This window comes from Salinispora pacifica DSM 45544 (assembly GCF_000378845.1).
GTDB classification, from domain to species: domain Bacteria; phylum Actinomycetota; class Actinomycetes; order Mycobacteriales; family Micromonosporaceae; genus Micromonospora; species Micromonospora pacifica.
In genome coordinates this window covers 1,708,551-1,765,402 of the sequence record NZ_KB905359.1, presented here as the reverse complement: position 1 = coordinate 1,765,402, position 56,852 = coordinate 1,708,551, and the positions used below count along the sequence as shown (strand labels likewise).

Sequence of the window (56,852 nt, the reverse complement as noted above, 5' to 3'; positions counted from 1 at the left end):
GCCAACGCAGGCCAACCGGCACCGATGCCGTGCTGGTCGGTGATGGCGGACGGGAATCTCGGCTCGGCGAGGCGGTGCCCGCCAAAGCTTGTAGCCGTGGTGTTGCCCCATCCGGGGCTGGTTGTGGGCTGAGCTCGCCAAACGGCTCGTCTGTGCCGCGGACGTGGGGGTCAGCCGACACCCAGGTGTCGGTATGCGGGCGCTGCCTCGAACGGGTACCTGATTCGGGCAAAACCGAGAGAAACCCATGATATCGCCAAAAGCTTGGATACTGTGACCTCTGGCAGCGCTCGTGAGTAAACCTCGCACAACTGCCTATCCGGCTCGTTCTCGTACGCGGGTGCACCAACGGTATCGCTTTGGTGTCGGCGAACCTTCGAACCCAGGGCGCCGGCTGGGAGCAAGGTCCGAGCGCGAAATCTCTACACCCAGGAAGTGATGCTGATGTGGAAAATCGTACGTCCGACGACGCGGCGCGCGTCCACGATTGCCGCCGGGGCGCTTGCCTGCACGGTGGCTGTCGGTGTTGCGGGCAGTATGCCGCCCGCGCTCGCGGATCCCACGTCGCCGTTAGCGCCGGAGAGCTCCCCGTCAGTGCAGAATGATGGTCGGGCTGCCCCCGATCGTGACCGCTATGTCCCGTCGGTTCCCCCTTCCGTGGAGCCTCAGCATCGGGGTGATCGGCAACGTGAGCCAGTGCTTTTTTCTACCGATATGTCGATGGGCCTGACCACGGGCGCCCGTAATGGTATGTCCACCTCGGTCCCGGATATTGACGACTCGTACGCGCTCGCCCTTGCGTTGGCTCACGGGGTCGATGTGCGGGGCGTTGTGGTGACCATGGGAAACTCGATGGCTGAATCGACTGTGGTAACCGCCCAGGCGACGGTTGATGCACTCGGTGCGGACATACCCGTGGTGCAGGGGGCGGAGGTCTGGTTGCCGGTTGAGGCCCAGCAGACCACCGGCGGCGCGGATCTGACCAATACCTGCGTCAACGACGGCGTCCGGTTCATGGCTGACCAGTTGCGGGAGACCGGCGGGTTGACGATCCTGGCGATCGGTCCGTTGACCGACGTGGCATGTCTGACCATGAACTTCCCGGAAGAGGCCGCCCTCATCTCCCGGATTGTCGCCCTCGTCGGCAGTAAGCCGACGACAGTGTTCGAGATCTTCGGCACCCCGCTGGTTGACTTCAACTACATCATGGACCCGCGTGCCGAACAGATCGTCCTGGACGAAACGACCATTCCTTTCACTGCCATCACCTTCGACCTCTCCTCGCTGGCGCCGATCCCGATCCCGGAGTTGGAGCGGCTGGCCACCAGTACGGACCCGCTCGCGCGGTTCTACGGCGAGTCGTCGATGCCGCGCCTGGAGATGCTGAAGGACATAGACTTCGGCCCTGCGTACCCGATCTTTGACGCCGCCGCCGCATGGCATCTGATTCGGCCGCAAGACCAGGTGTGTCAGCAGGCGGGTTATCGACTGAAGACCGGATCGCCCGCGACAGCGGAGGCCGGAGAAACAGATATCTACGACTGGTTCTCGCCTGAGATCACCGAAACTCGGCAGGTCACCTCGTGCACGGGTTTCACGAGTAGGCAGGCGGCGGGCCGCTACCAGCATGCAATTCTTCAGGCCGTTGGCGGAGATGGGTGGACTGACCGGGATGTCCTTCTGAACGAGGAGGGCCCGCTGCGGACCGACGAGTGGTCTGCATCGACCGCGGGACCTCTGTGGACCGAAGACTGGGCTGCGCCGACCGATACCGGGCCGCTGTGGACCGAAGACTGGACGCTCCCGACCGAGGAGGGGCTCCTGGGGACTGAGGAGTGGGCGCTTCCCACCGAGGAGGGCACCACCTGGGATGAGGGGGGTGTTGTCCCGGAGTAACGGGAACCTGTCAAGCACGGGCTACGTCCCCACGCCGAGTGGCTGGGTACGTAGCCCGTTCGCATCAGTGGCTTTCGCGGTGACCGCGGGAGCGTCGTGGCGGGGTGCCCGGAATTGGTGCACCCGCAGGATCGGCGTGCGGAACGCCGCGGCGGGCCCGCCGGCTCACGCCCGAGGGTGGGCCTGCCGGTACGCGGCCCGCAGCCGCTCGACCGACACGTGGGTGTAGATCTGGGTACTGGCCAGCGAGGAGTGCCCGAGGAGTTCCTGCACCGCCCGCAGGTCCGCGCCGCCCTCCAACAGGTGAGTCGCCGCCGCGTGCCGCAGCCCGTGCGGGCTGGTCCGGGGTAGGCCCGCCGCGGTCGCGTACCGGCCGACGATCCCCCGCGCGGTGGTCGGGTTGAGCCGGCCGCCCCGCGCCCCGAGCAGCAGTGCGTTCGCCGACCGGGCGCCGACCAGCCGGGGGCGGCCGTGGCGTAGCCACGCGTCGAGCGCCCGTTGCGCCGGGACTCCGTAGGGCACGCTGCGCTCCCGGCCCCCTTTGCCGAACACCCGGAGCACCCGCCGGCCCGGGTCCACGTCCGCGACGTTGAGCCCGCACGCCTCACTGACCCGGACCCCGGTCGCGTACAGCAGCTCCAGCAGCAGTTGGTCTCGTAGCCGGGCCGGGTCGACAGCACCCGGCTGGACGTCGTCGGCCGGCTGCTCCTGGGGCGCCGTGTGCGCCGTTGCCAGCAGGGCGGCTGCCTGATCAATCGGGAGTACGGCGGGTAGCTCCCGGTGGGCGCGGGGACTGGCCAGACCGGCGGCGACGTCGGTGGGTAGCCGGCCGTCGTGGTGGGCCCAGGCGCTGAAGGTGCGGGCCGCGGCGGACCTTCGGGCCAGTGTGGACTGGGCGGCTCCCGTCGTGCGCTGTCGGGCCAACCAGCTGCGGATCTGTGCGAGCGTCAGGTCAGCGGGAGTCTGGGCTCCCGCCCGTACGGCGTGGTCGAGCAGACTGATGACATCGGTCACGTATGCCCGGACGGTGTGGTCGGAGCGGTTCTGGACCTGGGCCAGCTGGGCCGCGAAGTCGTCCACCGCCTCGCGTAGCGGCACAGGGAGCGCCGCGTGCCGGGCCCGGGTCGCTTCGCCTCGCTTCACTGCCTGACCTCGCTTCACTGCCGGGCCTCGGGTCAGCTGGTGAATCGGCCCGGCGGACCGATGGTGAGCTGCTTGTCGGCGTGCACCCGATCAGCCTACGGGCGCCTTGCCGGCTTCTACGGTCCCGACGGCTCCTGCGGTCTCGACGGCTCCTACGACGTCGGGGGTTCCCGCGGCGGGGGCGAGAGCGCGTACCCGTCGCCGCGTCGGCTGACCAGGCCCAGTTCCTCAAGGAGGGCCAGCTTGCGCAGCGCTGTCCGTGCCATCACCCCGGATCGGGCTGCGATGTCGTCAACTCCGCGTACGCCGCGCCGGGGCAGCGCCTCCAACACCATCGTGGACTCGTCGTCGAGTTGGTCCCGCACCTGCGCGGGCCCGCGTACCAGCGGTGCCAGGTCCCCACCGATGCGACCCACCTCCTCGAGCACCTGGGCGGGGGAGGTGACCAGCCGGGCATCCGGATACTGCCGGAGCAGCTCATGCGCCCCGACGGACATGGTGGAGGTGACCGGGCCGGGCACCACCATCGCCGGCCGGGCGATCGCCAGGGCCCGGTGCATCGTCTGGGTCGCTCCGCTGCGGGCGGCGGCCTCGACCAGCACGCTGCCCCGGGTCGCCGCGGCGATCACGCGGTTGCGGATCAGGAACCGGGGCCGCAGCGGATCCGCCCCCGGTATCCACTCGCTGACCAGCAGCCCGGTGTCGGCGATCCGCTCGAAGAGGGCGGCATTGCCCATCGGGTACGGCCGGTCCAGGCCGCAGGCGAGCACGGAGACGGTCAGCCCGCCAGCGGTCAGCGCCCCCCGGTGGGCGGCGGCGTCGATGCCGAATGCCCCGCCCGAGACGATCGTCCAGCCCCGCTCGGCCAGTCCGTACGCCAGCTCGGTGCCCACGTGGATGCCGTAGCCGGTCGCGGCCCGGGCGCCCACCAACGCGACCGACCGGTCCAGCGTCTCGGCCAGGGAGTGCCCACCCCGCACCCAGAAGCAGAGCGGTGGGGCGGTCTCCCGGTCGACCCGGCGGGGCGAACTCGCCAGGACGAGGCGGTGTAGGTCGGCAACGGGCAGCGGCCACTCGTCGTCGGCTGGCGTCACCAGCCGGGCGCCGAGGCGGTTGGCGCGCTCCATCGCCTCCGTGGCTACTGCCAGCGGGTCTGCGGCTGAGAGCCGGGCGGTCACGGTCTGCCGCAGTGCCTCCTCGGGGGCGCCGCCCTCCCGCAGCAGGGTCAGCGCGCCAACCGCGCCGTGCTGCTCGACCAATCTGAAGACGGACCGGTTACCCGGTTCGGCGATCCAGGTCAACGCCACCCGCGCGAGGCGGTCGGCGTCGAGTGCCGCCGCCGCTGGCGGGCTACTGGTCGGGTGCCTCATCCAGGCCTGCTCCGGGTTTCCCGCTGGCCCGAAGCCGGCACTGGTCTCTCCTCGGGCGGTCACAGGGCCTCCCCGGTGCGCAGGCCGATCGCCTCTCGGACGTCCTCGGCGTCGGGGCGCTGCCGACCGTCCAGGTCGGCGATCGTCCACGCCAACCGGAGCACCCGGTCGAAGCCCCGGGCCGAGAGCGATCCTCGGTCGAGCCGGGCACGTAACTCCCGGATGACCGGGCCGGGCAGGCACCAGGGTGGCCGCCGCAGCACCGGGCCGGGTAGTTCGGCGTTACTCCGCTGGCCGAGGCGGGACCAGCGCTCGCGGGCCGCCGCGCGGGCCGTCGCGACCCGGCCGGCCACCACGGTCGAGGGCTCGCCGTCGGAGCTCACCTGCACCAGCTCGGCGGCGCGTACCGGCCGCACGGTCACCTGGATGTCGACCCGGTCGAGGAGCGGGCCGGAGAGGCGGCCGAGGTAGCGGCGGCGGGCGAGCGGGGTGCAGTCGCAGGAGACGTCGCCCGCTGGTTTGGCGCAGGGGCAGGGATTGGCGGCCAGGACAAGCTGCACCTGGGCCGGGTATTCGGCGGTGCCGCGGGAGCGGGCCAACCGGACCCGGCCGTGCTCGAGCGGCTGCCGGAGGGCGTCGAGAGCGCGCCGATCGAATTCGGGAGCTTCGTCGAGCAGCAGTACGCCTCGGTGGGCCAGGGATACCGCGCCGGGGCGGGCGAGGCCGGAGCCACCACCGACCAATGCCGAAACGGTGGCGGTGTGGTGCGGCGCCTGGAACGGTGGTCGTCGGATCAACTGCCCACCGGAGGGCAGCAGGCCGGCGATCGAGTGCAGCGAGGTCACCTCCATCGCCGCGTCGTCGGGCAGCTCGGGTAGGACCGACGGGAGCCGTTCGGCGAGCATGGTCTTGCCAGCGCCGGGTGGGCCGAGTAGGGCGAGGTGGTGGCCGCCGGCGGCGGCGATCTCCAGGGCCCGCCGACCCAGGCTCTGGCCGGCGATGTCGGCCAGGTCGAGGGTGGGGGTGGGGTCCGCCGGGGTGGCCGGGGGCGGCTGCGGCAGCGGGGTGCCCTCGGTGAGGAAGGCGGCCAACTGGCGGAGGCTGCGGACGGCGTGGACCTGGATGCTGGGGATCATGCCCGCCTCGGTGGCGTTGTCGAGGGGAACGACCACCCGGTGGTGCCCGGCGCGGGCCGCCGCGGCGACCATGGGTAGGGCACCGCGGACGGGGCGGACGGTGCCGTCCAGGCCCAGCTCACCGAGGAGCACCACCTGATCCAGGGGGGCCAGGGGTAGCTCCCCGGCGCTGCCCAGCACCGCTACCGCGATCGCGAGGTCGAGGCTGGAGCCGTGTTTGGGCAGGGTGGCGGGGAGCAGGTTGATGGTGATCCGGCGGTTGGGCCAGGCCCGACCGGAGTTGACCACTGCGGCGCGGACGCGGTCGCGCGCTTCGTGTAGGGCGGTGTCCGGTAGGCCGGTGATCGCCACGGTGGGCAGGCCGGGGGCGAGGTCGGCTTCGACCTGCAGCACATGCCCGGTGACGCCGACCAGGCCGACGCAGCGGACCCGGGCGTAGCTCATCGGTGTGCTCTCATGTCAGAACGCACCTTTCAGGTGCTCGATGCGAGGACTACCACCGGTGAGGCGGATGGAGAGCACGTCGAAGCGGACCTCGTCGGCCCGGGTGCCGGTCTCGGCGAGCCAGCGGGCGGCGAGGAGGCGTAGCCGGCGGGCCTTGGCGTCGGTTACGGCTGCGGTGGGGGTGCCGAAGGTGTCGGTGCGCCGGGTCTTGACCTCGCAGATGGCGAGGACCGGGCCGTCCCAGGCGATGATGTCGATCTCGCCGTGCGGGCAGCGCCAGTTGCGGGCCACCGGCCGTAGCCCGGCAGTGATCAGGTGTCGGAGGGCGCAGCGCTCCCCGTATGCGCCCACCGACTGGTTGTGTCTGCTCATACCCGGCACGGTGCCGGGGCTGGCTCCGGGGCGTGGTTTGGGGGCGCGGGCCTGTGGACGACGAGCCCACCTGTGGACGAACGGACGATCAAGCTCTCGCCGTGCTAGGGACATCGCCTTCGGCGTCGCGATCGTGGCCTCCAACCGGCGTGCTGGTGGACCGGACCACCTCGATGAGCACGGGGAGTGATGTCCAGATAATCAAGGTTGGTGGGGTTGGTGCAGGCCGAGGGGACGACCCGGCGAATGGCGTCCGCGCGGTCGGTCGCATACGGTGCCGACGTGGACGGACGACGGAGTTTCACTGAAGATCAGGAGTCGCGTTGGCACCCCGGTGACCGGGAGCGGGGTTATGGGGAGCCGACATGGCGGGGGGAGAGCCGCTACGGCGAGGAGGAACTCCGGGGCCCCGAGCAGGGTGGTGGGGGCCACCGGTACGACGGCTTTGGCGACGGGCGGGCCGGGCTCGTCAAACCGGAGGACTCCGGTGCGTTTCGGATCAGCGAGGACGACTCCGGACGTTTCAGCGCCACGGGAGCGTACGGCGACGCTCGGTCCGAGACCGAGGGCTACCGGGCGAGCCGCTCCCGGTGGGCCGAGACGGACCCGGAGAGCACCGGTGATGCCACCGCTGACCGGCCGGGGCGGCGCTCACGGGAGGCACGTGACCAACTCTCGGCCTCCAGCGCGGACGTGTTCGGTGCGGCCGGTCCGGTCGCCGAGCCGGGGCGGCCGAGCGCGTTGGGCGGGTACCCGATCGTGGAGTCGAACCGCCCACCCGAGGAGCCGGTGAACCCACTGGAGCTGCCGACCGGACCGATGCCGCCGGTCGGGCCGCGTGGTGACCTGTCGCCGGCAGCGACGCCGGCGCCCCCGGCGGGTGACGGTGTCTATCGGACGCGCCGCCCGGCGTTGGCGGTGATCTTCGCCGTCCTGGTGCTGGCCTTCGAGGTGCCGGCACTGCTGGTGCTGCTGGACGGGTTGTCCGGGGAGTTGGTGGCGGCGAACGTGCTGGCCGGGATGTTCCTTGTCGGCGGAGCGCCGCTCTTCGCCGTTGGCCTGTACGGGCTGCGTGCGGGTGGGTTGTCGTTGCCGGATGGTCGCGGTTGGCTGCGTCCGCCGACGGCCTGTCTCACCGCCGGCCTGGTGCTCTTCGTGGCGGCGGCGCTCGCGGTCGGCTGATCTGCCCGGTCGGGGCTGGCCAACCCTGGTCTGCCGGTCGGCCAACTCCGGTCCGGCGGCTGCTGGGGCCCACGACAATCCCGGCGTTGCGGCCCTTACTCCCGAAGGCGGGGTTTGTGGGAGGTGGCGTACACTGGTCGACTGGCGACCGCCTTGCGCGGTCGACCTCGCGCGCCCTCTCCGCGGCTTGCCGTGGGGCGGCGGCTCCCTGGTCCCGACCGCTGGGTCGGGCCCACCACGGCCGACGACCGGGCGCCAGGCCGCCCAGCCGCCGGCCGGGCGGAACAACCAGGGATGCAAGGAGTAACCATGGCCGTCGTGACCATGCGTCAGCTGCTCGAAAGCGGTGTCCACTTCGGGCACCAGACCCGGCGCTGGAACCCGAAGATGAAGCGCTTCATCTTCACCGAGCGCAACGGTATCTACATCATCGACCTGCGCCAGACCCTCGACTACATCGAGAAGGCGTACGAGTTCGTGCGCGGGACGGTCGCCGAGGGGGGCAGCATCCTCTTCGTCGGGACCAAGAAGCAGGCGCAGGAGGCGATCGCCGAGCAGGCGACCCGGGTTGGTCAGCCGTACGTCAACCACCGCTGGCTCGGCGGCATGCTGACCAACTTCCAGACGGTGTACAAGCGGCTCCAGCGGATGAAGGAGCTGGAGGCCCTCGGTGACCTGAGCGGCACCGCAGCCGGCTACACCAAGAAGGAGACGCTGCAGCTCAACCGGGAGAAGGGGAAGCTGTCGCGTACCCTCGGGGGCCTGCGGGACATGCAGAAGCTCCCGGCCGCGATCTGGGTGGTCGACACGAAGAAGGAGCACATCGCCGTTGACGAGGCCCGCAAGCTGGGCATTCCGGTCATCGCGGTGCTCGACACCAACTGCGACCCGGACGAGGTTGACTACCCGATCCCGGGTAACGACGACGCGATCCGCTCGGCGGAGCTGCTGACCAAGGTTGTGGCCGCCGCTGTCGCCGACGGCCTGATCGCCCGTTCCGGCCGCCGTCGGGGCACCGACGAGAAGCCGGAGGCGGGGGTCGCCGCCGACGAGCCGCTGGCCGAGTGGGAGCGCGAGCTGCTCGAGGAGCCGAAGAAGAGCGACGAGCAGCCGGCGAAGACCGAGGAGCAGCCGGCGAAGACCGAGGAGCAGCCGGCGAAGACCGAGGAGCAGCCGGCGAAGGCTGAGGAGCAGCCGGCGGCAGCCGCCGCGGAGTGACCGCCCACCCGCCCCGGCCGTTCGGCCGGGGCTCCGGGTACATCGTCATCCAGACCACCCACCCGCAGTCTCACCACTGAAGAGAGAGTCATGTCCAACTTCACCGCCGCGGATGTCAAGAAGCTCCGCGACCTCACCGGCGCCGGCATGATGGACAGCAAGAAGGCGTTGACCGAGGCCGAGGGCGACTTCGACAAGGCTGTCGAGGTTCTGCGCGTCAAGGGCGCCAAGGACGTCGGCAAGCGGGCCGGCCGGACCGCCGCCAACGGCTTGGTCGCGCACTCCGGCAAGGCCTTGCTGGAGCTGAACTGCGAGACGGACTTCGTCGCCAAGACCGACAGCTTCGTCGCGCTGGCCCAGCAGCTGGTCGAGTACGGCGAGCGCACCGGCGTCAGTAACGCCGAGGAGCTGCTGGCCAGTGAGATCGACGGCAAGGGCGTCGCCGAGCTGATCCAGGAGCAGTCCGCCAAGATCGGCGAGAAGCTGGTGCTGAACCGGTTCGCGAAGCTGGACGGCACCGTCGCGGTCTACCTGCACCGTAAGGCGCAGGATCTGCCGCCGGCCGTCGGTGTGCTGGTGCAGTACACCGGCAAGACCGACGAGGCCGGGGACGCCGACGCGCGCGGTGTGGCGATGCAGATCGCCGCGATGCGCCCGCAGTACCTGAGCCGGGACGAGGTGCCGGCAGAGGTCGTCGAGTCCGAGCGGCGCATCGCCGAGCAGACCGCCCGGGAGGAGAACAAGCCCGAGGCGGCGCTGCCGAAGATCGTTGAGGGCCGGGTGAACTCCTTCTTCAAGGACTTCGTCCTGCTGGAGCAGGCCTCGGTCACCGACAACAAGAAGCCGGTGCGGCAGGTTCTGGCCGAGGCCGGTGTTGAGATCACCCGCTTCGTCCGGTTCGAGGTCGGCCAGGCCTGAGCCGAGCCTGAGCGCTTGCCGGCGCTCGGGACGGGAACGTGGACGAGGAGGTCGCCGGTGTACGTGTCAAGCACCGCGGCCTCCTCGTCACATAGGGTCGATGGCGGCAATTCGCGGCGTGTGCAGCGTTCGCATGGTGAAGGGGCGGGGAGGATGACACAGGTTGTGAGTGACCGGAGTCTGCTGGCGGAGGATCCGACGGCGCCGCCTCCTGGCCGCGCGCGGCGGGTGGTGCTGAAGCTCTCCGGCGAGGTGTTCGGCGGGGGTGCGATCGGTGTCGATCCCGATGTTGTTCAGGCCATCGCCCAGCAGATCGCGACCGTGGTCCGGCGCGGCGTGCAGGTCTCGGTGGTGGTCGGTGGAGGTAACTTCTTCCGGGGCGCCGAGTTGCAGAAGCGGGGGATGGACCGGGCCCGGGCCGACTACATGGGCATGCTCGGTACGGTTATGAACTGCCTCGCCCTCCAGGACTTTTTGGAGAAGGAGGGCATCGAGACCCGGGTGCAGAGCGCCATCACGATGGCCCAGGTCGCCGAGTCCTACATTCCGCTGCGCGCCATCCGGCACCTTGAGAAGGGGCGAGTGGTGATCTTCGGGGCCGGCGCCGGCATGCCCTACTTCTCCACCGACACCGTCGCCGCGCAGCGTGCTCTGGAGATCCGGGCAGATGTGGTGCTGATGAGCAAGAACGGGGTGGACGGCGTCTACACGGCGGATCCGCGCGTCGACTCGACCGCCAGCAAGTTCGACTCGATCACCTTCTCCGAGGTGCTTCGTCGAAACCTGCGGGTCGCCGACGCCGCCGCGTTCAGCCTCTGCATGGAGAACGGCCTGCCGATGTTGGTCTTCGGCGCCCAGGGCGACGACACCATCACTCGGGCCGTGGGTGGCGACAAGATCGGTACCCTGATCACCACCTGAGCGGTTCGACCTCGACGGTCCTCCGACACGACCAGCCACGACGAGCATAGAAGGAGGCGAGGAGAACGGTGATCGACGAAACCCTCCTCGAGGCCGAGGAGAAGATGGAGCGGGCCATCGAGCACGCCAAGGAGGAGTTCGGGGCCATCCGTACGGGCCGCGCCAACGCCGCCATGTTCTCCAAGATCATCATCGACTATTACGGCAGCCCGACCCCGTTGCCGCAGATGGCGTCGATCGGGGTGCCGGAGCCCCGTATGGTCATCATCAAGCCGTACGACACCTCGCAGACCAACGCCATGGAAAAGGCGATCCGCGACTCCGACCTTGGGGTGAACCCCAACAATGAGGGTAACCAGCTGCGCATTCTGCTCCCGCAGATGACCGAGGAGCGCCGCCGCGAGATGATCAAGGTGGCCCGGCACAAGGGGGAGGAGGCCAAGGTGGCGGTCCGCAACATCCGCCGCAAGGCCAAGGAGGAGCTGGACCGGCTGGTCAAGGCCGGTGAGGTCGGTGAGGACGACGGGCGCCGTGCCGAGCGGGAACTGGACGATCTGACTCAGCGCTTCGTCGGCACCGTGGACGAGCTGATCAAGCACAAGGAAGCCGAGCTGCTCGAGGTCTGACCTCGCTCCCGACTGCTGACGCGGCACCGGCGACCACGCCCTTCGGGGCCGCCGGTGCCGCCTCGCTGTTGCGGCTCGTTGCCGACCGACGCGCAAGGGCCGCGCCGACGCACCAAGGCCCGGCAGAGTCGCACCGGTGGGCGTCGGGCGTACCGGTCGTCCTGGCGGTGCTGGTCGGGTCAGCGGAGGCGGTTTCAGATGCCGGGGTAGCGGGTGCAGTAGGCTCGGCTCGACTCTCGGGCACCTGGCGGTGAATGGCGGGGATCGACTGGCCGACCCGTCGGTCAACCAGAGGGAACATCATTCGGGTGGGGGACATGGTTGTGGTTGTGCGTCTGGTCGTCGGTTTCGTCTTCCCTCCAGGTGCGTGATGTCCCCCGTTGACCCGCACAGCAGCGCCGAACCGCACGGCTGGGAACGGCCTGCCCACTCGCGTGGCGTTCCGCCGGCGGATGCCGATGCGGTCCCCCGCGAAGTCGGTGCAGGGGTTCGGCATCGAGAAACTCCCGGTTACGACCACGGTGGTCCCAGCCAGCATGGCCGGTCGCCAGCGGAGTCGATGGGTGGGCCTGGCCGAATCCCGAGTAGCGGCCACCAAGCCCCCGTCGACGACCGGGACTACCCGACCGCGCGGCAGACCCCGGTCCCGGACGCCCCAGTCGGGTCCGAGCACCCCACAGCCCAACTCCAGCCGGTCCGGGACGACGATCCGGCCGCGCAGCCGCGACCGCGGGGGCGGCGTCGGGCGGGACGGCGTCGTGCCACCGGCGCCGCTGCCGGACCGCGGTCGTCCGGCAAGGCCGGTCGTAACCTGCCGGCGGCCATCGGGGTAGGGGTCGGCCTCGGTGCCCTCATCCTCGTGCCCCTCTTCCTCTACCCGTTCGCCTTCGTGGTGGTCGTCGCGGGGGCGCTGGTGGTCGGTTGTTGGGAGATGACCCGGGCGGTCGGTCGCGCGGGCGTCCACCCGCCGTTGGTCCCGCTGGCCGCGGGCAGTGTGCTGGTGTCTGGGCTGGCCTGGTTCGCCGGGCCCGATGCGTTGACCCTCGGTTTGGCCGTTACGGTGCTCGGTACCCTGGTGTGGCGACTGGGCGACGGGCTGGCCGGATTCCGCCGGGACGCCCTCGCGGCCACCCTGATCGCTGTCTACGTACCGTTCCTCGGTGGGTTCGCCGCGTTGCTGGCGGCGTCGGAGGACGGGGCGCTGCGGGTGTTGGTGACATTGACCGCGGTGGTGCTCTCCGACACCGGTGGGTACGCGGCCGGAGCCAACTTCGGTCGGCATCCGATGGCGCCGACCATCAGTCCGAAGAAGTCCTGGGAGGGGCTGGCGGGTTCGCTCGGCGCGGCGGCCCTCGGCGGCGCCCTGCTGATCTGGCTGCTCTTCGATGTGGCGCCCTGGTGGGGGGCGCTCTTCGGAGTCGCTGTCTCCGCCGCGGCCGTCCTGGGCGATCTGGCCGAGTCCATGATCAAACGAGACCTCGGGGTGAAGGACATGAGCAACCTGCTGCCGGGGCATGGCGGCCTGATGGACCGGCTCGACTCGGTCCTCTTCGCCCTCCCGACGGCGTACCTGCTGCTTGCGCTCTTCGTTCCGGTGACGGGCTGAGGCGTGGGCTACCCGGTGCCCGCCGCCGGGCACGCCCCGCCTCCACCAGCGTCGCCGGCGGGTCCGGGGCGAGGCTGGCGGATCCACCGCGGCGCGGTCCGAGCCGGGCGTGACAGACTGGATGGGTCATGACTAGCCTGCCCTTGACCCCGGTCAACCCCGACGCCCCCGCCCGCCGCGCGGCGATGCCCCCGCGGCACCTCGCCGACTTCGATCTCGCCGGCCGCCAGGCCCTGGCCGAGGAACTGGGCGAGCCGCGGTTCCGGGCTCGGCAGGTGTCGACCCACTATTTCGGCCGCCTGGTCCGCGATCCGGAGCAGATGACTGATCTGCCGTCGGCCACCCGGGAGAAGCTGGCCAGCCAGTTGCTGCCCACGCTGTTGACGCCGGTGCGGGAACTGGCGTGTGACGACGGCGCCACCCACAAGGCGCTCTGGCGGCTGCACGACGGCTCGCTGGTCGAGAGTGTGCTGATGGGCTATCCGGACCGGGTGACGGTCTGTCTCTCCAGCCAGGCGGGGTGCGGGATGGCCTGCCCCTTCTGCGCGACCGGCCAGGCCGGCCTGACCCGCAACCTCTCCACCGCCGAGATCGTCGACCAGGCGGTCTACCTGGCTGGAGTGGCCGCCTCTGGCGCTGTCGCCGGGTCCCCACCGCGACTGTCTCGCGTGGTGTTCATGGGGATGGGGGAGCCGCTGGCCAACTACCACCGGGTGGTGACGGCGATTCGCCGGCTGGTGGCGCCCGCGCCAGAGGGGTTGGGGCTGTCCCAGCGACACATCACCGTTTCCACGGTGGGTCTGGTCCCTGCTATCCGTCGGCTGGCCAGCGAAGACCTCTCCGTGACCCTTGCGTTGTCGCTGCACGCGCCCGATGATGAGCTTCGCGACGAACTCGTGCCCGTGAACCAGCGCTGGAAGGTGTCCGAGGTGCTGGAGGCGGCCTGGGAGTACGCGGCCCACACGAGACGTCGCGTGTCGATCGAATACGCAATGATCAAGGACGTGAACGACCAGCCGTGGCGAGCCGACCTGCTTGGGCGGCTGCTGGCCGGCCGGTTGGCCCATGTGAACCTGATCCCGCTCAACCCCACTCCGGGTAGCCGCTGGGATGCGAGCCCGAAGCCGGTTGAGCGGGAGTTCGTCCGGCGGTTGCGCGCCGCCGGGGTCTCCACGACAGTGCGGGACACCCGGGGGCGTGAGATCGACGGAGCGTGTGGTCAACTCGCCGCGGCCGAGGGGCAATGAGAGCGTGGGGGCCGGGGAGAGCGACCCGGCGGAGCGAACGAGACCAGGAGACATAGTGGCGAGTCAGGGTCAGCGTTTCCGGCGTAAGTCGCTGCGCCGGGGATACAAGGTTGACGAGGTGGATGCCTTCCTCGACCGGGTCGAGGCCACGCTGGAGGGGCAGCCGGTGGGCGCGCCCGTGTCCGCGCAGGAGGTCCACGACGTCGTCTTCCGGGTCCGATTCAACGGCTATGACGAGTGGCAGGTCGATCTTCACCTCGACCGGGTCGAACGGCAGCTCGCCGACATGGAGGAACAGGGCGGCCGCCCGGCTCCGGCCGCTGACCCACACCCGCCCGAGCGGATGGGCCCGGCGGAGCGGATGGGTCCGCCTGACCAGTTCGGCCCGGCGGAGCGGATGGGTCCGCCTGACCAGTTCGGCCCGGCGGAGCGGATGGGTCCGCCTGACCAGTTCGGCCCGGCGGAGCGGATGGGTCCGCCTGACCAGTTCGGCCCGCCGGGGCGGATGGGTCCGGCGGATCGGATGGGTCCGCCTGACCAGTTCGGCCCGCCGGGGCGGATGGGTCCACCCGACGAGCGGGGCATCGCCCCGGAGCAGCAACCGATGCCGCCCCGATTCTCGCCGGCGCAGCCCGGAGTGCCCTACAGCCGGTACGACGAAACCACCGGGTCCTTCGCCGGCGGCCACGATGCCCCCCGCGGGGGCTACGATGCCCCCCGCGGCGGCTATGAACCGCCACGCGGTCCGGCCGCCCCGCACGGTCCCAGCGGCCCGCACGGTCCCGGTGCCCCGCACGCTCCCGGTGGTTCGCACGGTCCCAGCGGCCCGCACGGTCCCGGTGCCCCGCACGCTCCCGGTGGCCTGTCGCGGGGGCCAGCGACCGGCGGCTACGGCCCCGACGAGCCGCGGTTCGACGGGTTCGAGGCCGGTCGACACGGGCGTGCCGACATGACGACCGAGATGCGGATGCCGGAGCGTGGGCGGGAAATGGGCGGTTTGCCCGCATCGCAGCCCGGTTTCGCCGGCTCACCGGAGGTCCCTGGGCCGCCGATGGTGGCTCCTCCGCCCAGGGAGGGTGATCCATCAAGGGGAGGGCCGCCGATGGCTGGGCCGCCGATGGCCGGGCCGCCGGGCAGCGACCTCTACCGGGTTGACCAGATTCGCCGCAGTTTCCAGGTTCGCCGCTTCGGCAGCGGGTACGACCCGGACCAGGTCGATCGCTTCTTCGACAGCCTGCTCGGCGGAATGCAGGGGCGGAATCCGATGCCGGTGAACCCGCACGACCTGGGCACGCTCCGCTTCGGCCTGGTGCAGGGCGGCTACTTCGAGGAGGAAGTAGACACCGCCCTGAAGAATGTGCAGGACGTTCTGCTCGGTCGTTGACCCGGGCAACACCGGGTTGACCCGGAACAACGCTGTGGCCCGCTCCCTGACTCCGGGGAGCGGGCCACAGCGTTGTGGCTGACGGTGCGCGCTACGGGCGAAGCCCGTTACGCCGGAGCACGATGTCGCCGACGACGATGGCCAGCAGCAGAACGGCGAGACCGATCAGCCAGAGGTCCTCGATCCTGCCCTCGTGGTTACCGCAGATCATTGCCAGCAGCGACAGCGCAACAACCACCGCGCCGATCCGTCCGGACCTGCGGTGCCCGGGCTTGTGTTGGTCCGGAGACGTAACCGGCTCGCTTCCTGCCACTGTCGGTCCTTCCCTCGTGATCTGATCCGCGGTCAAGTCTGGCACGCCCTGTACCGGCCCCGGCGCTGGGTCCGACCATCTCCCGGACGGAGTCGGTGGGACGCCGGGAGCCCGTGTCGGCCGGAACGAAGGCCGTTGTCGCCCATGGACGGCACTACCGGCGTCGCGGCGTGATGGTGAAAGTGGCTCCGGTAGGTTCTGACGTGAACCTTGTTATGTCTGCTAAGGGGGAACTGCGGTGCGAGTGACCGGTACCGGGCACGCCAGCATGCGGATCGACACTCCCGCGGGGAGCATCCTGTGCGACCCGTGGGTCAACCCGGCGTACTTCGCCTCGTGGTTTCCGTTTCCCGACAACTCCCAACTCGACTGGGCGGCGCTGGGCGACGTTGACTACCTCTACGTCTCGCACCTGCACCGGGACCACTTCGACGCGGCGCACCTCAAGCGGTACGTGTCGAAGCGGGCTACCGTACTGCTGCCCGCCTTCCCGACCTCGGAGATGGAAGACGAGCTGCGGGAACTGGGCTTCACCCAGTTCCTGAAGGCGCCGAACGAGGAGGTCGTTGACCTGGGTGGCGGCCTCAAGGTCATGATCCAGGCCTTGACCAGCCCGACCGACGGTCCGATCGGCGACTCGTCGCTGTGGGTGGAGCACGACGGGGTCCGGCTGCTCAACCAGAACGACGCCCGCCCCACCGACCTCAGCGTCTTCACCGAGCTGGGCCACGTGCACGCGCACATGCTCCAGTTCTCCGGTGCGATCTGGTATCCGATGGTCTACGAGCTGCCGAACGCCGCCAAGACCGCGTTCGGCAAGCAGAAGCGGGACCGGCAGTTCGACCGGACCTGGCGCTACATCGACGACCTGAAGGCCGACCACGTCTTCCCGATCGCCGGCCCACCGTGCTTCCTCGACGACGCGCTGTGGCAGTTCAACGATATCCACGGCGACGAGGGCAACATCTTCCCCGACCAGTCGGTGTTCCTGGACGAGTACGCCAAGGTCGGCGGCACCAACGGGGTGGTGTTGCTGCCGGGCAGCGTCGCCGAGGTCACCGCCGACGGCTGCGAGACCACCCATCCGGTGCCGGTGGCGGAGTTCTTCGCCGACAAGGTCGCCCACCTCGAAGAGATGCGGGAGCGCAAGCGGCCGATCATCGCGGCGGAGAAGGCGTCCTGGCGGCACCCGGAGGTGGACGTCCTGGGGGAGATGCAGCGCCGCATCGAGCCGTTGCTGAACGAGTCGATCTATCTGGCCAAGGGGGTTGGCGGGCCGGTCCGCTTCGACCTGGTCGATGTTGATGACGCGGGTACGGAGACCGTCGAGTCGATCGTGGTGGACTTCCCCGGCAAGCAGGTCCGCCCCTACGCCGACGAGAAGGTGCGCTACCGGTTCCGCACCGAGCGGGCGCTGATCGAGCACCTGCTCCACGTCGGCGAGGTGGACTGGGTCAACTCGCTCTTCCTGTCCTGCCGGTTCTCCGCGGCGCGGATCGGCCAGTACAACGAGTTCGTCTACGCCTTCTTCAAGTGCCTCTCCCAGGAGCGGTTGCAGTACGCCGAGGGCTGGTACGACGAGCACGAGCGGGCGGTCGACGCGGAGGACATCACTCTCGGCGACTGGGTGGTGCAGCGGCGTTGCCCGCACCTCAAGGCGGACCTGAGCCGGTTTGGCATCGTGGCGGACGACCAGCTCACCTGCCAGCTGCACGGTTGGCGCTTCGACCTGCCCAGCGGGCGGTGCCTGACCAGCGTCGGCCACAAGATCCGCGCCGAGCGCGCCGACGAGCAGACTCCCGCCCCGGTCGTCGAGACGACGACCTGACCCGCCCCGGTCGTCGAGACGACGACCTGACCCGCGCCGGTCGTCGAGTGGGCGACCTGGCCCCCGTTCGGTCCCGCACGGCTCCGGCTGCACGGCGGCTGTTCCGCCCCGCGCATCCTCACCGTCCGAGGTCGGTGAGGATGCGCCGGGCGGCGTTGTGGCCGGACGCACCGATGACACTGCCGGCTGGGTGACAGCCGGCGCTGCCCGCGTACACGCCGTCGATCCCGGTGGCGTACGGCATCCGGTCGGTGAACGACACCGTGTTGTCCACGTGGTGGATGTGCCCACCGGTGATGCCGAAGTGCGCCTCGATGCCGGGCGGGGCCAGCGGTACCGCGTCGGCGATCAGGGCCCCGGTGCCCGGGGCGTACCGCTCGCAGATCGCCACCAGCCGCGCCACGTACCCGGGTAGCGCCTCGTCCCACGTGGTGCCCGCCAACTCGTACGGCACCGACTGGACGAAGAGCGCCGACGAGTGGTGCCCGGCGGCGTCGGAGAGCGTCGGGTCGACGGTGGTGTGCAGGTACCACTCGATCGTCGGCTCCGGTGGCAGCCGCCCGGCCCGCACGTCGGCCCACATCGCGCGTAGCCCCGCCAGCGGTGTGTCCCGGGTGGCGCCGAGGTCGGAGCCGGGCAGCAGGTGGATCGTGGACCCGAACGGGTTGGGGGCGCCTGCCGGCAGGCAGGAGAAGCGCGGCAACCCGGTCAGCGCCAGGTTGAGCTTGAGCGTGGTGCCGGGGCGGCGGACCGCCGCCAATCTATCGGTCAGCGACGCCGGGAGCGCACCATCGGGGAGCAGCTCCACCAGCCGGTACGGGTCGCAGGCCCCCAGCACCACGGAGGCGGCAACGGTCTGCCCGTCGGCGAGCCGGACACCGGAGGCCGCACCCCCGTCGAGGGTGATCGCGCTAACCGGCGTACCGGTGCGGATGGTGGCGCCGGCGGCCCGCGCGGCGTCGGCGAAGGTCCGGGAGACGGTGCCCATGCCCCCCTTGGCGATCATCCAGGTGCCGTCGGAGCCGGGAAGTCGGCACATGTTGTGGACCAGGAAGTTGTGCCCGGTGCCGGGGTCGTCCGGGCCGGCGTTGACCCCGGAGAGGCCGTCGGTCACCGCGTACATGCTGATCAGCAGCTCGGAGTGGAAGTCGAAGCGGGCCAGATAGTCGACGACCGAGCCGCGAACCAGGTCGACGAAGATCTGGCGCAGCGCCGGCCGGACGTACCGTTCGGCGGTCTCCTCGACCGGCAGCGGTTCGGCCAGCCAGGCTGGCGCCAGGTCCGCGCGCAGCGCCGCCAGCTCGGCCTGGAGCGCGGCGTCGGCGGCGACATCGGCGGGGGAGAAGAACTCGGAGAACTGCCGCCGGGTCGCGCTCGGGTCGGCACCGAAGAGCAGGTACGGCGAGCCGGGCCCGCCCGGGGTGGGCAGAAAGTAGTGCGGGTCGCGTCGCAGCACCGGGATGCGCACGTCGAGCCGGGCGAGCAGCTCCGGGGGCATCAGCCCGAGCAGGTAGGACCCGGTGGAGTGGCGTAGCTCCGGCACCCGGGGAAACGGCGTCTCGGTGCGGGCCGCGCCACCGACCACGTCGGCCGCCTCCAGCACCAGCACGTCCAGCCCGGCTCGGGCCAGCAGGATCGCCGACACCAGCCCGTTGTGTCCGGCGCCGACGACGGCGACGTCCACCCGCCGCGGGAGCTTGGTCTGCGGTCGAGCCCGCAACGTCGAGGTCGCCTGCTGATCCATGCAGCGAAGATAGCTGTCGATCTGCCCCTGGGCTACCCCGGCACCGTGGGTGGTGGGGGCGCGGGTTGGGGATGGGGTCGCGCGGGCCCGGCCAGCTGCCGGGCCCGCGCGACGCGTTCAGCCGAAGGCCTTGACGCTGTTCCAGTCGTTCCCCAGCACGATCTTCACGGGGCCGTTGGTATTGGTGGTGGACGGATGGTAGATCCGCATCATGCCGTCCTCCCCAAACCGGGCCCACAGGTCCGGGACACTGTCCCCGTTCACGTCAGGGATACCGATCATCGCGTTGATGTTGGTTTCGGTCCAGTTGGTGCCGTAGGGGACGTCACCATTCTGGGAGTTCGCCGCGAGTTTGATCGAATCCAGATCGACGCTGCCCGCTACTGCGCCTGGCTTCCCGTGGCGGACGTACATGTTGCCGTTGTCCAGGTTGCGCCAGAGCAGATCCGGTGTGCTGTCCAGGTCGATGTCCGCGACGTTGACGACTTCCCGGCGTTCCCAAGCGTTCCCGTTCATCAGAATGGCTTCCTGGAAGCTGGCGCCGGTGTAGCCGCTCAACGTCCAGAACGCCGTCCCGGCCCGCAGGACCAGATCAGGCAGCCCATCGCCAGTGATGTCGCCGAGCGCCTTGATCTGGGTCCAGGTCGCGGGGTCGGGTGTGTCTGGCGGGAGCAGGACGCGGAGTCGGTCGTCAACGTTGAAGGTGCCGTATCCGTCGCCGGGGTAGAGCCAGAAGCCGCCGTCCGGGGTTCGGGCGAACAGGTCCGTGGAGCCGTCACCCGGATACACGTCGGAGTGTTTGGTGATCAGCGCGGCCTCGCCCGTTTCCGGGTCGTACCAGTGGCCGGTCGGGTTGAGCGCTCCTGATCCGGTGTAGGAGGCGGCCTGCCAGGCGTACAGTTCGCCGTCCACGTCACCCGCTGCCGGCCGTCGGGACCCTCCCCGCCGAGAAGCTGCTGGTCCGCTACACCAGCGACGGGCTGCCCCTGTCGGTGTCGGGTAAGGACTGGTACGGCGCCGAAACGGTCTACTCGCCGTACGGGCAGGTGCTGCGCTCCACCCTCGGGGCCCAGCCGTACCGGGTGTGGACCACCGCCTCCTACGACAACGACAGCGGCGCCCTCACCGACCAGCAGGTCCACCGGGAGCAGACCGATGACCAGAGCATCGTCGCCGCCAACCTGGTGTCGCACCGCTCCTACCGGTACGACGATGCCGGCAACGTCACCTCGATCCGTGAGCGCTCCCTCGGCCTCGAGGAGCGGCAGTGCTTCACGTACGACCCGATCGGCCAGCTGAGCACGGCGTGGACGGCGACCGACCAGGAGTCCTGTGCCGCCAGTCCGGCCGGCGACACCGTGACCGCGGGCACCGACGGTGCCGGCTACTGGCAGGAGTACGAGTACGACCTGCTCGGTAACCGCACGAAGCTGGTGGAGAAGGATCTCACCGGCGACACCGACAAGGACGCCACCACCAGCTACGACTACGGCAAGGCCGACGGCACGCAGCCGCGCACCCTCACCAAGGTCACCAAGGACTACGTGACCCCGGGCGGCGCGGAGATCACCGCCGTCGCCGAGCGGCTGTATGAGCTGACCGGCGAGACCAAGGTCGTCACCTCCGTGGAGAACGGCGACCAGCAGGTGCTCTCCTGGACCTACGACGGCAAGGTCGACCGGATCACCGGCGCGGGCAGTCGGGGTAAGACCGCCTACGTCGGGTTGGCCGACAAGTGCATCGACCTGAACAAGGCCGTCCCGGGCGAGGCGGTTCAGCTGTACCCGTGCAATGACACGGTCGCGCAGAAGTGGGCCTTCGCTCCCGTGCCGGACCAGGCTGACCCGAACCTGGGCACCCTGTCCGTGTATGACGACTGGTGCGTCCAGCCCGCCGGCGACACCGCCGGGTCGGCCATCGCGACGCAGGAGTGTTCCGGGTCGACTGATCAGCACCTGGAGCGCCTCTCCACCGGGCAGCTCAAGCACCCTGCCTCCAGCCTGTGCCTCGGGGTGAAGGACGAGGTCACCGACGACCGCACCCCGCTGGTGCTCGTAACCTGCGACGCGGACTCCGCGGCGCAGCAGTGGGAGGCGCAGGACGAGACCCGGCACCTCTACGGGCCCGGCGGCAGCCGTCTGCTCACCATTCAGGACCAGCAGGCGACGCTACACCTCGGCGAGGTGGTGCTGACCGTGCAGCGGGGCGGGGTGCAGGTCAACGCCCAGCGTTCCTACCCGGCGCCGGGTGGTGTGGTGATGCGTTTCGTGTACCACGCCACCAGCTCTCCCCGGCTCGTCGCCCTCGCCGGTGACCACCAGGGCAGCCCGTATGCCGAGGTCACACTCGATGCCGAGATGTCGGTGCGGGTCCGTAAGCAGGATCCGTTCGGTAACCAACGCGGCACCACGCCCCTCGGCGTCAAGATGCAGACCCGCGATGGCTTCCTCGGCGCGGACCGGGATGACGCCTCCGGCTACACGCCGCTGGGTGCCCGGCTCTACGACCCGGTGGTGGGCCGGTTCCTCTCCGCCGACCCGGTGTTGGACATCGCGGACCCGATGCAGTCCAACGGGTACGTGTACGCCCACAACAACCCGGTGACCCACTCGGACCCGACGGGTCTGTCGGTGTCGTTGACCGATTCGGAGAGAGCGGCGGCACTCGAGGGCGCGGGTCTGTCGGCGGCGCAGGTCGCCCAGGCCCAGTCCGACATGAACCGTTCCTTGAGATCGGTGATTCTCAGCGCGGGCTGGGAAGTCCTGAAAGAGTTCATCGGCATCAACGACGCCGAGAACTGCTTCGGCGGTGACATGTGGGCGTGCGGCAGCCTCATTATCGGGGCGATTCCGGTCGGAAAGTTACTCAAGCTTGGGAAGGTGAAGGGGGCCGTTGAACGGACGGTCTCTGCGATTCAGGTATGGCGTAAGGCGAAGCGTACTGCCGAAGGGGTGCTGCGCAGGGCCAAGGCGGCGGAGGCGGCGGCGCTCAAGACCAAGAAGCTGGCCATCGAAAAGGCGAAGAAGGCAGCCCAGGCCGCGAAGAAAAAAGCCGCCGAGATGGCTCAAACAATTAGTAACAGGGCGACGAACGTCGCGAAGAAGACAGGTGGTCCGGTCCAGAAGAACGCCCAGGCGAGATCCAACCCCAAGGGATCGTCGGCGGCCTCCAGCGGAGCCGGCAAGTCCGGCAAGTCCGGTGGTGGCGCCGGTAAGAGTGACTCCAAGGGCGGTGGGAAATCCGGCGCGACGACGCGGAGCAACGGCGGCTCAAGCGGCGGGTCCTGCCCAACCCCCCGCAACAGCTTCGTTCCTGGCACCAAAGTCCTGATGGCGGACGGCTCGACCAAGCCGGTGGAGGATGTGCAGCCGGGTGACGAGGTCCTGGTCACTGACCCGGAGACGGGCGAGACCGTGGCCGAGACGGTCACCGCGGCCATCAAGGGTGACGGTGTAAAGAAGCTGGTGAAGGTCACCATCGACACCGATGGCGACCGTGGTTCGGAGACCGCCGAGGTCACCGCGACCGATGGCCACCCGTTCTGGGTGCCGGAGCTGGGTGAGTGGATCGACGCCACCGACCTACGTTCTGGCCAGTGGCTGCGGACCAGTTCCGGCACGTACGTGCAGATCGCGGCGATCGACCGCTGGGACGTCCTGCAGGCCACCGTCCACAACCTCACCGTCGCCAACATTCACACGTACTATGTGGTAGCCGGCAACACCCCGGTCCTCGTACACAACTGCAATGGCAGCACAAATAGCCATAACGCCGACATCCCGGTGCATTCCGATATCAACAAATTCAATGCTCGCGCTGGGGAGCTGGTCAACAATAGATTCGAGACTCATCCGCTCAATCCTGACCAGATGAATGGCGGCGACGTTGTCGGACATGGTGGTGTGAGGAATCTTTCAAACAACGATCTGACTAGGCCCGGTGGACCGCAAGGAAACGATCCAATTCGTGGGGCACGTGACTGGGCGCCAGGAGACTGTAGCTGCTATCCTGCATCCCGGATCTATATTACTGGCGGTCACCACCGGACTGCCGAAATCGCGAGAAGGGTAATGGTCGGAGATATGAGTCCGGATCGGCTAATTGAATTTGTGATATCCCCGCCTTGATGACGTCGATGAAGATCGTCATGGGTGGTGAGGGGCGGTTTGTCGCCGTGGTGCTCCGCGGCGACGCCGCCGCCCCTGAACGGCTGTGGGTCTGCGTCAGAGGAGGCCACGCACCTGCTCATAGCAGCTGGTCGGGCTGTTGGAGTGGTACGAAGGCTATAACGGGGCCGGACCTTCAACAGTTCCTCGAAAGACTCGACGAGAAAGTGACGCAGGGCGGCCGGTCGGGGCCGTTCGGCCCCTACCTGGATGAGCACTACTTCTTCGATGGTTGGGATTCGTGGGGCAGTGGCATCCCGTCGCCGCTGGCGAGTTCTGCGCCTGACGAGATCTTGGCGAATGCTGGGCTTGCATTGTCTATTGCGGAACTTGTCAGTGGTGTCTTCGGGGCCGAGTGAATTCAATCGTGGCAGGAGCCAGGGCTCCGGCAAGGTAGCGATATGACCGTTGTGGCCGGTTGGGTGGGGACGCTCCGGATCATGGTGGTATAGAGACGGGCGCGGCCTTTCGATGATCATCCAGGTGTCGAGTCTGGGAAGATCAAAGAGGACCACGCCCGTTGGGATCATCATCGCTGATTGATGTGTTGGCCGTGCACGCGGACCACCTGGATGAGTCGTTGCCGGTCCAACGCCGGTCGAGCCTGGTCACGGCGTTGGCGGCAGTGCCGGACCGGCGAGACCCCCGCGGTGTCGTCCATGCGTTGCCCGCGGTCCTGGCCACTGCCGTCGCGGCGGTGCTGACCGGTGCCCGCTCCGCGGCGGCGGTCGCGGAATGGGCCGCTGATGCGCCGCAGCAGGTCCTCCCTGAACTGGGCGTGTTCCGGGATCCGTTCACCGGGGTGCATCGAGCTCCGGACGAGTCCACGTTCCGGCGAATCCTGGCCGGTGTCGACGCCGACGCCCTGGACGACACGGTCGGTCGGTGGGTCCTCGCGTGCCAGCCGGCGGCGACCACCGGGCGACGGGTGTACAGCGTGGACGGCAAAACCTTGCGGGGCAGCGGCCCGGCCGGTGAACAGGTGCATCTCCTCGCAGTGCTCGACCAGCACACCGGGACGGTCCTGGGCCAGGTCGACGTCGACGGCAAGACCAACGAGCTGACCCGCTTCCAGCCGCTGCTGGGCCCTCTCGACCTGACCGCGGTGGTCGTCACCGCCGACGCGTTACACACCCAGCGCGAGCATGCCCGCTGGCTGGTCGACACCAAGAAGGCCGCCTACGTCTTCACCGTGAAGAAGAACCAGCCGCGTCTGTATCGGCAGCTCAAGACCCTGCCCTGGACGAAGATCCCGATCCAGGACGAGACCAGCACCCGCGGGCACGGCCGCTACGACATCCGCCGCCTGCAAGCAGTCACCTGCACCGGGCCACTCGCCCTGGACTTTCCCCACGCCGTACAAGCACTACGGATCCGCCGCCGACGGCTGAACCTGGCCACTGGCCGCTGGTCCACCGTCACCGTCTACGCGATCACCAACCTGAGCGCAGCCCAGGCCGGCCCTGCCGAACTGGCCGACTGGCTGCGCGGGCACTGGGCCATCGAAACTCTGCACCACCTCCGCGACACCACCTACGCCGAGGACGCCAGCCGCCTACGCACCGGCAACGCACCCCGCGCCATGGCCACTCTGCGCAACACGGCGATCAACCTGCTCCGGCTAACGGCATCACCACCATCGCTGCAGCCCTACGCCACAACAGCCGAAACCCATACCGGCCACTCCAACTACTCGGACTCGACTGAAACGGCCATATCGTCACCTTGCCGGAACCCTGGGCAGGAGCCGTGAGCGAATTCGGTGGGTTGGCGCTACAACTCTGTGTATCGGGGTGAGCCGTCGGGCGCGCTCGTGCGCGTGGGTTGCCGTCATCGTTGCCGTCAAGCACGTACATAGCATGTAGGTAGAACGATATTATTGTCCAATGTGTACCTCCGTGGCCTTCGTACTTGGTCGCCATCGTTGGCTGAGACTGGTTGAGGTAGACGGTGCCGTGCCGCGTCAGCGGTGCGGCGGCGGTCGCCGGTAGCCACCGGGTGGCCTGACCGCCCGAGCGATCGTCACGGCCTCTGGCGTTGTGGGCTTGATTAGCTGCCGACATCGGGCGACTTGTTGCGTGGGCGCGTGCGCGCGGGCCGGAACGGCATAGCGCGTGCGCGTGCGTCCGGCGTAGCCGGGCGCTCTTGATCCTGTAGAGCAGTTTTGAGCCAGTCGGACGCTTCTATAGGTGTGCCGGTTCCGGGAGGGGATTGGTGCCGGTACGGTCCGGCGTCGGTGATCTGCGAGTGACTCAACCAAGATCTGGCCACCACGGTGTGCCGTTCGTCGGACTTGTCCTTGTGGGTCGCCGGCGCCGGCCCGGCCCGCCTTGCTGGCCTGATCAGAAGCCTGTCCGTGCTTGTCGCGTGACTCATCACAGATGTGCCGCCGGGTGATCGCCTCCCGGGCCGACGCTGTCCGAATGTCGGCCTAAGAAGAGGAGACCTCGTGTCGTCCGTCCTGGCAGAACGACTCGCAGATCGCGTCGACGCGATCATCGGCGTGGACACTCACACCGACACCCACACCGCGGCGGTGGTTTCGCCGGTCGGGTCAGTCCTGGCCGAACTCACCGTCACGGCCACAGCCGACGGTGTCGCCTCCCTGCTGGCCTGGGCTGGTGAGCACACCAATGGGCTCGGCTCCGGCCGTCGCGCCTGGGCACTGGACAGTGCACGCTCGCACGGAGTCGGACTGCTACGCGCACTTCGCACCGCCAACGAGACCGTCTTCGAGGCGCCCAAACCCACGGCGACGGCCCGGCGGCGCGGCGGCAAGTCCGACTCCCTGGACGCGGTCCACGCCGCCCGAGCCGTCCTGGCCGCCGACCACACCACCACGCCGCGCCGACGGCGACCGCGAAGCCCTACGAATCCTGCACGCCTGCCGCCGCCACTACACCGACACCCGCACCGCCACGGTCAACCTGTTCAAGTCGCTGATCCTCACCGCCGACGGCGAGTTACGCGACCAGTTCCGCGGCCGAAACACCGACCAGCAGGTCCGCCTCGCCGCCGACCTCACCGCCGGCGAGGACGCGGATACGCTTGCACGGCTGCGCTGCGACCAGATGACCGCCCTGGCCAACCACATCCGTGACCTTGACCGGCTGCTGGCCACGAACCTGCGCCAAATCCGCGACCTGGTCACCGCCATGTGTCCGCCGCTGCTCAAGCAGCCCGGCATCGGCCCCGTCACGGCTGCGGTCGCTCTAATCTCCTGGTCGCACCACGGGCGCGTCCGCAGCGAAGCCGCCTTCGCCGCCCTCGCCGGGGTCAGCCCCGTGCCCGCCAGCTCTGGCCGCACCGTCCGCCACCGCCTTAACCGCGGCGGCGACCGGACCCTCAACTCCGCCATCCACACCATTGCCAAGTCCCGCCAGCGATACCACCAACCGACCAAGGACTACATCACTCGCCGCACTACCGAAGGCCACACCCCACGCGAGATCACCCGCGTCCTCAAACGCTACATAGCACGCCAAATCTGGCGGATCATCCAAGCCACCCCTTGACAGCAACCCTCACAGATCTTGGTCGAGGGCCTTGGGGTCCGGGGGACTGCGTAGAGATTTGGGCTCTGTCTCACATTCGGTGGTGACCGAGGGTGGTCGATGTCGTTGAGGTCATGTGTGCAAGATCGATGATCTTACGAAGATGGTGTTCTCGGGGCTGTCCCCGTTGGTGATCGATGAGGTCACGGACGAGGGCGAGCGGATCCTGGTGCGGGCTCGGACTCCTGGAGGAACGGTGGCCTGTCCGGGCTGTGAGGCGGTGACGGGCCGGGTGCACGGGTATCACCAGCGGACTCTGGCGGATGTGCCGGTCGATGCCCGGCCGGTAGTGGTGCGGGTGCGCGTGCGGCGTCTGGTGTGCCCGACGCAGGGCTGTCGTCGCACGTTCCGGGAACAGCTTCCGGGTGTTCTGGAGCGTTACCAGCGTCGCACGTCCCGGCTGAGCGCCCAGGTCGCTGCGGTGGTGCGTCATCTGGCTGGCCGGGGCGGTGCTCGCCTGTTGTCGGTCCTGGCGATGGTCGTCATGTCCCGTCACACCGCGCTGCGGGCGCTGCTACGCGTTCCGCTGCCCGAGCGGCGGGTTCCCCGCGTGCTCGGGGTCGACGACTTCGCGCTGTGCCGCCGTCGCCGTTACGCCACCGTCCTGATCGACGCGGTCACCCGTGAACGCATCGACGTGCTGCCCGACCGCAAGGCCCACACGTTAGAGACATGGCTGCGTGAGCATCCCGGTGTCGAGGTGGTGTGCCGGGACTCCTCGGGCGCCTACGCCGAAGCGGTCCGCCGCGCCCTACCCGACGCGTTGCAGGTCGCCGACCGCTGGCACCTGTGGCACAACCTCGGGCGAGGCCGTCCGCAAAGAGGTCACCGCCCACAGCACATGCTGGGCCACCGCCGGCCTACCGCCGCAGCAAGGCATCCGGGCCGTGACCACCGGCAGCGGTGGCAGCAGGTCCACGACCTGCTCGACAAGGGCGTCGGCCTGCTCGAATGCGCCCGCCGACTCAACCTCGGCCTGAACACGGTCAAACGGTATGCCCGAATCAGCGAACCCGAACGCCTGGTCCGCGCACCGCAGTACCGGCCCACCCTCGTCGACCCCTACCGTGACCACCTGCGCCGACGCCGGGAACAAGACCCCGCCGTCGGCGCTACGCAACTTCTCGCCGAGATCAGGGAACTGGGCTACACCGGCAGCATGAACCTGCTCTACCGCTACATCACCCAAGGCCGCGTCGAAGCCGACCGCCCAGCCCTGTCGCCCCGACGCCTCACCCGCTACCTCCTGACCCCACCCGACCAGCTCACAGACCATCAGCGCACGCTCGTCCACGCCCTCACCAGCGCCTGCCCGCAGATGACCGCGCTGGCCGGCTTCATCGGCTCGTTCGCCGCGCTCCTCACACCCGCAGCCGGTAACGACGACCATCTCGACACGTGGATCGCCGAGGTCAAGCCCACGGACCTACCCCACCTGCACACCTTCATCCGCGGCCTCGGCCTGGACCGCGACGCCGTCAACGCCGCCCTGACCCACCCCTTCAACAACGGCGGCACCGAAGGCGTCAACACCAAAACCAAACTGATCAAGCGACAGATGTACGGACGAGCGGGCTTCGCTCTCCTGCGCCATCGAATCCTGCTCGGCTGACCAGCACCCTCCATCACCACCGAATGTGAGACAGAGCCGAAAACAACAACGCCACACTCCCCCGATGGGCGAGGTGCGGCAGGAGTTCACCATCACCTACCTCGCCCGAGCCACCGGCGGCACACTGGCCGTCAGCGACGAATCCACCGAGGTCCGCTTCATCCACCCCACCGAGTTCGACCACATCCCCATCCACGACACCGTCCGACTCCGCCTCCACCACCACACCGAGCACCGCGACATCCCCTATCTCGGATAACGTCGGCCATCGATGCCAAGGTTGCTGAAGGGCGCGGACATCTTCCCGGGTTGCCGTCACCGTCGCCGTCAACACCGATAAGCTTCGATGTTGTGAGTTGGCGCTACGCACGAAAGGCCAGGTGAAACGCCATGAACACGTAAGTCACACTACGTGACGGGCTGAAAATCCCACACGTACTATGTGCTAGCCGGCAACACGCCAGTCCTCGTACACAACTGCAACACGAACGGTGAAGCCGAGGTTAGGATCCCTGGGTGGGCCACAGCTGCCGAGGAACAGCAGTTTGCAGACTACGTAGACGCCGCTAATGACGCCATTGCGCGGGGCCAGATGTCTCCCACGGGTCGAGTTTCTACCACAGGCGAAATCCGAAGGGCGGCAGCCCGGGAGGCAGCAAGGGAACGGCGTCGTGCGGATGCGGCTGGAACTCCCTACACTGGCGTGGCAGGGCATGCACCGGATGCGATGTGGCTGGGCCACGGGAAGCCGCCAACCTGGATCGACATGACGAAGCGGGTGAACAGTAGTCTCTCTGGCCAGGGTCAGCGCTGCCCGGTCGGGTGTAGTCCTAGGAGATTCGTGCTGATTAGGTAGTAGGGGTGCGGATGTTAGGTTGGTCAGCGCTTTTTGCGGAAATGGAGACGGCAAAGCTCAGGCTGGAGGCCAATGACAGGGAAGGACTCTGGCGGCATGAGTCGCGTCGGCCTCCGGCCGCAGAGGAGCGGATCGCGGAGATAGCCGCAGTGATGCGGTGCCCTTTGGATCTAGAGTACGCCGACTTTCTTCGACATTCGGATGGTTGGCCCGCCATTCTGCAGGACATTGATCTGTTTGGTGTTGCAGAGTTTGGCACCGCCGCTTTCGCAGATGCCGAAGAACTCGTGCGTGTGGTTGAGGGTGAGGTGGTAATCGAGCGAGGGGAGGGTTTCTCCCGTTTAGTTCCCATCGGTGCGTCACGAACCGGCATTGACATCCTGGTAATGCCCTGCGTCGAAGGCCGGAATCGACCGGCGGCAGTTATTTGGCTCGCAGGTGGGGTAGTTGAGAGGTATGGTACTTTTTCGGATTTTTTTCGTGGAATGATCGCCGAAAATCACGCGGAGGCAGATGCTCTGGCGTGAACTATTTCAGCCGGCGAGTCTAAGTGCCTGCTTCACCAAGGCAGGGCTCCAGCAAAGTAGTGATGGTGTCTCACGGTGATTCTTGAAGCAAGAGATTAATCTGGACGAGTTGACCAAGCTTAGTATCGGCGACCTCTCCACGATTCTTGCTGAGCGAACGCCCTCCTGGACCGGCATTCATCTCTATTAGTGGCACTCTATACTCGAATTATTCACCTCACGGCTGGCGTCCGGGAGGCCCTTGTGGCGAGAGCGGCGCGGCTATCTACGGCGGGTCTCCTGCGGATCAGGGAATGCCAATTACGCACGAGATGCTCGTGACCGGCCAGGTTTCGACGCCTGGGGGAGCTTCCAGTCGCTAAGCAAATCTTCCCATTCCAATGTAACTGTGGCTGATGAGGGGTACAATGCGCTGTTTCGGACTCGCTGGTCACCGACTTGAGACGGAATGCACCTCGCTGATCACTGAGTCGCCGCGCTTTATTATTGGAGGCGGCGTGGTGGTTCTAGGGCCCTACTCGGATCGAGCGCGGCATGAACGATTCGTGCTGGAAACCGTGGGTAGTGTCGATTGGTTTTCAACAGTGGAGGTCGACGAATTCCGTTTCGATGCCGAGTCTGGCCTGCTTAGAGGCGTAGCCCTTCGGGTTCCGGAGCGTATCGGTTTTGTCGGACACTATGTGACAGACTTCAATCGTATTGAAGAGCTGCGAGCTACCCCGAGATTAGTCGACGCTGCGAACTTCCAAGTTCGGCCGACAACTTATCGCATTTTCGAGCAGGGTTCCTTGATTTGTCTGCGAGAGGTGGCCGACGCGGGACTCAAAAATCCTGTTTGGGTTGATATTGCGCCAGCACTGTCCCTATTGATTGTCGGTGGAGAATATGTGGGATGGCGCCTGAAGGAACCTGCGTCGGTATTGGAGGATTCCGATAGGCAGTCGCCGCGTGGGGAGATCGATGGCGAGCTGAATAGGGGACTGGAGGAATATTTAGAGCTGACATCCTTTCCGTATTTGGATCGAATCTTTGAGGGTGACTTGCGCGTGCGGGGTAAGCTCGAAAAGATATCTCACCGGCTGCGGGTGGGTCGGGGGAGGTGTGGGCGTCGCGAAGTCCTAATTAATCAAATAGACAGCCTGATTAGGGATTGGTATTAACCGCTTTAGGATTCGTGGCGAATCGGACCCTGTCTGGGGGGCTGGTTGGAGTTTCAGGCCCTCCAGCGATTCCTGGGTTGTGTAGGTGATGCGTCGGTGTTGAAGTGCGCGTTGGGCGGTCATGGAGGCCACGCCGTAGAGGTCGGTTATTTCGCGGGCGGACGGTAGTGGGTCGTCGGGTTGAGGCGTCCGTCGCAGGCCTGGCCGATGCGCAGGCGCAAGGTAGGAGCCTGGTCGCCCCCGGCGGGACAGCTCCACCAACGCAGTGGAGATGGGCAGGCAAACAGAGCTTCTGTTAGCTGTCGCCCGGTTCTTCGATCAGGGAGAGTGCGCCTGATGGGCAGAGTTCGACGGCCTCGCGGGCGCGGTGGGCGGCTTCGCCTTCGGGGTGTTTGGTGATGAGCATGACGATGCCGTCGTCGTGCTGGTCGAACACGGTCGGGTCGGTCAGTACGCACTGGCCGGCCCCGATGCAGACGTCGGTGTCCGCCTCGATTCGCATGTGGTCCTCCGTTACCAGGCGACGGGGAGTCTTTCGGCGCCGTAGACGAACGCGTCGGATTTGAACGGGATGTCGTCGAGCGGTGCGGCCAGGCGGAGGGTGGGGATGCGGCGGAACAGGGTGTCGAAGACGATTTGCAGCTCCATGCGGGCCAGGGTTTGGCCGATGCACTGGTGTGGGCCGAAGCCGAAGGCGACGTGGTGGCGCGCTCCGCGTTCGAGGTCGAGCCGGTCTGGGTCGGTGAAGACCGTGGGGTCGTGGTCGGCGGCCAGCCCGGAGATGACGACTCCGTCGCCGGCGTTGATGGTGGTGCCGCCGAGCTGTACGTCCTCGGTGGCGACCCGGGCGGTGACCGTGTCGGCGATGGTGAAGTAGCGCAGTAGCTCCTCGACAGCCGGCGGTGTCTTTTCCGGGTCCTCTTTGATCATGGCTAGCTGGTCGGGGTGTTGGAGCAGCCCCACGACGCCGAGAGAGATCATGTTCGCGGTGGTCTCGTGGCCGGCGATGAGCAGGAGGAAGGCCATACTGACCAGGCTCGTGCGATCGAAGGTGCCGGCCGCGTGGTGTTTGGCGATCTGCCGGCTGAGTAGGTCGTCGGTGGGGTCGGTGACCTTGCGGTCGATCAGCGCGCCGAGGTAGGTGTTCAGTTCCTTCTGGATGCGGAGCCGGACCTCCGTTGGTGTGGTGTGCCGGATCAGGGGGCCGCTGCGCGCCTGGAAGAAGTCGTGGTCGGCGTAGGGGACGCCGAGTAGCTCGCAGATGACCAGTGACGGCACCGGCAGCGACAGCGCTTCGACCAGATCGGCGGTGCGTTGATCGGAAGACAGCATCTCGTCGATGTGCTGGTCGACGATCTGCTGGATCCGTGGCCGCAGCCCGGCCATCCGCCGGACGGTGAACTCGCCCATCAGGGCTCGCCGCGCCTGGGCGTGCTCGGCGCCATCCATGCCGATCATGGAGGTGGGCTGGTCCTGCAACTGCTTTCTGGTCTCCGGGTCGGTGCTGACGAACGGGAAGTTGTCCCGGCGGCGATCGGAGGAGAATCGCCGGTCGGCCAGGACGGCGCGTCCCAGCTCGTGCCCGGCGATCCACCATGCTTCGCGGCCGGTCGTTAGGCGGACCTTGGCGAGCGGGGAGTGTTCCCTGATCTGTTCGTATTCGGTGGGTGTGCTGAAGGGGCATCCACGTTCGAGGGGAAACTCGGCGTCGGTGACCTCGCCGGAGGCAGGCCCTGACGTGGTAGTCGAGGAGATCCCTGGCGTAGTGGTCGAGGCAGTTTCTGTCATGGTGATCGTCACCTCGCAGAAGTCGATGTTGTCCCGCCCGCTCGGCCTCAGGCTAGCCGGATGGTGGCGCTCCGTCCATGCCCGACCACCAATAGTGATGGAGGTCTGCCTACCGGCCGGTCGGGCCGACAGTGGACAGCTATCCGATCCGGGTCGCTTCGATGGTGGTGCTCGTGCGCGCCGTACGGAAGGTGGCGACCACCGTGGTCGCGGCGAGCGCGAGGCTCGTGGCGAGGATCAGGTAGTAGGACGGCGGCAGCCAGGTGATCGTTCGCTCGCCTTCGGTGAGGCCGGCGACGATGCACCAGGCGGTGAGGATTCCGAGCCCGACGCAGAGTGCGAAGACCGTGGCGAGCGGTAGGGCTGCTTCGGCGACGATGACGCGACGCACCGTCGATACGGGCATTCCCATGAGGCGGAGCAGGCCGAGTACCCGTCTCCGGTCCAGGATGGCGGCGATGCTGGAGACGGCGAGGGAGACCGCGGAGATCAGGGTGGCCACGAGCACGGCCAGGTGGCCGAGGTTGGCGTAGCGGTCGGCCCAGGTTTGCCACCGGGCGCTTTCGTGGTCGGCCTGGGTCATGGGTGGTGATAGCAGGCGCAGTTCGCTGCCGAGGACGGCGGTGCGGGCACGTTCGACCGAGCGCGTCGTACCGTCGGTGGCGACGAGCAGAAGCCCCGGCGTGGGACCCGGTGCGGTCGCCGGGCGGGTGACCAGCGAGCCGTCGCCGAAGGCGCTGCTGTCGCTGACCTGGATGTGGCTGGCGCCGTGGGGATTGGACAGGCCGACGCGGGCGGCGTCAGCGGCGGTGAAGACGGCTCCACCCTCGGGGTGGGAGGAGCCGATCGCGGTCGCGGTGACCCCGTCGGTGCGGGCGACCCGGGCTGTCGCGGCGGTCACCGCGGTGATCTCGGACGCCGCGGCGCCGGCATCGTCCGGCGAGGGCGGGTGGAGCCAGGCGACCAGGATGGAGGGCGAGAGATAGTCGGCGTCCTCGGTGGGCGATTCCTCGGCGACAGTGGTGATCCCGGCGGAGAAGACCGATACCAGGAAGACGGCGGCGACCAGGCCGCTGACCGCGCGGAAGGTGGCCCGCGGGTGCTGTTGGATGCGGTTCATCGCGATCACCCCGGCGGTGCGGTGCGCGCGGCGGGCCGCGATCCGAGCGATCCAGTAGGTGAGCACCGGCCCGGCGGCGATCAGCCCGACCACGAGCAGAAGGAAGCCGGCGATGAGGATCTGGTCGGTACGGGGGAGCGGGGTGTGCCGCAGGGCGGCGGTCGTGGCGCCCAGCAGCACCACCACACCGGCGATGAGCGGTACCACGCCGAGGGCGGTGGGGCGGCGCTCGGTGCGCTCGCGGCTGCCACCGAGGGGACCGATTCTGGACCGGCTGGTGCGCCATCCGGCGACGGCGGTGCAGCCGGCCACGACACCCGCGATGACGATGAGCACGGTGCTCGGCGGCACGGTCAGGTCGGCGCGGAAGAACCGGCCGTCGTCCATCTCGACCAGGGCGGCGACCGGGATGAGCAGCCATGCCAGGGCCACCCCGGCCAGGGCGCCCACGAGGCTGGTCACCCCGGTCTCGGTGGCGGCGATGGCGGCGACCCGGCGGGGGGTGGCGCCGATGAGGCGTAGGGCGGCGAAGCGTTCGGCGCGGGTGGCCGCGCCGAGGCGGGTGACGATCCCGACCAGGATCAGGACGGGGAGCAGAACCGCGATGGCGCCGATGATGGTGATGGCGCGGTAGTTGCTGCTGGGATAGGAAACCCCGCGGAACTCCGTGACCGACCAGACCCCTCCGCGGAGGAAGACGCTTCCCGCCACGCCAGCTATCGATGGCCGTAGGTTCTCGGTCGTCGTCCCGGTTACGACAACCAGCGAGTCCGGGCCCGCCAGGCCCGCTTGGTCAATGACGCCGGCCGGGGTGCCGTACCGGGAACCGAGGATGTCGGTGGGGTTCGCCTCGATGAGGGCGATCAACGCGGGGGAGGCGTGGTAGGTGCCGGCCGCCGGGGGTCGCCCGACTCCGGGTACGACCACGGTTGAGTCCGGCGTCGCGACGATGTCGACCCGGATGATCTCGTCTCCGTCGAAGTGCTCCAGGTTGGTCGCCGCGAGCACGGACTCGTCGGTTGGCGCGGCGGCGGCCGGGTTCTGGACCTGGGTGGACCAGTCTCCGTGGGACAGGGAGGGCCAACTGAGGCGTTCGGAGCGGGAGGTGACTCCGTCGTAGGCGCCAAAGAGCAACAACAGTAGGGCGACCCCGACCGCGATGCCGCCGGCCATGCCGATCAGCCGCCCGGATGCCCCGCGGCCCTCCGCCGTGACGAGTCGGGTCAGGGTGAACAGCCTCATCCGTACGCCCCTCCGACCGTGGTCTGGCCATCGCGGACGACGACTTCCCGGTCGGCGTAGGCGGCCGTACGTGGGTCGTGGGTGGTGAGGATGACGGCGGCGTTGGCGTCGCGGGCCGCCTCGGTGAGGGCGAGCATCACCGTTTCGGCGGCGAGTGAGTCCAGCGACCCGGTTGGCTCGTCGGCGAAGAGCAGGGTCGGCTTGGTGGCCAGGGCGCGGGCGACGGCGACCCGCTGCGCCTGCCCGCCGGAGAGTTGTGCCGGCAGCTTTCGGGAGCACTCGCCCAGACCGAGCCGGTCGAGCCAGGCGTCAGCCCGGCGGCGGGCTTCGCGGCGTTTGACGCCGGCGAGCAGGAGGGGAATCGTCACGTTGTCCGCTGCGGTCAGGTCGGGTAGGAGCTGCCCGTACTGAAAGACGAATCCGAATTTTTCCAGGCGGAGCCGCGACCGTCCCGCCTCGTCGAGGTCGGTGAGGCGAATCGTGTCGTAGTCCACGGTGCCCTCGTCCGGGACCAGGACCCCGGCGAGGACGTGGAGGAGGGTTGATTTGCCGGACCCGGAGGGGCCGGTGACGGCGATGATTTCGCCGGCGTGGCAGTCCAGGTCGACGCCGCGTAGGGCTTCGGTCAGCCCGAACGCGAGCCGCAGCCCCCGCGCCGAGAGGAGCGGAGCCGACCCGTCCACGGGGGCGCGCGCCGACATACCGATGGTCTCTACCGTGTTCACTTCTTTACCTCGGCTTGTAGCTGGGTGAGGCGGGCGGCGGTCAGGTCGATCCAGCGCAGGTCCGCCTCGATGTGGAACAGGGCGTGGTCGCAGGCGAGGACGACGGCGAGGCCCGCTCCCCGCTTCTCGTTGGTCAGCTCCCGCATGCGCGCCATGTGCCGGCTTCGTTGCAGGTCCAGCAGTCGGCCGGCGTCGTCGCCGAGGAGCAGCGCGATGATCGTCTTGGCGAAGAGGTCGCTCTGCAGGGTCTCCGACGGCACCTCGGGAGTGAAGATCCACTCCGCGACCCGGGCGCGGCCCGCTGGGGTGATCCCGTAGCGCTTGCGGTCGGGGCCGGCGCCGGCCTCCGCGCCGACCGCGACGATCCAGCCGTTTCGCATCAGCCGGGTCAAGGTCGTGTAGACCTGCCCGAACGCCAGTGGCTTCTTCAACCCGAACCAGCGGTCATACCTGTTTTTCAGGTCATAGCCGTAGCTCGCACCGGTGCCGAGGAGGCCGAGGAGGGTTGTCGTGTTGTCCACGTCCCGGGACTCTATACACGAGACATCTACACGGGCAATCTACTGCCAGATCACTGGTTGGGCGCCGAGTCCCGCCAGCAGGTCCTGGGCTGAGCTGGACCTGCTGGCGAGCTCTCCGGACTACCAGGTGTGGCGTTCTGATGATTCATCATCTGGCTGAGTCGCATGCTCGTGCACGATGGGTGGTGGCTGCGGGGGGCCGATGGTGGGGGCGTTGTCGGCTGGGGCCTGGTGTGATCCGACGTAGCTGCATGTCACGTCGCAGGGCGGCGCCGTGCTCGAGTGTGGACCGTGATCGGATCATCGAGCCGGTGTATGTCGCCTAGCCTAGTAGGCCCCCTCCGGCGCCGGCGCTTCCAACCTCGCGGTCTCCGCCTCTTGGGTGACGCGGAGCGCGATGCGCGCCACCGAGACAACCGGGGCTGCCAGAATATGAGAGATGTTCTGAATCGTCTGGGCTCAGCATCACGGCTCGCTCTGTTCATGTGCTCAGATGCTGACCCCGACTATCGGCGAAACGGGGGGATCTATGGTTGAAAGAACGGGCGTGGCGCGTCGTGCACTCCACATTCTCGCTGTCTCTTTATCCGTGTCCGGGGTTTTGCTCAGTGCCACAATGTCGCCCGTTTCGGCGACGTCGGTCTCCGCGAAGAATCCGGTAGTCGATGAGCGGGTGGCGGAAATCTATGACGTCACGCGCCGGTATGTCACAAAGTTCTATCCTCGATGGTTTACCCACGAACAACAGCGTTTCCTGTTGCCCAACATTCTTTTTGGGCCGGACCGGATGTCCACGGTGTGGCATGGCGTGGTGGCGCCCAATGATGACACGTTGTACACGTCTGCGGTCATTGGCGTGCGCCGCGAGCCAGCCGTTCTGGTGATACCGGAAACGACTGCTTCCTACGGTGTCCTCGTATTGGATGTCTACGGGAACATCATCAACACGAACATCTCGACGGATACTGGCGGCACGTACGCCTTCACGGCGCCAGGCTGGAGAGGGGGACTCCCTCCGAACGTCACTAGGGTGCCACTTCCTGTGACGAGTGCAAGCTTGCTCATTCGGGCTGACAAGTTCTCCTCGGACGGGGAGAATCAGATCTCGATTGCCGAGGAGTTTCGGCGATCGCTGCGCATGGGCCCGCTGTCGGCATACCTGAGGGGTTCGTTGAGGGAAACCCTGATCGTCCCCGTTTTCCTCTATGGTCGTTCGTTCAAGCGTGACGCGGATACCTTGATCGCGACTAATCCGATTCGTTTTCTGAACGAGCTGCAGCGAGCGGTAAAGAGCATCAGAACTCCACCGCTTACTGGAGAGAACAGAATCCTGTCGGAGAGGTTCGACAGGTTGTTCAACAGGGGCGGGTTCGGAAGGGTGTTCGCGCGGGCGACGCAGGACGCGCACTCTGCGATCATCCGTAACTATCTTACGAACACCGACAGGAATAACTGGATCAACTTCCGTAACATCGGCTTCTGGGGACGCAACTATCTTGACCGGTCCTCGATAACCCAATTCTGTCAGTACTGCAACGACATCGAGCGTTCGGCGTACTACGACGTGTTTCTTGACAAAAACGGTCGACGGCTTAATGGTGCTTCCGGCGGATATACCATCACTTTCGAAAGGGATCAAATTCCTCAGGCGGAGCAGTTCTGGTCGGTTACCTCATATCTGTCGGGTACGATAAGTCTGGTCCCTAACCCGAAGGACAAGTGGGTTGTGGCCAGTTATACACCGGGTCTCGAGAGAAACAGGGACGGTTCTATTACCATCTATGCGACACCAACCCCTCCGCGCGGGGTGAGCAAGGCCAACTGGCTACCCATTCCCAGGGGAGGCTTCAGTATGATGCTCCGTGTCTACGGTCCGGAGGGACGTGTCGCCGACGGCACCTACGTCCCGCCGCCGGTGAAGAAGATTGACCGGCGGGACACCGGGCGACGGTCGTATTCGAGCGGTGGTGGCTGGTAGCTCCATCCTCTGTGGGCATCCGAGCGGGTCCTGCCGTTTGCCCACCCGAGCCTCGGTTCAGGTGGCTCCGTCAGCCCGGTGGCTGACGGAGCCACTCGGTCGGGGTGCCCTGTCCAGAGCAGGCGGATGAGCGGCTGGTGGGTGGGGTGGGCCGCCGAGCGTGGTGTGGGACGCCCCCAAGGGCTGACTCCACGGGTCGTCAACCACAGGTTGACGGGCGGCGAGGCGTCAACCTATGGTTGACGCATGGCTGAACCATTGATGATGACCCACCCGGTACGCCTCGACGAGCTGATCGACTACATCAAGCAGGGGCGCACCGACGCACTGGACCAACTCGCCGACGCGGTCCTGGCCGGCGAACACCTCGGCGAGGTGGCCGACCATCTGATCGGTCACTTCGTTGACCAGGCCCGACGCTCGGGCGCCTCGTGGACCGATATCGGCCGCAGCATGGGCGTCAGCAAACAGGCGGCCCAGAAGCGCTCGGCGGCGAAGGTGGCGACGGCCGCGGCGCTGGAGTCGGATGGCGGCTTCAGCCGGTTCACCACCCGGGCCCGCAACGCCGTCGTCGCCTCCCAGGAGGAGGCGCGGGCCGCCGGAAACGTCGAGATCGGTCCGGCGCACCTGGCGTTGGGTCTGCTGGTCGACCCGGACGCGCTCGCCCCGCAACTGATCAAGGCGCGCGGGGTGTCCCTGGACCGGCTCCGGGAGGCGGTCGCGGCGACCCTGCCGCCGCGCGTCGAGCAGGTCCCGGACCTGATCCCGTACGACGCACGAGGCAAGAAGGTGCTGGAGCTCACCTTCCGGGAGGGCCTTCGCCTCGGCCACAATTACCTCGGTACCGAGCACATCCTGCTCGCCCTGCTTGAGCAGGAGGACGGCGACGGTGTGCTCACCGGCCTCGGCCTGGGGAAGGAAGGGGTGGAGGCCGCGATCCAGGGCGCACTCGCCGCGCTCACCCGCAAGAGCTAGGCGAGGCAAAGGGGGGAGACGTGATGGGGCGGCCGTTGCGCATCGCGGTGGCACAGCCGCGATGCATCGCGTACGACGTGCTGGCCAACGCGGCGGCGCACGCGGCGGCCGTCCGGGCGGCGGACGCGCGGGTGGTGGTGTTTCCCGAGCTGTCGCTGACCGGCTACGAACTGGACGCGCTGCCGGTCGCCCCCACCGATGAACGGCTGACCCCCATCGTCAACGCCTGTGCCGACACCGGGGCGCTCGCACTCGTCGGCGCCCCGGTGCCGGGGCCGGGTATCGGCGTGCTGGCGGTGGACGGGGAGGGCGCGCGGGTGGCCTACCGGAAGGTCCACCTGCACGGGCGGGAGGCTCTCCACTTCGTCCCCGGCGAGCCGGCCGTGCTCGACGTGGACGGGTGGCGGCTGGGGCTCGCCGTCTGCCGCGACACCGGCGTCCCGGAGCATGCCGCGCAGACGGCCGCGCTCGGGATCGACGGTTACGTGGCCGGAGTCGTCCACGCCGAGGACGAGGCCGAGCTGCACGGCGAGCGGGCCCGTCGGGTCGCCTCGGACCACGGCATCTGGGTCGCCACGGCGGCTTTCGCCGGTCCGACCGGTGGCGGCTTCGCCCGAACGTCCGGCCGCTCGGGCATCTGGTCCGCTGCCGGGGAACTGGTCGCCGAGGCGAGCTCGGCCCCCGACGATTTGGCCCGCACGGTCTTCTACTGAGCTGAGATCAGCTCCTCCGTCCGCGCGGGGTCAGCGTGGGCAGGGGTACTCCTGGAACGTCTTGAAGCCGCTGCGGGTGCCGACCATCGTGGGCTCGCCCTGGCAGTCCTCGTGGAGGCTGCCCACCACGGTGGTGTGTGACGGGTTGGAGTAGAAGGTCGTGTAGCACTCGTAGCCGAATTTGCAGGCGCGAGCCGCCGCGGGTGCTGCGGGCGAGACGAGGATGGCGGCGGCGAGGAAGGCCAGGACGACGAAGAGGCGTCGGGTCATGGTGGGGCACCTCCGGTGACACGGGCTGGTCAATCGAGAGCTGACTGTGCCGTAAGCATTAACCAGTACGACACAAATAACAACTCAGCTTTCGGGTAGGTGTTGTTTCCGGGGCGCCTTCCATGGCGCAGGATTGCCCGGCGCCACCGACATTCCTGCCGGTGGCGCCAGGTCCGGAGCAACCAACGCGGGGTGCGGCCTCGGTAGGCGATGTGTGGGCATTGTCGATTATGTTGCGATAGCGAGTTCTATTGCTCCACGCCAAATTGCTTGGGCGAGGGAGTCGCGGAGCGCCATGGCCAGGTCAACCGCATCTTCCTGGTTGCTGAGTGTGGTGGGCAGGGGAGGACCCGGCGGGTGGCGCGTCGGTGTGGTGGCAGCGCAGCCGGTCCTCGCTCGGGTAGATCATCACTGGGTTGCCTTCGGGCCCGCGACCGAACCATCGCCGATGGTCTCCCTGGGTGCTCCCGCTGGTTGCTGTCGAGGCCGGGGCGGGCGCCTGGATGAGGTGGAGGGTGGCGCCCGCCCCGGGTTGACCGAACAATATTTGGCCCTTCCCAGACAAGATTTATTGCAACCCTGGCTTGATGCAATGTCTCGCGGGAGGATGCGGACCAGGGGATGAGGTGCCTAACGCGACGACAGTAAAGGAGATGGCGTGGACGACTCGGGGAGCACCGTTCCGCGTAGGCAACTCGGGAGATATCTGAGAGAGCTTCGAGAAAACGCGTACGTCACGGTGTCGGCCGCCGCGAAGGAACTGGAGTGGTCGGCGCCCCGGATCTGGCGGTACGAGACCGGCCAGGTCCCCATGCACCCCAACGATGTGGAGGCCATGTGCCGGGTCTACGGGGCGGCCCGGGAGACGATCGAGACGATGCGGGCGCTGGCCCGGGAGACCAAGGCGCACGGCTGGTGGCACAGTTACGGCTCGGCGATCAAGGACTGGTTCAAGCTGTACGTCGGCCTGGAAGCCGCCGCGACCCGGATCCGAAAGTACGAGGTGGACCTGGTTCCTGGTCTGTTGCAGACCGTGGAGTACATGACCGAGGTGATCGCCACCGATCATCCGCAGCTCAGCGCGGCGGAGCGTCAGGCGAAGGTGGAGGTCCGCCTGCATCGGCAGCGGTTGTTGACGCGGGCGATCCCCCGGGCACCCCAGCTTGAGGTGGTCCTGAACGAGGCGGTGCTACGACGGCCGCTGCGCGACCGGTCGGCGATGGTGCGCCAACTCGAGGCACTGCTCGTCACCGGGGAGCGGCACAACGTCGGCCTCCGGGTGCTGCCGCTGAGCGCCGGGGTGTTCCGCTGGGCGCAGGTGGGCACCTTCACCATGCTGGAGTTTCCGACCGACGTGCGGGAGCCGGAGCCGACCACCATCTACACGGACGGGCCGTGCGGGGCGGTCTACCTTGACAAGCCCCACGAGATCCAGATCTACGAGGACGCCTGGCGTTCGCTCAGCGAGCGAACGCGGGGTGTCGCCGAGTCCCGTGAGTTGATCGCGGCGATTGCGAGGGAGATGACCGATGAGGCGTGACGGTGTGTGGCGTAAGTCGTCCCGGTCCGGTGGCGAGGGTGACTGCGTCGAGGTGGCGGCGTTCGCCGCCCCGGCCGGCGCACGGAGTAGCGCTATCGGCGTACGAGACGGCGTTGTCGGCGTACGGGACAGCAAGGACCGGCCGGGTCCGGCGCTGAGCTTCGGCTCGGCGGCCTGGGCCCGGTTCGTCGCCGCCGTCCCGGCTGGTGAGCGCGACCACCAGCTCTGAGCTGCGGTTGGCCGGTGTCGGCGGGGTGCCGGCACCGGCTTTCGGCGGATCGGCTGAGGCTCCCGGCGGGCGCTTCACCGGCTGGGGAACAATGGCGGGGTGACTTCTCCCCGCGACGTCGTGCTGCTCGGCTCCACCGGTTCGATCGGCACCCAGGCCATCGACATCGTGCGCCGTAACCCGGACCGGTTCCGGGTGGTGGCGCTCGGCGCCGGCGGCGGTAACGTCGGGTTGCTCGCCGCGCAGGCCCTGGAGCTCGGTGTGGAGGCGGTCGGCGTGGCGCGCGCGTCCGCCGCGCAGGATCTCCAGCTCGCCTTCTACGCGGAGGCGAGCCGCCGCGGCTGGGACCGGGGCGAGGTCAAGCTGCCGAAGATCATCGCCGGGCCGGACGCGATGACGGAGCTGGCCCAGTGGCGTGGCGACGTGGTGCTCAACGGGGTGGTCGGCTCGCTCGGGCTCGCGCCGACCCTGGCCGCGCTGCGCGCCGGGCGGACCCTCGCCCTGGCCAACAAGGAGTCGCTGGTCGCCGGCGGCCCCCTGGTACGGGCCGCGATGACCCGGCCGGGGCAGATCGTCCCGGTCGACTCCGAGCACACCGCGCTCGCCCAGTGTCTGCGCTCCGGGTCCCGCCCCGAGGTACGCCGGTTGCTGGTCACCGCCAGCGGCGGCCCGTTCCGGGGGCGGCGGCGCGACGAGTTGACCCAGGTCACCCCGGAGCAGGCGCTCGCCCACCCGACCTGGAACATGGGGCCGGTCGTCACGATCAACTCCGCCACGATGGTCAACAAGGCGCTGGAGGTGATCGAGGCGCACGAGCTCTTCGACGTGCCATACGCCGACATCACCGTGCTGGTCCACCCGACCTCGGTGATCCACTCGATGGTCGAGTTCGTGGACGGCTCCACCATCGCCCAGGCCAGCCCGCCGGACATGCGGCTGCCGATCGCGCTCGGCCTCGGCTGGCCGGACCGGGTCGCCGACGCCTCCCCCGCCGTTGACTGGACAACCAGCCACACCTGGGAGTTCACGCCGCTGGATGACGAGGCGTTCCCGGCGGTCGCGCTCGCCAAGGCAGCCGGCGAGGCCGGGCGCTGCCGACCGGCGATCTACAACGCGGCCAACGAGGAGTGCGTGGCGGCGTTCGTCGCCGGACGGCTGCCCTTCCTCGGCATCGTCGACACCCTGGAGCAGGTGCTGGCCGAGGCTCCTGACTTCGGCGAACCAGGTACCGTCGAGGACGTGCTCGCGGCCGAGTCGTGGGCGCGCGGGCACGCGCAGACAATCATCGAGAAGTCAGTGGAAGGAGCTTGATGGCCTACCTGCTCGGGGTGACGCTCTTCGCCCTCGCCATCCTGATCTCGGTGAGTCTGCACGAAGCGGGGCACCTGCTGACGGCGAAGGCCTTCGGCATGAAGGTGACCCGCTACTTCGTCGGCTTCGGGCCGACCCTCTGGTCGTTCAGGCGGGGCGAGACGGAGTACGGCCTCAAGGGCATCCCGCTCGGCGGCTTCTGCAAGATCGTCGGGATGACCCCGCAGGACGACGACGTCGACCCGGCCGACCAGCCGCGGGCGATGTGGCGGTTCCCGGTCTGGAAGCGGACGATCGTGATGTCCGCCGGCTCGATCACGCACTTCGCGCTGGCCCTGATCGCGCTCTGGATCATCGCGATCACCGCCGGTCTGCCCAACCCGAACTTCCCGAGCACCCTGGCGCAGGTCCGGCAGGAGCCGGCGGTCATCCAACTCGCCAACTGCGTCGTCCCGGAGAACGAGGCCCGGGCCTGCACCGACGCCGACCCGGCCAGCCCGGCCGCGCAGGGCGAGCTGCGCGACGGCGACGAGATCACCGCGGTCAACGGCACCCCCGTCACGAACTACGGTGACCTGCTCGTCGCCCTGCGTGCCCAGCAGCCGGGTCAGCCGGCGCAGGTCGAGTATCTGCGAGACGACCAGCCGGGCAGCACCACCGTGACGCTCGGGCAGACCCAACGCCCGCCGCTGGACGACCCGGAGGGCACCGTCGGGCCGGTCGCCGCGCTCGGCGTCGGGCTCATCCCCAGCACCCCCAGCCGGATCGAGTACGGTCCGATCGGCGCCATCGGCGGCACCGCCGAGTTCACCGGCACCATGGCGGTGAACACGTACGAGGCGATGAAGCAGATCCCGCAGAAGGTCCCGGCGCTCTGGACGGCGATCACCGGTGGCGAGCGGGACGTGGACACCCCGATCAGCGTGGTCGGCGCGAGCCGGATCGGCGGCGAGGCGGTGGAGAACGACGCCTGGCTGCTCTTCTTCATGCTCTTCGTCTCGCTGAACTTCTTCATCGGCGTGTTCAACCTGCTGCCGCTGCTGCCCCTGGACGGCGGCCACATCGCCATCGCCTGGTTCGAGCGGGCCCGCTCCTGGGTCTACGTCGGGCTGCGCCGCCCCGACCCCGGCCGGGTCGACTATCTCAAGCTGATGCCCGTGACGTACGCGGTGATCCTGATCGGCGGCGCGTTCATGCTGCTGACCGTCACCGCGGACGTCGTCAACCCGATCACGCTCTTCACAAGGTGAGTGCCTGAAGTGACCGCTGTCAGTCTCGGTATCCCCGCTGTACCGCCGCCGCCGCTCGCGCCCCGTCGCACGAGCCGCAAGATCATGGTCGGTTCGGTGCCGGTCGGTGGGGGCGCACCGGTGTCGGTGCAGTCGATGACCACCACGCTCACCGCCGACGTGAACGCCACGCTCCAGCAGATCGCCGAGCTGACCGCCGCCGGCTGCCAGATCGTCCGGGTCGCCGTACCCAGCCAGGACGACGTCGAGGCGCTGCCGGCGATCGCCCGCAAGTCGCAGCTCCCGGTGATCGCCGACATCCACTTCCAACCCCGGTACGTCTTCGCCGCGATCGAGGCGGGCTGCGCGGCGGTGCGGGTGAACCCGGGCAACATCCGGCAGTTCGACGACAAGGTCAAGGAGATCGCGAAGGCCGCCGGCGACGCGGGCGTACCGATTCGGATCGGCGTGAACGCCGGCTCGCTGGACAAGCGGCTGCTGGCCAAGCACGGCAAGGCGACCGCGGAGGCGCTGGTCGAGTCGGCGCTGTGGGAGTGCTCGCTCTTCGAGGAGCACGGCTTCCGGGACATCAAGATCTCGGTGAAGCACAACGACCCGGTGGTGATGGTCCGGGCCTACCGACAGCTCGCCGAGGCGTGCGACTACCCGCTGCACCTCGGAGTCACCGAGGCCGGGCCGGCGTTCCAGGGCACGATCAAGTCGGCGGTGGCTTTCGGCGCGCTGCTCGCCGAGGGGATCGGGGACACGATCCGGGTGTCGCTCTCCGCCCCACCGGTGGAGGAGATCAAGGTCGGCGCCGCGATCCTGGAGTCACTCGGCCTGCGCGAGCGCGGTCTGGAGATCGTTTCCTGCCCGTCCTGCGGCCGGGCCCAGGTCGACGTGTACAAGCTCGCCGAGGAGGTCACCGCCGGCCTGGAGGGGCTGCCGGTGCCGCTGCGGGTCGCCGTGATGGGCTGCGTCGTCAACGGCCCCGGTGAGGCCCGGGAGGCAGACCTGGGGGTGGCATCCGGCAACGGCAAGGGCCAGATCTTCGTCAAGGGCCAGGTCATCAAGACCGTCCCGGAGGGTCAGATCGTGGAGACCCTCATCGAGGAGGCGCTCCGCCTCGCCGAGGAGATGGGCGCCGAGCTCCCCGAGGAGCTGCGGAGCCTGGCCGGCGGTGCCACCGTGACCGTGCACTGATCGGCCCTTCGGGGCGGAGGGCTCTCAGGTGTCGGCGGGCGCGGGCGGGTGCCCGACGAGGTCGGGAACACCCCCGACGAGGTCCTGGACACCGATGACGGCGAGCAGTCGCAGCTGCTCGACGGCGGGACTGCCGGCCGGCGCGGTGAAGAACAACAGGCGTTGCCGACCATCCTCGCTGAGTAGGTTCTGGCAGTTCACGTCGATCACACCCAGGGTGGGATGGACGATACGTTTGCGTTCACCCCGGCGGACGGCCACGTCGCCGGTGTCCCAGAGGGCGGCGAAGTCGGGGCTGCTTCGCCGGAGGCGGGTGACCATGTCGGTGGCCCGCTGGTCGTGATGGCGGCGGGCGACCGCGGCCCGCAGATCCGCGACGAGGACTTTGGAATGATGCGGATGGTCCTCGGGCGGGTAGATGGACCGGCTACGTGGATCGGTGAACCAGCGGTAGACGAGGCTGGCGGCCGGGCCGGTGGCGGCGGGCTGGCGTCCCAGGAGCGCCACCGCGAGCGGATTCTGCACGACGGTCTCGTGCAGGTCGGTGATGATCTGCGCCGGTGTGGTGTCCAGCCGGTCCAGCAGCGCGAGCAGCGCCGGTGGCACGTGTTCGGTCCCGCCACCGGTGGCTGGAGCCGGTCGGCCCGCGAGGTGGAACAGGTAGTCGCGTTCGTCGGCGTCCAGCCGCAACGCCCGCGCCAGCGCGGCAAGCATCTGGGGCGACGGCTGCGCGCCGCGACCGCGTTCGAGCTCGACGTAGTAGTCCACTGACGCACCAGCGAGGTGGGCGACCTCGTCGCGGCGCAGTCCGGGCACCCGCCGACGGGGCCCGGCCGGCAAACCCACCTCGGCAGGGGTGATCCGCGCCCGCCGGGTCCGCAGGAAGACGCCCAGTTCAGCAGTGTTCACCTGTTCAGTCTGACCCTGCACCCGGGGGTTAGCCAGGGGACGGCAACCCCCGGGTAACGGGCACCTGGTTCCGTTTCGCGTGCTAGAGCACGGTAGAGGACGTACGCGTCGGGCCGGCGCTGACCGGTCTCCCCGACCCTCGGCCCCGGCTCGTGGGCTGAGAGAAAGAGGAACGGACATGGCAACCAGCACGGGTGAGGCGGTCGGTGCCCGCGTGGCCCTCGTGACCGGAGGTTCGGGCGGTATCGGAAGCCGGGCCGCCGTGCGGCTGGCCGAGGACGGGTTCGCCGTCGTCGTTGGCTACACGGCAAACCGGGACGCCGCGGATACGGTCGTCGAGGAGATTACCGCGAGCGGTGGAGCCGCGGTCGCCGTCGGCGTGGACGTGGCTGACGAGCAGGCGGTGGACGCCGTATTCGATACGGCCGAGAACAGGTTCGGCGGAGTCGACGTGGTCGTGCACGCGGCAGCGCGGATGCGCCTGTCCCCGATTGCCGATCTTGATCTGGCCGAGCTCGACGACATGCACCGGACGAACATCCGTGGCACGTTCGTGGTGGCGCAGCAGGCCGCCCGGCGGGTTCGCGACGGTGGTGCGGTGATCACCTTTTCCAGTTCCATCGTCGGGCTGGCCTTCCCCGAGTACGGGGCCTACAGCGCGAGTAAGGGTGCCGTGGAGGCGTTGACGCTGATCCTGGCTCGGGAACTGCGCGGTCGGAACATCACCGTCAACGCGGTCGCGCCCGGTCCGACTGCGACCGAACTGTTTCTTCAGGGCAAGGACGAGGCCGCGATCGCCCGCCTGGAGGCCCAGCCACCGCTGGAGCGCCTCGGCACTCCGGCGGACGCGGCCGAGGTCGTCGCCTTCCTGGCCGGGCCCGGTCACTGGATCAACGGCCAGGTCATTCGGGCCAACGGCGGCATCGTCTAGGAGCAGTGACAATGGAAAACAGGATCATCCTGGTCACCGGAGCTTCCAGCGGTATCGGTGCACTCACCGTGCGTGCCCTCGCCGACGCCGGGCACACCGTCTATGCGGGAGTCCGTGCGACGGCCAGCCGTAACGTCGAGGCCGTGGCACAACTCCACCAGTACGCAGCCGACCGCGGTGTGCGGCTACGGGCGGTGGAGCTCGACGTGACCTCGCCGGAGTCGGTCGACACCGCGGTCGGCCGTGTTGTCACCGCCGCGGGCGGGCTCGACGTGGTGGTGCACAACGCCGGTCACATGGTTGTCGGTCCGGCCGAGGCATTCACACCGGAGCAACTGGCCGACCTGTACGACGTGAACGTGCTGGGCGCCCAGCGGGTGAATCGGGCGGCCCTTCCGCACCTCCGCGAGCAGGGCTCGGGCCTGCTGGTGTGGGTCGGCTCGTCGAGCACCCGCGGCGGGACACCGCCGTTCGTCGGCCCCTACTTCGCCGCGAAAGCGGCGATGGACGCCCTGGCGGTCAGCTACGCGGCCGAGATCATTCGGTTCGGTGTCGAGACGGCGATCGTCGTCCCCGGCGCGTTCCCCGGCGGCACCAACCACTTTGCTCATGCCGGCGGTCCGGCCGACGCTGCCCGTAGCGCCGCCTACGACCAGAGGTACGGCAACGACATCGCCGATCTCGCCCCCAGGCTCAGCGCACTGATGCCGCCGGACACCGATGTCGCCGAAGTGGCTCGGGCGATCACCGGCATCGTCGACCGGCCCGCCGGCACCCGGCCCTTCCGCACCCACATCGATCCGAGCCGTGATGGCAGCGACATCGTTTCGACGGTGGCCGACCGGATCCGGGCCGAGTTCCTTGGCCGCATCGGCCTGGCTGACCTGTTGACCCCCGGAAGCAGCCGCTGACCGGGTAACGAGAACCCTAGGAGTAGGAAGCGCCGTTCGCCAATCTGAAGGTCCCCGCCGGCACGCTTTCAGCCAAACAGAAGGAGACCCTGGTTGCCAAGGTCACCGACCTCTACGTCGATGTGTTTGGAGATGCCGTACGGGACAACACCATGGTCCTCGTTGACGAGGTGGTCGATGGCGGCTGGGGGTTGCGTGGAGATGTCCTGACCCTCACCAAGATCCAGCAGCCGAGCGGCTGACACCCCTTCGGGTCCGGCGTGGCTCTGTCGCGCCGGACCCGGATCGCCGGGACCAGCGATCGGTCTTGGTCCATGCTCATCGAGGTGACTACCGGCCAGGCTGGTGCGTCTACTCCGACTCGGCGAGGATCGCGTACAGCTTGCGGCGGGTCTCGCCGAGCACCTGGGCGGCCCGTTCCCGCTGGTCGTCGGTGCCGGTCGTCAGGACCTGCCGGAGGGCGTACATCACCTGCGTGCCGGCCTCCCGGACCTGGTGCCAGTTGGCCACCGTGGTGTCGGCGACCTCGGCCCAGGGCGGCGTGCGGGCTGACTCGGCGGCCTCCGGCTCGCCCTGCGGGGTGAGGGTGAACCGTTTGCGACCGCCGCCTTCCGCGATGGAGACGATGACCCCTTCGTCTTCGAGGAGTTGGAGGGTCGGGTAGACCGAACCGGGGCTCGGTCGCCACGCCCCGCCGGTGCGGGAGTCGATCTCCTGAATCATCTCGTAGCCGTGCATCGGTCGCTCGGTCAGCAGGGCCAGCACGGCGTTGCGGACGTTCGGCCGGCGACCACGGCCGCCACGCCAGGGTCCGCGATGGCCGTGCGGCCCGCCGGGCGGGTAGGGCGGGAAGCCGAAGCCCCGCATTCGGAGCTCGGGCGGTGCGTGCATCCGTCGGTGAAACCCCATCGGACCTCCTCATCGCACTTCCTCAATGCATCGACGATATATCGGCAATGTGTCGACGACTAGTCATTCGACGACTGAGTCGGAGTTCCAGCAGTCGAGCACCGGGTGGGCCGGTCGGCCAACACCGACTCCGCCGATCTGGCAGGCTGAGAACCGTGCTGACGACGCCGGTACGGCAACTCGGGGATTCGGAGCGTCGCGCAGTCGAGCAACTGCTCGACCTCGACCCGTACGCGGGCGCACAGGTCGCCGAGCGGGTCGCCGCGCGCGGGCTCGGCTGGTGGCGGTCCGAGGGACGCGTCCTCGGCTACGGCCCCCGTCGAAGTCTGGAATCCGTCTGCTGGCTGGGCGGCAACCTCACCCCGGTGCTCGCGACCGAGCCGGCCATCGCCGCCTACGCCGACCTACTCGCCGGGCAGGAGCGGCTCTGCTCGTCGATCGTCGGCCGGGCGGACGCGGTGCTCGGCCTCTGGGAGCGGCTCGCCTCGACCTGGGGCCCGGCCCGCGACGTCCGCCCCAACCAGCCGTTGCTCGCCACCGACACCGTGCCCGCGGTGGCCCCGGACCCACAGGTGCGCCACGTCCGCCGCGGCGAGGTGGACCGGCTCTTCCCGGCCGCCGTGGCCATGTACACCGAGGAGGTCGGTGTCTCGCCGCTGTCCGAGGACGCCGGGCGCGGCTACTACCGTCGGGTCCAGGACCTGGTTCGGTCCGGTCGGGCCTACGTCCGCTTCGTCGACGGCGAGGTCGTCTTCAAGGCCGAGCTGGCGGTGGTGACCCGGCGCACCGCCCAGGTACAGGGGGTCTGGGTGGCCCCCGAGTGGCGGGGTCGGGGGATCGCTGCTGCGGCGATGGCCGCCGTCGTCCGCGACGCGCTGCACCGCTTCGCGCCCACGGTGAGCCTCTACGTCAACGACTTCAACCAAGCCGCCCGGCGGGTCTATGAGCGCTGCGGCTTCCGCCCGGTGGGCACCCTGGCCACCGTCTTGTTCTGAGCGAGTAGCACGCAGCCAGCCACTGGATCAGCCTCGCCGGCAACTCCGGCTGAATACCGGCACGACCCCGGGCCGTGCAGCGTCAGTGCGGCAGGGCGGATGCGCGCAGTGCCGCGGCTAGCCACTCCCACGGGAACTGCTCCTGCGGCGCGTTGTTCACGGTCTCGACCAATGCCATGTATCGGTCATACGGTCCCTCCGGCTGCGGAGGCGTGCGGTCCCACTCCGCGCCCGCCAGCATGTGGTCAGCCGCCTGGATCCGGAACTCGGGAGTATCCGGTGACTCGGGGCTGTCCGGCGTTGCGAAGACGCCGGACAACCACCCGATCCATTGGTCGGCGATCTCCCGCCCCCGCGGCGAGTCCGGTGGCACCTGCTCCCGCGACGCGTCCATCGCGGCCTGACTGATCGGCGTGGCCGCTTCCAGGCTGTCCAGCATCGGCGACGAGGTCATCAGCGGCCCGGCCCCGGTGGTGCATGCCTCGTACAGCTGACGGCGTACGGCCTGCCGCGCCTCGTTGTCCTGGACCAGCTCAGCCAACTCGATCCACGCCTCCAACTGGGCCGTGGCGGGATAGTCGGGCAGTTCCGGCCGCGCCGCCCGCCACCACTCAGTCATTCGCTCCGGCGGCTCCCAACCGGTGCAGACCTCGGTCCAGAACTCGTCGATCAACTGGTGGCGCTCCTCGTCCGACAATCCAACCAGCTTGTGCATCAGCAGTACCTGCTCGGCCGTGGAGTCCTGTCTGAGGATCGTCGACAGCACCGCGCGCCGCCTGCGCAGCCCCGCCTCCTGTCGCTCCAACAGGGCCAGGTGGGTGGCGGCCAACTCGCGCAACGTCGCCTCACCGGCCAGCACCCGCCGGATTTCGTCCAGGCCGGCACCGAGCTCCCGTAGCGTCCGGACCAGTTCCAGCCGAGCGATGGCCGACACGTCGTACAGGCGGTGGCCGGCCGGGTTGCTGGCGGAGGGCGTGACGACACCGACGTCCGCGTAGTACCGGACGGCGCTGATGCTCAGGCCGGTCCGCCGGGCGACATTGCCGATTGGGTACAGCTTGTTCATGTCCATGAGGCTCACCTTGCAACCTCGAGCGGCTTGAGACGCAAGTTTTGGTCCAGTACCTGATGAGAGCCTCACCCCGGCGTGTCCGTCGGCGACCCTGAGGCACGCCACCAACGGCGGCGAGTGAGACGCGGACGGCGTGAACCCCAGGACGGCGACCGGGCATGAGGAAGTGTGACCACCAAACCAGGGTTGCAAGCCCGTCAACGTGAACCGGGGAGCCCTGCGGCTGGCAGATCGTCGCCCGCCGACGGCCCCCCGGCCGACCATGCCCCCGACGAGGTGCCGGACGGCTCCCCGATCGACCAGCCCCCCGACGAGGTGCTGATCAAGCAGTCCCTGCTGGTGGCGGAGCGGTTCGGGCCGCTGTTCGACCGGCACGCCAGCGCCGTACACCGGTATCTGGCCCGACGGATCGGGTCGGACGCCGACGACCTGTTGGCCGAGACGTTCCTGATCGCGTTCCGCCGACGAGCGACGTACCGGAAGCTGCACGTCGACGTACGCCCCTGGCTGTTCGGCATCGCCACCAACGTGCTGCGCCGACACGCGCGTCAGGAGAAGCGGCGGTACCGGGCCCTGGCCCGGGTCCCAGCGGATCCCAGTGGCGAGGCGTACGCCACCGACGATGCGCTCGGGCGGCTGGAGGCCCAGGCACTGCGCCGGGACCTGGCCGCCGCGCTGGCCGCACTCAAGCGGGGCGACCGGGACGTCCTGCTCCTGTCCGCGTGGGCGGAGCTGTCGTACAACGAGATCGCGGCGGTGCTGGACATCCCCGTCGGCACCGTTCGCTCCCGCCTGAACCGGGCGCGACGGGTGACTCGTGCGGCCCTCAGCGTCACTATCACCAGCGAGGAACGCGCATGAACGAGATCACTCTGCTCCAGCAACACGGTCCCGATTCGGCGCCTGCCACCGAGAGCGTGCTGAACTCTGCCCGCCACCGGCTGCTGACCGAGATCGCCGGAGCGGCGACCGAACCCCGGCAGCGGCGGGCGGGACTGCACCGCCAGCACGGCATTCAGCGGGCCCGGGTACTGGCCATGACTGTCATAGCGGCCAGTGCGCTCTTCGTTGTTTCGGTGGTGGTCGGCGGTGTGAACTCCGCCGAGCAGTCGCCGGACCGAACGCCGGCCGCCGTCACCCTCGTCGCGTTCCAGATGCCGGTCTTCCCGCTCGCCCTCGATCCGATGCCGGCCGGGCTGAAAGCCCCGTCGTTCAGCCTCCACGACAGCCGCTTCCTCGCGGTGCACCAGGATACGGCTGGGGAGAGCGATGTCTACCTGAGCGTCTATGACCGGCGACCCGAGTCGCTCGGGAGCACCAGACCGGTGACCGTGCACGGCCAACCCGGCGAGTTGTCGGAAAATCGTCCGCAGAACGGGTCCAAATATGTGTCCGTGAGCTGGGAGCGGGAGCCGGGCCAGTGGGTGCGGGTCACCGGCCAGGGCCGGTTCGGCACCGGGGTAGCCGTCCTGGCCCTCGCGGACACGGTTGTCGAGCGGCCACAGGAGGTGCCGTTGCAGGTCCACCTCGCGCCGGCGGGCTGGGACGTGTTCGCCTTCAAGGGAGACACGATCCTCACCCTGAAGGACGAGAACTCGGACGCCACGATGTCAGTGCAGGTGGTCGGGGAGGCCTCGTCGGACCTCCTGGGCACCGTTGTGGGAGCCCAGGAGGTGGGTAGGGTCGAGGTCAACGACCGGGCGGCCCACCTCGTCCGGGCCGACGAGATCTGGTTTCTCCAGGTCCCACTGGCCGACGGCTCGGCGTTCAACCTGCAGGCGCCGCGTTTCATGACCCCGGATCAGGTCGTTGCCGTCGGCGAGCAGGTGACCGTGGGGCGCTGACACCCCGCCGGCCATCCCCACGGCCGGGGTGGCCGGCGCGCACGCCTCAGCTTCGCCGGCCGCCAGAACCGCGCGCCCACCCCGCAGTGTCAGTCCCTGCTGCTTGGATGGCGGCATGAACAGCCGGCATGCCGCGGTGTGGACTGTCGTTCACCACGAGCGCGCGGCCCTCGTGCGTAGCCTGGAGACCCTGGGGCCCGAGCAGTGGGCTACCCCGACTGCCTGCCCCGGGTGGGACGTCCACGACGTCGTGGCCCACCTGGTCGACACCGCGAAGACGACGCGGGTCCGCTTCGTTCGAGACATGATCACCGCCCGTTTCGACTTCGACCGCCAGAACGCGGTGGGTCTCGCCCGCGAACGGCGCACGGACCCGTTGGACACCCTCGCCGCCCTCCGCGCGGTCGTGACCCGCACGAGCACCCCACCAGCCGCGATCGTCACCCGTCTCGTCGAGGCGTTCGTCCACGGCGAGGACATCCGACGGGCAGTTGGGCTCAGCGGTGAGTACCCGGTCGAGCAAGTGGCGGCGGCACTCACCTTCCAACTACGGACGACGGCGCAGCTGGGCGGTGGCAAGGAGCGCGCGAGTGGGCTGCGACTGGTCAGCTCGGACGCTGCCGTCGACAGCGGAGTTGGCCCTGAGGTGCGGGGCACGACTCTCGCTCTCCTGCTCGCGGTCTCCGGTCGGCCGGTTGCGCCCGACGAGCTCTCCGGGCCCGGCGCCGCGACCCTCATCGAGCGCGCGGTCTCCGGACGGTGACCCAGGTGGGGCCCGCGATCACGTCGAGCCGAAAGCGAGCGCGCGGCATCCCGGGGCTGGCCATTCCGGACGGCCCGACGGGCGCTGTTACCCGGCCCCTGGTCGGTCGAGCAGACTCCATTCATGACAGATCAGTGGGAGGGCAAGGGCTTCGGCTGGCAGAACATGTTCGTCCCGCCCGCGCAGGACCCGCGGGACCAGGGCACCGTCCACGGCGAGCGGGACGTGCTCCTCGGATGTGGAGCTACGGGAAGTCCTGGTCCGCCTGGTCGAGGAGTACGCCCGCCACCTTGGCCATGCCGACCTTCTCCGCGAGTGCATCGATGGGCGCAGAGGGCAGTAGTTAGACTCCAGGACATCCGGAGACGACTGTTGGCCGGCACCCGGTTCGGGTGCCGGCCAACAGTTTCTTTCCCCCTTTGTGTGGGTCAGGTCTGCGGGGGTTTGTTTGTGGGTGGTGCGGGTGGGGTCAGCTGGTCCAGTGCTCGGCCACCAGGTCAGCGGCCTGGGTCTCCCACTGGGCGTAGTGGAACGGGAACGCCGACACCTGCACCTTCTGCGCGGCCTCGGTCAACGGCATGTCCTGCCAGCCCTCGACCTGCTTGAGGCCGTTGAGGAAGGCGGTGGTGGAGTAGGCGGGGTCGGTGATCTGCTCCACGCTGCCCCAGCCGGAGGAGGGGCGCTGCTGGAACAGGCCCTGCGAGTCGTGGTCGTTACGCGCGCCCAGGTGTCCCAGGTTCTCCAGCTTCGACTCCTGCAGGCTGGTGCCGATCGCGACCACGGCGGCGCGCTCGTCCATGCCGGCCTTCTTGGTGGCCTCGATGATGGCCTTCACGTTGGCGACCTGCTCGTCGCCCAGGTCGATGCGTGACATGCCCTGGGTGCCGTGCGGGATCAGTGTGTCCATGTCCGGCTTCGCGACCTGAACGGCAGCGGCGGCCGGGGTGGTGTCGGTGAGGGTGGCCAGGGGGCCGGCGACGACACCGGTGGACAGGGCCAGACCAGCGATACCAAGGACGCTACGACGCAGAATCGTGTTCATCATGAGGGTTGCTCCATTCGGGGGTCGACACCCACACACGCACGCCCGAAGGAAAAGGGGGGCCTTCAGGCGGCAAAAGGGGCGGGTGCAAGCACCGTCCGGCGCTCAACAAAACAGGGGAGAGAGGATCCTCGGCTACCGCGGTCGGGGGGACACGCACGGCGCCGGGTCCAGATGTAACGACCGGCGGGCCGCCAACATTCCGGGGCTCACGCACGGCTGGCATCCGCCATCGGCGGAACGCCGGCTCGGTCGTACGCATGGTGTAACGCCCTGACGGCGGCCGGGATTCCGCCACCACCGTGCCCCCGACCATACCGCAATCAGGCATCAATCGGACATAAGTGAATTTTGACCTGAGAAGCCCATTGCATTCCATAAGCGCTCAGATCGTGCTGGCCAAAATGCGTTGAGCTGCGGGTCCCCGCCGGGCGAGGCTGGGCGTTCCAGCGCCGCTCGTCTCGTTAGGGTTTCCCGTGCGTCTGCTCCGTGACCTGTGGGCCACCGCGCCTCGCCGCATGACGATCGTGGGCATCCTGGTCCTGCTCGGCGCCGGCGGTCAGGCCGCAGCCGCCGCGTTGGCCGGGCCGGTCCTGGTACACCGATCCGTCGGTGCCTTCGCCCTGCTCGCGGTGGCGCTGGTCGCCGCCGTGACCAGCGCTCTCGTGGTCAACCTGGTGCTGGCCGGGGTGACCGCCGACTGGTCCGCCGCCGTCCGGCGCCGGCTCTGCCGGGTCGCCTTCGGGCAGGACCTGCCCACCTTGGAGGCGACCCCGGTCGGCGAGCTGCTGGACCGGATCGACGGTGACGTCTATGACGTGGCCGCCGGGGTTCGATCGCAGGGTATCCGCATCGCCCAGATGCTGACTGCGGGCCTGCTCTCCGCGGTTGTCGCACTGGGTGTCTGGTGGCCGGCCGGGCTGACCATGCTGCTGCTCGCCGGTGTCCTCGCCGTCGGCCTGCGCCGGCCCACCGCGCGCATCGTTCCAGCCCGGATGGCCGAGGAGGCGGCCTGGTCCGACCTCGCCGCGGTCACGGAGGAGGCCGTCCACGGCCAGGACGACGTGCGGACCAGCCTCGCCCAGCCGTACGTGCTGCGGCTCTGGGCCACCCGGGCGGCGGCCGTGCTCGCCCGAGGGATGCCGGTGTGGCGGATGTCGGCCCGGGTCACCACCACCGCGGTCGGTGTCACCAACGTCGGGATCGCCGCGGTGGTGCTCGTCGGAGCGTGGGCGCTGGCCAGCGGTCGGGTCGACGGTGCCCGGCTGACCGCCGTGTGGCTGCTCGCCATCGCTTTCGGCGCGACCGTCGAGCACGTCAGCCGGCTGGTGCCGGAGCTCCAGTACGCCCTCGGTGCCTGGGGCCGCGTACGGCTGCTGGCGGGTTCCCCGCAGGAGCCGGTGGGCGGG

General features: G+C 68.7%; 50 protein-coding genes and 3 pseudogenes. 36 read left to right on the top strand and 17 right to left on the bottom strand.

From position 1 onward, the window contains the following. The first annotated feature begins 714 nt into the window (after nt 1-714). The gene (locus SALPAC3_RS0107965; protein ID WP_026185344.1) at nt 715-1,896 is read left to right on the top strand and encodes a nucleoside hydrolase; all 1,182 of its coding nucleotides are present in this window, start codon (nt 715-717) and stop codon (nt 1,894-1,896) included. Nucleotides 1,897-2,061: 165 nt separating this feature from the next. On the opposite strand, the gene SALPAC3_RS0107960 is transcribed toward SALPAC3_RS0107965, so the two are convergent. The 4 genes from SALPAC3_RS0107960 to SALPAC3_RS0107945 all read right to left on the bottom strand — a co-directional run bounded on the left by SALPAC3_RS0107960 (nt 2,062) and on the right by SALPAC3_RS0107945 (nt 6,361). Further along, nucleotides 2,062-3,039: a tyrosine recombinase XerC gene (locus SALPAC3_RS0107960; RefSeq protein WP_018220717.1), complete on the bottom strand. Its 978-nt coding sequence runs from the start codon at nt 3,037-3,039 to the stop codon at nt 2,062-2,064. 152 nt (nt 3,040-3,191) lie between these two features. Then, nucleotides 3,192-4,472, bottom strand: a complete 1,281-nt coding sequence (locus SALPAC3_RS0107955) for a DNA-processing protein DprA (protein ID WP_018220716.1) — start codon at nt 4,470-4,472, stop codon at nt 3,192-3,194. Next, nucleotides 4,469-5,989 carry a YifB family Mg chelatase-like AAA ATPase gene (locus SALPAC3_RS0107950; RefSeq protein ID WP_018220715.1) on the bottom strand — a complete coding sequence of 507 codons (1,521 nt, stop codon included), beginning with the start codon at nt 5,987-5,989 and terminating at the stop codon, nt 4,469-4,471. Before SALPAC3_RS0107950 ends, SALPAC3_RS0107955 begins: the two co-directional genes overlap by 4 nt. 15 nt (nt 5,990-6,004) lie before the next feature. Further along, a complete protein-coding gene (locus SALPAC3_RS0107945) occupies nt 6,005-6,361 on the bottom strand; it encodes a YraN family protein (protein ID WP_018220714.1) in 357 nt (118 codons plus the stop codon). A gap of 246 nt (nt 6,362-6,607) precedes the next feature. Here SALPAC3_RS0107945 and SALPAC3_RS0107940 point away from each other — a divergent pair, with 246 nt between their 5' ends. The 8 genes from SALPAC3_RS0107940 to SALPAC3_RS0107905 all read left to right on the top strand — a co-directional run bounded on the left by SALPAC3_RS0107940 (nt 6,608) and on the right by SALPAC3_RS0107905 (nt 15,463). Further along, nucleotides 6,608-7,543, top strand: a complete 936-nt coding sequence (locus SALPAC3_RS0107940; RefSeq protein WP_026185343.1) for a hypothetical protein — start codon at nt 6,608-6,610, stop codon at nt 7,541-7,543. Nucleotides 7,544-7,852: 309 nt separating this feature from the next. Continuing rightward, nucleotides 7,853-8,761 (top strand): 30S ribosomal protein S2, encoded by a 909-nt coding sequence (gene rpsB, locus SALPAC3_RS0107935; RefSeq protein WP_018220712.1) that lies wholly within the window; start codon nt 7,853-7,855, stop codon nt 8,759-8,761. A gap of 90 nt (nt 8,762-8,851) precedes the next feature. Next, nucleotides 8,852-9,679, top strand: coding sequence for a translation elongation factor Ts (gene tsf / locus SALPAC3_RS0107930; protein WP_018220711.1), 828 nt, complete (start codon nt 8,852-8,854; stop codon nt 9,677-9,679). Nucleotides 9,680-9,832: 153 nt separating this feature from the next. After that, on the top strand, nt 9,833-10,600 hold the full coding sequence (pyrH, locus tag SALPAC3_RS0107925; RefSeq protein ID WP_033660626.1) for a UMP kinase: 768 nt from the start codon (nt 9,833-9,835) through the stop codon (nt 10,598-10,600). Between the two features lie 68 nt (nt 10,601-10,668). Beyond that, complete coding sequence (gene frr / locus SALPAC3_RS0107920; RefSeq protein ID WP_018220709.1) at nt 10,669-11,226, top strand: ribosome recycling factor; 558 nt, start codon at nt 10,669-10,671, stop codon at nt 11,224-11,226. Nucleotides 11,227-11,596: 370 nt separating this feature from the next. After that, entirely contained in the window at nt 11,597-12,832 is a 1,236-nt protein-coding gene (locus tag SALPAC3_RS0107915) for a phosphatidate cytidylyltransferase (protein WP_026185341.1), read from the top strand. Nucleotides 12,833-12,960: 128 nt separating this feature from the next. Further along, on the top strand, nt 12,961-14,079 hold the full coding sequence (rlmN, locus tag SALPAC3_RS0107910; RefSeq protein WP_018220707.1) for a dual-specificity RNA methyltransferase RlmN: 1,119 nt from the start codon (nt 12,961-12,963) through the stop codon (nt 14,077-14,079). A gap of 55 nt (nt 14,080-14,134) precedes the next feature. Continuing rightward, a complete protein-coding gene (locus SALPAC3_RS0107905; protein ID WP_018220706.1) occupies nt 14,135-15,463 on the top strand; it encodes a DivIVA domain-containing protein in 1,329 nt (442 codons plus the stop codon). Between the two features lie 91 nt (nt 15,464-15,554). Here SALPAC3_RS0107905 and SALPAC3_RS26830 read toward each other — a convergent pair whose 3' ends face one another. After that, nucleotides 15,555-15,821 (bottom strand): DUF2631 domain-containing protein, encoded by a 267-nt coding sequence (locus SALPAC3_RS26830; RefSeq protein WP_026185340.1) that lies wholly within the window; start codon nt 15,819-15,821, stop codon nt 15,555-15,557. A 193-nt stretch (nt 15,822-16,014) separates the two neighbouring features. Here SALPAC3_RS26830 and SALPAC3_RS0107895 point away from each other — a divergent pair, with 193 nt between their 5' ends. Beyond that, complete coding sequence (locus SALPAC3_RS0107895) at nt 16,015-17,604, top strand: Rieske 2Fe-2S domain-containing protein (RefSeq protein ID WP_026185339.1); 1,590 nt, start codon at nt 16,015-16,017, stop codon at nt 17,602-17,604. Nucleotides 17,605-17,722: 118 nt separating this feature from the next. Here the strand turns inward: SALPAC3_RS0107895 and SALPAC3_RS0107890 are convergent, their stop codons facing one another. Further along, nucleotides 17,723-19,348, bottom strand: a complete 1,626-nt coding sequence (locus SALPAC3_RS0107890) for a phytoene desaturase family protein (protein ID WP_018220703.1) — start codon at nt 19,346-19,348, stop codon at nt 17,723-17,725. A gap of 117 nt (nt 19,349-19,465) precedes the next feature. Next, a pseudogene (locus SALPAC3_RS0107885) lies at nt 19,466-20,287 on the bottom strand (hypothetical protein); the annotation flags it as partial. A gap of 53 nt (nt 20,288-20,340) precedes the next feature. On the opposite strand from SALPAC3_RS0107885, the gene SALPAC3_RS0107880 reads away from it, so the two are divergent. The 9 genes and pseudogenes from SALPAC3_RS0107880 to SALPAC3_RS27890 all read left to right on the top strand — a co-directional run bounded on the left by SALPAC3_RS0107880 (nt 20,341) and on the right by SALPAC3_RS27890 (nt 31,223). Further along, entirely contained in the window at nt 20,341-23,475 is a 3,135-nt protein-coding gene (locus tag SALPAC3_RS0107880) for a polymorphic toxin-type HINT domain-containing protein (protein ID WP_018220701.1), read from the top strand. After that, on the top strand, nt 23,475-23,873 hold the full coding sequence (locus tag SALPAC3_RS0107875) for a hypothetical protein (protein ID WP_018220700.1): 399 nt from the start codon (nt 23,475-23,477) through the stop codon (nt 23,871-23,873). Before SALPAC3_RS0107880 ends, SALPAC3_RS0107875 begins: the two co-directional genes overlap by 1 nt. A gap of 161 nt (nt 23,874-24,034) precedes the next feature. Continuing rightward, on the top strand, nt 24,035-25,267 hold the full coding sequence (locus SALPAC3_RS25520; RefSeq protein ID WP_232430477.1) for an ISAs1 family transposase: 1,233 nt from the start codon (nt 24,035-24,037) through the stop codon (nt 25,265-25,267). Nucleotides 25,268-25,897: 630 nt separating this feature from the next. Next, complete coding sequence (locus tag SALPAC3_RS28660; protein ID WP_332308166.1) at nt 25,898-26,614, top strand: IS110 family transposase; 717 nt, start codon at nt 25,898-25,900, stop codon at nt 26,612-26,614. Then, nucleotides 26,586-27,029, top strand: a complete 444-nt coding sequence (locus tag SALPAC3_RS28655) for an IS110 family transposase (protein ID WP_026185337.1) — start codon at nt 26,586-26,588, stop codon at nt 27,027-27,029. Before SALPAC3_RS28660 ends, SALPAC3_RS28655 begins: the two co-directional genes overlap by 29 nt. Before the next feature lie 142 nt (nt 27,030-27,171). After that, nucleotides 27,172-28,680, top strand: coding sequence for an ISL3 family transposase (locus tag SALPAC3_RS25515; protein ID WP_232430476.1), 1,509 nt, complete (start codon nt 27,172-27,174; stop codon nt 28,678-28,680). 61 nt (nt 28,681-28,741) lie between these two features. Continuing rightward, a pseudogene (locus SALPAC3_RS25510) lies at nt 28,742-28,939 on the top strand (NUDIX hydrolase); the annotation flags it as partial. Between the two features lie 608 nt (nt 28,940-29,547). Further along, nucleotides 29,548-30,063, top strand: coding sequence for an SMI1/KNR4 family protein (locus SALPAC3_RS26820; RefSeq protein WP_332308189.1), 516 nt, complete (start codon nt 29,548-29,550; stop codon nt 30,061-30,063). A gap of 545 nt (nt 30,064-30,608) precedes the next feature. Beyond that, the gene (locus SALPAC3_RS27890) at nt 30,609-31,223 is read left to right on the top strand and encodes a hypothetical protein (protein WP_155253902.1); all 615 of its coding nucleotides are present in this window, start codon (nt 30,609-30,611) and stop codon (nt 31,221-31,223) included. A 295-nt stretch (nt 31,224-31,518) separates the two neighbouring features. Here SALPAC3_RS27890 and SALPAC3_RS0107850 read toward each other — a convergent pair whose 3' ends face one another. From SALPAC3_RS0107850 to SALPAC3_RS0107830, 5 genes are all read right to left on the bottom strand, one after another. Further along, a complete protein-coding gene (locus SALPAC3_RS0107850) occupies nt 31,519-31,725 on the bottom strand; it encodes a (4Fe-4S)-binding protein (RefSeq protein ID WP_018220698.1) in 207 nt (68 codons plus the stop codon). Between the two features lie 11 nt (nt 31,726-31,736). Beyond that, nucleotides 31,737-33,011, bottom strand: coding sequence for a cytochrome P450 (locus SALPAC3_RS0107845; protein WP_026185336.1), 1,275 nt, complete (start codon nt 33,009-33,011; stop codon nt 31,737-31,739). Nucleotides 33,012-33,150: 139 nt separating this feature from the next. Further along, complete coding sequence (locus SALPAC3_RS0107840; RefSeq protein WP_018220696.1) at nt 33,151-35,373, bottom strand: ABC transporter permease; 2,223 nt, start codon at nt 35,371-35,373, stop codon at nt 33,151-33,153. Next, on the bottom strand, nt 35,370-36,098 hold the full coding sequence (locus tag SALPAC3_RS0107835; RefSeq protein WP_018220695.1) for an ABC transporter ATP-binding protein: 729 nt from the start codon (nt 36,096-36,098) through the stop codon (nt 35,370-35,372). The genes SALPAC3_RS0107840 and SALPAC3_RS0107835 overlap by 4 nt, the downstream gene beginning before the upstream one ends. After that, a complete protein-coding gene (locus tag SALPAC3_RS0107830) occupies nt 36,095-36,619 on the bottom strand; it encodes a PadR family transcriptional regulator (protein WP_018220694.1) in 525 nt (174 codons plus the stop codon). Before SALPAC3_RS0107830 ends, SALPAC3_RS0107835 begins: the two co-directional genes overlap by 4 nt. A gap of 493 nt (nt 36,620-37,112) precedes the next feature. Here SALPAC3_RS0107830 and SALPAC3_RS25505 point away from each other — a divergent pair, with 493 nt between their 5' ends. From SALPAC3_RS25505 to SALPAC3_RS0107815, 3 genes are all read left to right on the top strand, one after another. Beyond that, a complete protein-coding gene (locus SALPAC3_RS25505) occupies nt 37,113-38,597 on the top strand; it encodes a DUF1214 domain-containing protein (RefSeq protein ID WP_232430474.1) in 1,485 nt (494 codons plus the stop codon). 246 nt (nt 38,598-38,843) lie between these two features. After that, a complete protein-coding gene (locus SALPAC3_RS0107820; RefSeq protein ID WP_018220691.1) occupies nt 38,844-39,572 on the top strand; it encodes a Clp protease N-terminal domain-containing protein in 729 nt (242 codons plus the stop codon). 23 nt (nt 39,573-39,595) lie between these two features. Further along, entirely contained in the window at nt 39,596-40,285 is a 690-nt protein-coding gene (locus SALPAC3_RS0107815; protein WP_018220690.1) for a carbon-nitrogen hydrolase family protein, read from the top strand. Between the two features lie 30 nt (nt 40,286-40,315). On the opposite strand, the gene SALPAC3_RS0107810 is transcribed toward SALPAC3_RS0107815, so the two are convergent. Next, nucleotides 40,316-40,555, bottom strand: a complete 240-nt coding sequence (locus tag SALPAC3_RS0107810; RefSeq protein WP_018220689.1) for a DUF6289 family protein — start codon at nt 40,553-40,555, stop codon at nt 40,316-40,318. A gap of 658 nt (nt 40,556-41,213) precedes the next feature. Between SALPAC3_RS0107810 and SALPAC3_RS0107805 the strand changes: the two genes are divergently transcribed. The 5 genes from SALPAC3_RS0107805 to ispG all read left to right on the top strand — a co-directional run bounded on the left by SALPAC3_RS0107805 (nt 41,214) and on the right by ispG (nt 46,067). Then, a complete protein-coding gene (locus SALPAC3_RS0107805) occupies nt 41,214-42,095 on the top strand; it encodes a helix-turn-helix domain-containing protein (RefSeq protein WP_026185335.1) in 882 nt (293 codons plus the stop codon). 4 nt (nt 42,096-42,099) lie between these two features. Beyond that, the gene (locus SALPAC3_RS0107800; RefSeq protein ID WP_018220687.1) at nt 42,100-42,324 is read left to right on the top strand and encodes a DUF397 domain-containing protein; all 225 of its coding nucleotides are present in this window, start codon (nt 42,100-42,102) and stop codon (nt 42,322-42,324) included. A gap of 99 nt (nt 42,325-42,423) precedes the next feature. Then, the gene (gene dxr / locus SALPAC3_RS0107795; protein WP_026185334.1) at nt 42,424-43,635 is read left to right on the top strand and encodes a 1-deoxy-D-xylulose-5-phosphate reductoisomerase; all 1,212 of its coding nucleotides are present in this window, start codon (nt 42,424-42,426) and stop codon (nt 43,633-43,635) included. Further along, the gene (locus SALPAC3_RS0107790; protein WP_018220685.1) at nt 43,635-44,885 is read left to right on the top strand and encodes a M50 family metallopeptidase; all 1,251 of its coding nucleotides are present in this window, start codon (nt 43,635-43,637) and stop codon (nt 44,883-44,885) included. The genes dxr and SALPAC3_RS0107790 overlap by 1 nt, the downstream gene beginning before the upstream one ends. A 9-nt stretch (nt 44,886-44,894) precedes the next feature. Beyond that, a complete protein-coding gene (gene ispG / locus SALPAC3_RS0107785; protein ID WP_018220684.1) occupies nt 44,895-46,067 on the top strand; it encodes a flavodoxin-dependent (E)-4-hydroxy-3-methylbut-2-enyl-diphosphate synthase in 1,173 nt (390 codons plus the stop codon). Nucleotides 46,068-46,091: 24 nt separating this feature from the next. Here ispG and SALPAC3_RS0107780 read toward each other — a convergent pair whose 3' ends face one another. Beyond that, entirely contained in the window at nt 46,092-46,976 is an 885-nt protein-coding gene (locus SALPAC3_RS0107780; protein WP_026185333.1) for an MmyB family transcriptional regulator, read from the bottom strand. A 178-nt stretch (nt 46,977-47,154) separates the two neighbouring features. Here SALPAC3_RS0107780 and SALPAC3_RS0107775 point away from each other — a divergent pair, with 178 nt between their 5' ends. The 3 genes from SALPAC3_RS0107775 to SALPAC3_RS26815 are packed head-to-tail and all read left to right on the top strand — an operon-like array spanning nt 47,155 to nt 49,060. Beyond that, nucleotides 47,155-47,907, top strand: coding sequence for an SDR family oxidoreductase (locus SALPAC3_RS0107775; RefSeq protein WP_018220682.1), 753 nt, complete (start codon nt 47,155-47,157; stop codon nt 47,905-47,907). Nucleotides 47,908-47,918: 11 nt separating this feature from the next. Next, nucleotides 47,919-48,818, top strand: a complete 900-nt coding sequence (locus SALPAC3_RS0107770) for an SDR family NAD(P)-dependent oxidoreductase (RefSeq protein WP_018220681.1) — start codon at nt 47,919-47,921, stop codon at nt 48,816-48,818. A 44-nt stretch (nt 48,819-48,862) separates the two neighbouring features. Continuing rightward, complete coding sequence (locus SALPAC3_RS26815) at nt 48,863-49,060, top strand: tautomerase family protein (protein ID WP_026185332.1); 198 nt, start codon at nt 48,863-48,865, stop codon at nt 49,058-49,060. Between the two features lie 109 nt (nt 49,061-49,169). On the opposite strand, the gene SALPAC3_RS0107760 is transcribed toward SALPAC3_RS26815, so the two are convergent. Further along, nucleotides 49,170-49,727 (bottom strand): PadR family transcriptional regulator, encoded by a 558-nt coding sequence (locus SALPAC3_RS0107760; protein ID WP_018220679.1) that lies wholly within the window; start codon nt 49,725-49,727, stop codon nt 49,170-49,172. Between the two features lie 155 nt (nt 49,728-49,882). Here SALPAC3_RS0107760 and SALPAC3_RS0107755 point away from each other — a divergent pair, with 155 nt between their 5' ends. After that, the gene (locus SALPAC3_RS0107755) at nt 49,883-50,722 is read left to right on the top strand and encodes a GNAT family N-acetyltransferase (protein ID WP_018220678.1); all 840 of its coding nucleotides are present in this window, start codon (nt 49,883-49,885) and stop codon (nt 50,720-50,722) included. An 82-nt stretch (nt 50,723-50,804) separates the two neighbouring features. Here the strand turns inward: SALPAC3_RS0107755 and SALPAC3_RS0107750 are convergent, their stop codons facing one another. Beyond that, nucleotides 50,805-51,794, bottom strand: a complete 990-nt coding sequence (locus SALPAC3_RS0107750) for a MerR family transcriptional regulator (RefSeq protein ID WP_018220675.1) — start codon at nt 51,792-51,794, stop codon at nt 50,805-50,807. A 276-nt stretch (nt 51,795-52,070) separates the two neighbouring features. On the opposite strand from SALPAC3_RS0107750, the gene SALPAC3_RS0107745 reads away from it, so the two are divergent. From SALPAC3_RS0107745 to SALPAC3_RS26810, 4 genes and pseudogenes are all read left to right on the top strand, one after another. After that, nucleotides 52,071-52,655, top strand: coding sequence for an RNA polymerase sigma factor (locus SALPAC3_RS0107745; RefSeq protein WP_018220674.1), 585 nt, complete (start codon nt 52,071-52,073; stop codon nt 52,653-52,655). Beyond that, nucleotides 52,652-53,638, top strand: coding sequence for a hypothetical protein (locus SALPAC3_RS0107740; RefSeq protein ID WP_018220673.1), 987 nt, complete (start codon nt 52,652-52,654; stop codon nt 53,636-53,638). The genes SALPAC3_RS0107745 and SALPAC3_RS0107740 overlap by 4 nt, the downstream gene beginning before the upstream one ends. Nucleotides 53,639-53,753: 115 nt before the next feature. Beyond that, nucleotides 53,754-54,401, top strand: coding sequence for a maleylpyruvate isomerase family mycothiol-dependent enzyme (locus SALPAC3_RS0107735; protein WP_018220672.1), 648 nt, complete (start codon nt 53,754-53,756; stop codon nt 54,399-54,401). Between the two features lie 123 nt (nt 54,402-54,524). Next, nucleotides 54,525-54,744 (top strand): annotated as a pseudogene (locus SALPAC3_RS26810) (mycothiol transferase). Between the two features lie 126 nt (nt 54,745-54,870). Here SALPAC3_RS26810 and SALPAC3_RS0107725 read toward each other — a convergent pair. Beyond that, entirely contained in the window at nt 54,871-55,446 is a 576-nt protein-coding gene (locus SALPAC3_RS0107725) for a hypothetical protein (protein WP_018220677.1), read from the bottom strand. Between the two features lie 473 nt (nt 55,447-55,919). Here SALPAC3_RS0107725 and SALPAC3_RS0107720 point away from each other — a divergent pair. Then, the coding region (locus SALPAC3_RS0107720) for an ABC transporter transmembrane domain-containing protein (protein ID WP_026185330.1) at nt 55,920-56,852 on the top strand (933 nt) is incomplete at its 3' end.

Bases quoted from the DNA above. Each gene is read 5' to 3' on its own strand.
- SALPAC3_RS0107890 (WP_018220703.1), bottom strand. From the start codon at position 19,348: ATGGATCAGCAGGCGACCTCGACGTTGCGGGCTCGACCGCAGACCAAG.
- SALPAC3_RS0107915 (WP_026185341.1), top strand. From the start codon at position 11,597: ATGTCCCCCGTTGACCCGCACAGCAGCGCCGAACCGCACGGCTGGGAA.
- SALPAC3_RS25505 (WP_232430474.1), top strand. From the start codon at position 37,113: ATGCTGACCCCGACTATCGGCGAAACGGGGGGATCTATGGTTGAAAGA.
- SALPAC3_RS0107850 (WP_018220698.1), bottom strand. From the start codon at position 31,725: ATGCGAATCGAGGCGGACACCGACGTCTGCATCGGGGCCGGCCAGTGC.
- SALPAC3_RS0107790 (WP_018220685.1), top strand. From the start codon at position 43,635: ATGGCCTACCTGCTCGGGGTGACGCTCTTCGCCCTCGCCATCCTGATC.
- SALPAC3_RS0107735 (WP_018220672.1), top strand. From the start codon at position 53,754: ATGAACAGCCGGCATGCCGCGGTGTGGACTGTCGTTCACCACGAGCGC.
- SALPAC3_RS0107775 (WP_018220682.1), top strand. From the start codon at position 47,155: ATGGCAACCAGCACGGGTGAGGCGGTCGGTGCCCGCGTGGCCCTCGTG.
- SALPAC3_RS26820 (WP_332308189.1), top strand. From the start codon at position 29,548: ATGTTAGGTTGGTCAGCGCTTTTTGCGGAAATGGAGACGGCAAAGCTC.
- SALPAC3_RS0107875 (WP_018220700.1), top strand. From the start codon at position 23,475: ATGACGTCGATGAAGATCGTCATGGGTGGTGAGGGGCGGTTTGTCGCC.
- SALPAC3_RS0107820 (WP_018220691.1), top strand. From the start codon at position 38,844: ATGGCTGAACCATTGATGATGACCCACCCGGTACGCCTCGACGAGCTG.
- SALPAC3_RS0107965 (WP_026185344.1), top strand. From the start codon at position 715: ATGTCGATGGGCCTGACCACGGGCGCCCGTAATGGTATGTCCACCTCG.
- SALPAC3_RS0107945 (WP_018220714.1), bottom strand. From the start codon at position 6,361: ATGAGCAGACACAACCAGTCGGTGGGCGCATACGGGGAGCGCTGCGCC.
- rlmN (WP_018220707.1), top strand. From the start codon at position 12,961: ATGACTAGCCTGCCCTTGACCCCGGTCAACCCCGACGCCCCCGCCCGC.
- SALPAC3_RS0107760 (WP_018220679.1), bottom strand. From the start codon at position 49,727: ATGGGGTTTCACCGACGGATGCACGCACCGCCCGAGCTCCGAATGCGG.
- tsf (WP_018220711.1), top strand. From the start codon at position 8,852: ATGTCCAACTTCACCGCCGCGGATGTCAAGAAGCTCCGCGACCTCACC.
- SALPAC3_RS0107810 (WP_018220689.1), bottom strand. From the start codon at position 40,555: ATGACCCGACGCCTCTTCGTCGTCCTGGCCTTCCTCGCCGCCGCCATC.
- SALPAC3_RS0107750 (WP_018220675.1), bottom strand. From the start codon at position 51,794: ATGGACATGAACAAGCTGTACCCAATCGGCAATGTCGCCCGGCGGACC.
- SALPAC3_RS28655 (WP_026185337.1), top strand. From the start codon at position 26,586: ATGACCGCCCTGGCCAACCACATCCGTGACCTTGACCGGCTGCTGGCC.
- SALPAC3_RS25515 (WP_232430476.1), top strand. From the start codon at position 27,172: ATGGTGTTCTCGGGGCTGTCCCCGTTGGTGATCGATGAGGTCACGGAC.
- SALPAC3_RS0107840 (WP_018220696.1), bottom strand. From the start codon at position 35,373: ATGAGGCTGTTCACCCTGACCCGACTCGTCACGGCGGAGGGCCGCGGG.
- SALPAC3_RS0107815 (WP_018220690.1), top strand. From the start codon at position 39,596: ATGGGGCGGCCGTTGCGCATCGCGGTGGCACAGCCGCGATGCATCGCG.
- SALPAC3_RS0107940 (WP_026185343.1), top strand. From the start codon at position 6,608: ATGGCGTCCGCGCGGTCGGTCGCATACGGTGCCGACGTGGACGGACGA.
- pyrH (WP_033660626.1), top strand. From the start codon at position 9,833: ATGACACAGGTTGTGAGTGACCGGAGTCTGCTGGCGGAGGATCCGACG.
- SALPAC3_RS0107770 (WP_018220681.1), top strand. From the start codon at position 47,919: ATGGAAAACAGGATCATCCTGGTCACCGGAGCTTCCAGCGGTATCGGT.
- SALPAC3_RS0107725 (WP_018220677.1), bottom strand. From the start codon at position 55,446: ATGATGAACACGATTCTGCGTCGTAGCGTCCTTGGTATCGCTGGTCTG.
- SALPAC3_RS0107950 (WP_018220715.1), bottom strand. From the start codon at position 5,989: ATGAGCTACGCCCGGGTCCGCTGCGTCGGCCTGGTCGGCGTCACCGGG.
- SALPAC3_RS0107845 (WP_026185336.1), bottom strand. From the start codon at position 33,011: ATGACAGAAACTGCCTCGACCACTACGCCAGGGATCTCCTCGACTACC.
- SALPAC3_RS0107740 (WP_018220673.1), top strand. From the start codon at position 52,652: ATGAACGAGATCACTCTGCTCCAGCAACACGGTCCCGATTCGGCGCCT.
- rpsB (WP_018220712.1), top strand. From the start codon at position 7,853: ATGGCCGTCGTGACCATGCGTCAGCTGCTCGAAAGCGGTGTCCACTTC.